Source organism: Methylobacterium oryzihabitans (genome assembly GCF_004004555.2).
Taxonomy (GTDB): Bacteria; Pseudomonadota; Alphaproteobacteria; order Rhizobiales; family Beijerinckiaceae; genus Methylobacterium; species Methylobacterium oryzihabitans.
Map to the genome: position 1 here is coordinate 1 of NZ_SACP01000008.1, position 55,617 is coordinate 55,617.

At 72.5% G+C, this 55,617-nt stretch carries 53 protein-coding genes, 1 tRNA gene and 1 pseudogene (1 of these 55 only partly in view); 31 read left to right on the top strand and 24 right to left on the bottom strand.

Annotated elements, in window-relative coordinates; genetic code table 11:
• Both EOE48_RS09705 and EOE48_RS09710 read left to right on the top strand, forming a co-directional pair.
• Positions 1-338, top strand: a pseudogene (locus tag EOE48_RS09705) (phosphoglycerate dehydrogenase); the annotation flags it as partial.
• Positions 339-502: 164 nt separating this feature from the next.
• The gene (locus EOE48_RS09710; RefSeq protein WP_127728603.1) at positions 503-841 is read left to right on the top strand and encodes a response regulator; all 339 of its coding nucleotides are present in this window, start codon (positions 503-505) and stop codon (positions 839-841) included.
• A 3-nt stretch (positions 842-844) separates the two neighbouring features.
• Here the strand turns inward: EOE48_RS09710 and recG are convergent, their stop codons facing one another.
• On the bottom strand, positions 845-3,010 hold the full coding sequence (recG, locus tag EOE48_RS09715; protein WP_127728604.1) for an ATP-dependent DNA helicase RecG: 2,166 nt from the start codon (positions 3,008-3,010) through the stop codon (positions 845-847).
• Positions 3,011-3,148: 138 nt separating this feature from the next.
• On the opposite strand from recG, the gene EOE48_RS09720 reads away from it, so the two are divergent.
• The 7 genes from EOE48_RS09720 to EOE48_RS09745 all read left to right on the top strand — a co-directional run bounded on the left by EOE48_RS09720 (position 3,149) and on the right by EOE48_RS09745 (position 8,944).
• Positions 3,149-3,514, top strand: a complete 366-nt coding sequence (locus EOE48_RS09720; protein WP_187371369.1) for a hypothetical protein — start codon at positions 3,149-3,151, stop codon at positions 3,512-3,514.
• An 83-nt stretch (positions 3,515-3,597) separates the two neighbouring features.
• Positions 3,598-3,894 carry a succinate dehydrogenase assembly factor 2 gene (locus EOE48_RS09725; protein ID WP_127728605.1) on the top strand — a complete coding sequence of 99 codons (297 nt, stop codon included), beginning with the start codon at positions 3,598-3,600 and terminating at the stop codon, positions 3,892-3,894.
• Between the two features lie 105 nt (positions 3,895-3,999).
• Entirely contained in the window at positions 4,000-4,254 is a 255-nt protein-coding gene (locus EOE48_RS09730) for a hypothetical protein (RefSeq protein ID WP_127728606.1), read from the top strand.
• On the top strand, positions 4,255-4,875 hold the full coding sequence (locus tag EOE48_RS09735; RefSeq protein ID WP_127728607.1) for a Shedu anti-phage system protein SduA domain-containing protein: 621 nt from the start codon (positions 4,255-4,257) through the stop codon (positions 4,873-4,875). It abuts the gene before it with no gap.
• Positions 4,876-5,006: 131 nt separating this feature from the next.
• Positions 5,007-5,132: a hypothetical protein gene (locus tag EOE48_RS30200; RefSeq protein ID WP_281292742.1), complete on the top strand. Its 126-nt coding sequence runs from the start codon at positions 5,007-5,009 to the stop codon at positions 5,130-5,132.
• 48 nt (positions 5,133-5,180) lie between these two features.
• A complete protein-coding gene (mfd, locus tag EOE48_RS09740) occupies positions 5,181-8,774 on the top strand; it encodes a transcription-repair coupling factor (RefSeq protein ID WP_127728769.1) in 3,594 nt (1,197 codons plus the stop codon).
• Positions 8,775-8,866: 92 nt separating this feature from the next.
• Positions 8,867-8,944, top strand: a tRNA-Pro gene (locus EOE48_RS09745).
• A 211-nt stretch (positions 8,945-9,155) separates the two neighbouring features.
• On the opposite strand, the gene EOE48_RS09750 is transcribed toward EOE48_RS09745, so the two are convergent.
• The 5 genes from EOE48_RS09750 to EOE48_RS09770 form a co-directional block, all read right to left on the bottom strand.
• Positions 9,156-9,806 carry a LysE family translocator gene (locus EOE48_RS09750; protein ID WP_127728770.1) on the bottom strand — a complete coding sequence of 217 codons (651 nt, stop codon included), beginning with the start codon at positions 9,804-9,806 and terminating at the stop codon, positions 9,156-9,158.
• Between the two features lie 113 nt (positions 9,807-9,919).
• A complete protein-coding gene (locus EOE48_RS09755) occupies positions 9,920-10,810 on the bottom strand; it encodes a dihydrodipicolinate synthase family protein (protein WP_127728608.1) in 891 nt (296 codons plus the stop codon).
• Between the two features lie 423 nt (positions 10,811-11,233).
• On the bottom strand, positions 11,234-12,535 hold the full coding sequence (locus EOE48_RS09760) for an MFS transporter (protein WP_127728609.1): 1,302 nt from the start codon (positions 12,533-12,535) through the stop codon (positions 11,234-11,236).
• Between the two features lie 139 nt (positions 12,536-12,674).
• On the bottom strand, positions 12,675-13,532 hold the full coding sequence (locus EOE48_RS09765; protein ID WP_127728610.1) for a GNAT family N-acetyltransferase: 858 nt from the start codon (positions 13,530-13,532) through the stop codon (positions 12,675-12,677).
• Between the two features lie 414 nt (positions 13,533-13,946).
• Positions 13,947-14,450, bottom strand: coding sequence for a hypothetical protein (locus EOE48_RS09770; RefSeq protein ID WP_127728611.1), 504 nt, complete (start codon positions 14,448-14,450; stop codon positions 13,947-13,949).
• Between the two features lie 748 nt (positions 14,451-15,198).
• Between EOE48_RS09770 and EOE48_RS09775 the strand changes: the two genes are divergently transcribed.
• On the top strand, positions 15,199-16,953 hold the full coding sequence (locus tag EOE48_RS09775) for an MFS transporter (RefSeq protein WP_127728612.1): 1,755 nt from the start codon (positions 15,199-15,201) through the stop codon (positions 16,951-16,953).
• A gap of 127 nt (positions 16,954-17,080) precedes the next feature.
• Here the strand turns inward: EOE48_RS09775 and EOE48_RS09780 are convergent, their stop codons facing one another.
• Positions 17,081-17,377 (bottom strand): hypothetical protein, encoded by a 297-nt coding sequence (locus EOE48_RS09780; protein WP_127728613.1) that lies wholly within the window; start codon positions 17,375-17,377, stop codon positions 17,081-17,083.
• Positions 17,378-17,548: 171 nt separating this feature from the next.
• A complete protein-coding gene (locus EOE48_RS09785; RefSeq protein WP_127728614.1) occupies positions 17,549-17,770 on the bottom strand; it encodes a hypothetical protein in 222 nt (73 codons plus the stop codon).
• 371 nt (positions 17,771-18,141) lie between these two features.
• Here EOE48_RS09785 and EOE48_RS09790 point away from each other — a divergent pair, with 371 nt between their 5' ends.
• Entirely contained in the window at positions 18,142-18,720 is a 579-nt protein-coding gene (locus tag EOE48_RS09790; RefSeq protein WP_246154092.1) for a response regulator, read from the top strand.
• A 458-nt stretch (positions 18,721-19,178) separates the two neighbouring features.
• Here EOE48_RS09790 and EOE48_RS30205 read toward each other — a convergent pair whose 3' ends face one another.
• The gene (locus tag EOE48_RS30205) at positions 19,179-19,301 is read right to left on the bottom strand and encodes a hypothetical protein (protein WP_281292743.1); all 123 of its coding nucleotides are present in this window, start codon (positions 19,299-19,301) and stop codon (positions 19,179-19,181) included.
• 164 nt (positions 19,302-19,465) lie between these two features.
• Between EOE48_RS30205 and EOE48_RS09795 the strand changes: the two genes are divergently transcribed.
• Complete coding sequence (locus EOE48_RS09795) at positions 19,466-20,467, top strand: asparaginase (protein WP_127728615.1); 1,002 nt, start codon at positions 19,466-19,468, stop codon at positions 20,465-20,467.
• 10 nt (positions 20,468-20,477) lie between these two features.
• On the opposite strand, the gene EOE48_RS09800 is transcribed toward EOE48_RS09795, so the two are convergent.
• Positions 20,478-21,725, bottom strand: a complete 1,248-nt coding sequence (locus EOE48_RS09800; protein ID WP_127728616.1) for an Hsp70 family protein — start codon at positions 21,723-21,725, stop codon at positions 20,478-20,480.
• A 179-nt stretch (positions 21,726-21,904) separates the two neighbouring features.
• On the opposite strand from EOE48_RS09800, the gene EOE48_RS09805 reads away from it, so the two are divergent.
• From EOE48_RS09805 to EOE48_RS09815, 3 genes are all read left to right on the top strand, one after another.
• Positions 21,905-22,108 (top strand): CsbD family protein, encoded by a 204-nt coding sequence (locus tag EOE48_RS09805; protein ID WP_127728617.1) that lies wholly within the window; start codon positions 21,905-21,907, stop codon positions 22,106-22,108.
• 116 nt (positions 22,109-22,224) lie between these two features.
• A complete protein-coding gene (locus EOE48_RS09810) occupies positions 22,225-22,620 on the top strand; it encodes a CsbD family protein (protein WP_127728618.1) in 396 nt (131 codons plus the stop codon).
• Between the two features lie 284 nt (positions 22,621-22,904).
• Positions 22,905-23,651, top strand: coding sequence for a sigma-70 family RNA polymerase sigma factor (locus EOE48_RS09815; protein ID WP_127728619.1), 747 nt, complete (start codon positions 22,905-22,907; stop codon positions 23,649-23,651).
• A 164-nt stretch (positions 23,652-23,815) separates the two neighbouring features.
• Here the strand turns inward: EOE48_RS09815 and EOE48_RS09820 are convergent, their stop codons facing one another.
• From EOE48_RS09820 to mutM, 3 genes are all read right to left on the bottom strand, one after another.
• Positions 23,816-24,490, bottom strand: coding sequence for a winged helix-turn-helix domain-containing protein (locus EOE48_RS09820; protein WP_425463647.1), 675 nt, complete (start codon positions 24,488-24,490; stop codon positions 23,816-23,818).
• Positions 24,491-24,773: 283 nt separating this feature from the next.
• Entirely contained in the window at positions 24,774-25,001 is a 228-nt protein-coding gene (locus EOE48_RS09825) for a hypothetical protein (RefSeq protein WP_127728621.1), read from the bottom strand.
• Positions 25,002-25,321: 320 nt separating this feature from the next.
• A complete protein-coding gene (mutM, locus tag EOE48_RS09830) occupies positions 25,322-26,212 on the bottom strand; it encodes a bifunctional DNA-formamidopyrimidine glycosylase/DNA-(apurinic or apyrimidinic site) lyase (protein WP_127728622.1) in 891 nt (296 codons plus the stop codon).
• Positions 26,213-26,327: 115 nt separating this feature from the next.
• Here mutM and ubiE point away from each other — a divergent pair, with 115 nt between their 5' ends.
• The 5 genes from ubiE to EOE48_RS09855 all read left to right on the top strand — a co-directional run bounded on the left by ubiE (position 26,328) and on the right by EOE48_RS09855 (position 31,555).
• Positions 26,328-27,086: a bifunctional demethylmenaquinone methyltransferase/2-methoxy-6-polyprenyl-1,4-benzoquinol methylase UbiE gene (ubiE, locus tag EOE48_RS09835; protein WP_127728623.1), complete on the top strand. Its 759-nt coding sequence runs from the start codon at positions 26,328-26,330 to the stop codon at positions 27,084-27,086.
• Between the two features lie 40 nt (positions 27,087-27,126).
• On the top strand, positions 27,127-28,677 hold the full coding sequence (ubiB, locus tag EOE48_RS09840) for a 2-polyprenylphenol 6-hydroxylase (protein WP_127728624.1): 1,551 nt from the start codon (positions 27,127-27,129) through the stop codon (positions 28,675-28,677).
• A 28-nt stretch (positions 28,678-28,705) separates the two neighbouring features.
• On the top strand, positions 28,706-29,965 hold the full coding sequence (locus EOE48_RS09845; protein WP_127728625.1) for an ABC transporter substrate-binding protein: 1,260 nt from the start codon (positions 28,706-28,708) through the stop codon (positions 29,963-29,965).
• A gap of 74 nt (positions 29,966-30,039) precedes the next feature.
• Entirely contained in the window at positions 30,040-31,269 is a 1,230-nt protein-coding gene (gene coaBC / locus EOE48_RS09850; RefSeq protein ID WP_127728626.1) for a bifunctional phosphopantothenoylcysteine decarboxylase/phosphopantothenate--cysteine ligase CoaBC, read from the top strand.
• A gap of 79 nt (positions 31,270-31,348) precedes the next feature.
• Positions 31,349-31,555 (top strand): hypothetical protein, encoded by a 207-nt coding sequence (locus EOE48_RS09855; RefSeq protein ID WP_127728627.1) that lies wholly within the window; start codon positions 31,349-31,351, stop codon positions 31,553-31,555.
• Between the two features lie 67 nt (positions 31,556-31,622).
• On the opposite strand, the gene EOE48_RS09860 is transcribed toward EOE48_RS09855, so the two are convergent.
• Positions 31,623-32,162 carry a c-type cytochrome gene (locus EOE48_RS09860; RefSeq protein WP_127728628.1) on the bottom strand — a complete coding sequence of 180 codons (540 nt, stop codon included), beginning with the start codon at positions 32,160-32,162 and terminating at the stop codon, positions 31,623-31,625.
• A gap of 263 nt (positions 32,163-32,425) precedes the next feature.
• On the opposite strand from EOE48_RS09860, the gene EOE48_RS09865 reads away from it, so the two are divergent.
• From EOE48_RS09865 to EOE48_RS09875, 3 genes are all read left to right on the top strand, one after another.
• Positions 32,426-33,169 carry a 3-deoxy-manno-octulosonate cytidylyltransferase gene (locus EOE48_RS09865; protein WP_127728629.1) on the top strand — a complete coding sequence of 248 codons (744 nt, stop codon included), beginning with the start codon at positions 32,426-32,428 and terminating at the stop codon, positions 33,167-33,169.
• 16 nt (positions 33,170-33,185) lie between these two features.
• Entirely contained in the window at positions 33,186-34,040 is an 855-nt protein-coding gene (locus tag EOE48_RS09870) for a prephenate dehydratase (RefSeq protein ID WP_127728630.1), read from the top strand.
• Between the two features lie 73 nt (positions 34,041-34,113).
• Entirely contained in the window at positions 34,114-35,151 is a 1,038-nt protein-coding gene (locus EOE48_RS09875) for an aldose epimerase family protein (protein ID WP_127728631.1), read from the top strand.
• Between the two features lie 9 nt (positions 35,152-35,160).
• On the opposite strand, the gene EOE48_RS09880 is transcribed toward EOE48_RS09875, so the two are convergent.
• The 4 genes from EOE48_RS09880 to EOE48_RS09895 are packed head-to-tail and all read right to left on the bottom strand — an operon-like array spanning position 35,161 to position 38,232.
• Positions 35,161-35,955, bottom strand: coding sequence for an ABC transporter ATP-binding protein (locus EOE48_RS09880; RefSeq protein ID WP_127728632.1), 795 nt, complete (start codon positions 35,953-35,955; stop codon positions 35,161-35,163).
• A gap of 11 nt (positions 35,956-35,966) precedes the next feature.
• On the bottom strand, positions 35,967-36,668 hold the full coding sequence (locus EOE48_RS09885) for an ABC transporter permease (protein ID WP_127728633.1): 702 nt from the start codon (positions 36,666-36,668) through the stop codon (positions 35,967-35,969).
• Positions 36,665-37,369: an ABC transporter permease gene (locus EOE48_RS09890; RefSeq protein WP_127728634.1), complete on the bottom strand. Its 705-nt coding sequence runs from the start codon at positions 37,367-37,369 to the stop codon at positions 36,665-36,667. Before EOE48_RS09890 ends, EOE48_RS09885 begins: the two co-directional genes overlap by 4 nt.
• An 11-nt stretch (positions 37,370-37,380) precedes the next feature.
• The gene (locus EOE48_RS09895; RefSeq protein WP_127728635.1) at positions 37,381-38,232 is read right to left on the bottom strand and encodes a transporter substrate-binding domain-containing protein; all 852 of its coding nucleotides are present in this window, start codon (positions 38,230-38,232) and stop codon (positions 37,381-37,383) included.
• 282 nt (positions 38,233-38,514) lie between these two features.
• On the opposite strand from EOE48_RS09895, the gene EOE48_RS09900 reads away from it, so the two are divergent.
• Positions 38,515-39,015: a GNAT family N-acetyltransferase gene (locus EOE48_RS09900; protein ID WP_127728636.1), complete on the top strand. Its 501-nt coding sequence runs from the start codon at positions 38,515-38,517 to the stop codon at positions 39,013-39,015.
• A gap of 154 nt (positions 39,016-39,169) precedes the next feature.
• Here EOE48_RS09900 and EOE48_RS09905 read toward each other — a convergent pair whose 3' ends face one another.
• The 5 genes from EOE48_RS09905 to EOE48_RS09925 form a co-directional block, all read right to left on the bottom strand.
• Positions 39,170-39,952, bottom strand: coding sequence for a DUF4198 domain-containing protein (locus EOE48_RS09905; protein WP_127728637.1), 783 nt, complete (start codon positions 39,950-39,952; stop codon positions 39,170-39,172).
• A 218-nt stretch (positions 39,953-40,170) separates the two neighbouring features.
• The gene (locus EOE48_RS09910) at positions 40,171-41,436 is read right to left on the bottom strand and encodes a CCA tRNA nucleotidyltransferase (RefSeq protein ID WP_127728638.1); all 1,266 of its coding nucleotides are present in this window, start codon (positions 41,434-41,436) and stop codon (positions 40,171-40,173) included.
• Positions 41,433-41,690 carry a DUF6111 family protein gene (locus EOE48_RS09915; RefSeq protein ID WP_127728639.1) on the bottom strand — a complete coding sequence of 86 codons (258 nt, stop codon included), beginning with the start codon at positions 41,688-41,690 and terminating at the stop codon, positions 41,433-41,435. The genes EOE48_RS09910 and EOE48_RS09915 overlap by 4 nt, the downstream gene beginning before the upstream one ends.
• Positions 41,687-42,358, bottom strand: coding sequence for a CoA pyrophosphatase (locus EOE48_RS09920; protein WP_425463643.1), 672 nt, complete (start codon positions 42,356-42,358; stop codon positions 41,687-41,689). Before EOE48_RS09920 ends, EOE48_RS09915 begins: the two co-directional genes overlap by 4 nt.
• Positions 42,355-42,954, bottom strand: a complete 600-nt coding sequence (locus tag EOE48_RS09925; protein ID WP_127728640.1) for a DUF1285 domain-containing protein — start codon at positions 42,952-42,954, stop codon at positions 42,355-42,357. Before EOE48_RS09925 ends, EOE48_RS09920 begins: the two co-directional genes overlap by 4 nt.
• A gap of 198 nt (positions 42,955-43,152) precedes the next feature.
• On the opposite strand from EOE48_RS09925, the gene EOE48_RS09930 reads away from it, so the two are divergent.
• Positions 43,153-43,545, top strand: a complete 393-nt coding sequence (locus EOE48_RS09930; RefSeq protein WP_127728641.1) for a response regulator — start codon at positions 43,153-43,155, stop codon at positions 43,543-43,545.
• A 6-nt stretch (positions 43,546-43,551) separates the two neighbouring features.
• On the opposite strand, the gene EOE48_RS09935 is transcribed toward EOE48_RS09930, so the two are convergent.
• Entirely contained in the window at positions 43,552-43,977 is a 426-nt protein-coding gene (locus EOE48_RS09935) for a PaaI family thioesterase (RefSeq protein WP_127728642.1), read from the bottom strand.
• A gap of 177 nt (positions 43,978-44,154) precedes the next feature.
• Here EOE48_RS09935 and EOE48_RS09940 point away from each other — a divergent pair, with 177 nt between their 5' ends.
• From EOE48_RS09940 to EOE48_RS09965, 6 genes are all read left to right on the top strand, one after another.
• The gene (locus EOE48_RS09940; protein ID WP_127728643.1) at positions 44,155-45,216 is read left to right on the top strand and encodes an SDR family oxidoreductase; all 1,062 of its coding nucleotides are present in this window, start codon (positions 44,155-44,157) and stop codon (positions 45,214-45,216) included.
• 648 nt (positions 45,217-45,864) lie between these two features.
• The gene (locus tag EOE48_RS09945) at positions 45,865-48,816 is read left to right on the top strand and encodes a 5'-nucleotidase C-terminal domain-containing protein (RefSeq protein WP_127728644.1); all 2,952 of its coding nucleotides are present in this window, start codon (positions 45,865-45,867) and stop codon (positions 48,814-48,816) included.
• A gap of 463 nt (positions 48,817-49,279) precedes the next feature.
• Positions 49,280-50,290: an AAA family ATPase gene (locus EOE48_RS09950; protein WP_127728645.1), complete on the top strand. Its 1,011-nt coding sequence runs from the start codon at positions 49,280-49,282 to the stop codon at positions 50,288-50,290.
• Positions 50,291-50,296: 6 nt separating this feature from the next.
• Entirely contained in the window at positions 50,297-51,211 is a 915-nt protein-coding gene (locus tag EOE48_RS09955) for a DUF58 domain-containing protein (RefSeq protein ID WP_127728646.1), read from the top strand.
• A gap of 10 nt (positions 51,212-51,221) precedes the next feature.
• Entirely contained in the window at positions 51,222-54,038 is a 2,817-nt protein-coding gene (locus EOE48_RS09960; RefSeq protein ID WP_127728647.1) for a DUF4159 domain-containing protein, read from the top strand.
• A gap of 26 nt (positions 54,039-54,064) precedes the next feature.
• A protein-coding gene (locus EOE48_RS09965) for a hypothetical protein (protein ID WP_127728648.1) crosses the window boundary here: on the top strand, positions 54,065-55,617 show its 5' portion. 526 nt of this gene lie beyond the right edge of the window; the window shows 1,553 of its 2,079 coding nt (coding positions 1-1,553); it begins with the start codon at positions 54,065-54,067; the stop codon falls past the right edge of the window.

Sequence of the window (55,617 nt, forward strand, 5' to 3'; positions counted from 1 at the left end):
GGATCGGGTCGGAGGTGGCGCGCAAGCTGGTGGATTACTCCGACATCGGCTCGACGGAGGGCGCGGTGAACTTCCCGCAGGTGCAGCTCGCCACGCGGCCGGCCGGCACCCGCTACATCCACGTCCAGCAGAACCTGCCCGGCATGCTGCGGCGCCTCAACGAGGTCTTCTCGCGGCGCGACATCAACATCGCGGCGCAGTTCTACCAGACCGACGGCGAGATCGGTTACGTCGTCCTGGAGACCGACGCCGTCGACGGCAACGCCGAGCAGGTGCTCGACGAGATCCGGGCGATCGAGGGCACGATCCGCGCCCGCCTGCTCTACGAGCGCCGCTGAGGGCGGATTCGCCCCCGCCGCATGGTGTGCGGCGGGGTGCCGCGGGCACAACCTTGCCGTGTCCTCCGGGTTCCTCGCCATCGCGCGTGGTGAACTTTTGGCGGCTACCAACGTTCTTGCTGCGGTGCCTTCACGAGAGGCGCGGGATCGGCTAACGCTTCGCCATGGTTGCGCTGCAAAAAGTTCTCGTCGTCGATGACGGCCATCGCGCCGTCGACCGGGCCCTGTCGGCCGAGCTCGCCGGGCTGGGCTATGCCAGCGTGACCGCGTCCCTCGACGCGGCCGAGGACGTGCTGGCGATGATGCCCCGCCCCGCCGCGGTCCTGCTGCACATGCCGCCGCGGGAGAACGGCACCTTCCGCACCAAGACCGAGCGCCTGCGCGAGCAGATGCACGGCGCCGGCATCCCGGTGATCGTGGTCGACGACCGCGTCGGCCCCGGCGCCCCGATCGACCTCCAGAGCCGCATCGGCACCCGGGTGCTGAACGAGCCGGATTTCTGAGCCTCAGCCCGCCTGCAGCAGCTTCACCGCCGCGTCGCGCTCGAACAGGTAGAGCAGCACCCGCAGCGCCTCCCCGCGCTCGCCCTTGAGGGACGGGTCGCGCTCGACGATGAGGCGGGCGTCGTCGCGGGCCGCGACGAGCAGGTCGCCGTCCGCCTCCGGCCGCGCCAGCCGGAACGCCGCGAGGCCTGACTGGCGGGTGCCGAGCACCTCCCCCTCCCCGCGCAGGCGCAGATCCTCCTCGGCGATGCGGAAGCCGTCCTCGGTCTCGCGCATCATCTCCAGCCGCGCCCGCGCCACCTGCCCGAGCGGGCCCTTGTAGACGAGCAGACAGGTCGAGGCGCCCGACCCGCGCCCGACCCGGCCGCGGAGCTGGTGGAGCTGCGCCAGCCCGAACCGCTCGGCGTGCTCGATCACCATGATGGTCGCCTCCGGCACGTCGACCCCGACCTCGACCACCGTGGTCGAGACCAGGATCCGGGTGGTGCCGGCGGCGAAGCGCTCCATCGCCTCGTCCTTGTCCGGTCCCTTCATCTTGCCGTGGACGAGCCCGACCGCGTCGCCGAATTGCAGCCGCAGCGCCTCGAACCGCTCCTCGGCGGCGGCGAGGTCGACGAACTCCGACTCCGCCACCAGCGGGCAGATCCAGTACGCCCGGTCGCCGCGGGCGAGCGCCCGCTCCAGCCCGGCCACCACCTCGTCGATCCGCTCCGACGAGACGAGGCGCGTCGCGATCGGCTGGCGCCCGGCCGGCTTCTCGTCGAGGACCGAGACCTCCATGTCGCCGAAATAGGTCAGCGCCAGGGTGCGGGGGATCGGGGTCGCGGTCATCACCAGGATGTCGACCGCCGCGCCCTTGGCGCCGAGGGCGAGGCGCTGGTGGACGCCGAAGCGGTGCTGCTCGTCGACCACCGCGAGGCCGAGATCCCGAAAGACCACGTCGTCCTGGAACAGCGCGTGGGTGCCGACCACGATGTCGATCGATCCGTCGGCGAGCCCCGCGAGGGTCGTGCGCCGCTCGCCCGCGCGGTCGCGCCCGGTGAGCAGCGCGAGGCGCAGGCCGGCCGCCTCGGCCATCGGGCGCAGGCGCTCGGCGTGCTGGCGGGCGAGGATCTCGGTCGGCGCCATCAGGGCCGCCTGCCGCCCGGCCTCGATCGCCGAGGCCATGGCCAGCAGCGCCACCGCGGTCTTGCCCGAGCCGACGTCGCCCTGGAGCAGCCGCAGCATCCGCCGGTCGGAGCCCATGTCGCCGCGGATCTCGGCCAGCGCCCGGGTCTGCGCCCCGGTGAGCCGGAACGGCATCCCGGCCTCGATCCGGCGGGACAGCGCGCCGTCGCCGGTATTGGTCCGCCCCGGCGCCCGCCGCATCCGGCTGCGCACCAGCGCCAGGGCGAGCTGGCTCGCCAGCAGCTCGTCGTAGGCCAGCCGCCGCCGCGTCGCGGTGGCCGCCGGCTCGCGCGCCTCGGCCCCGGGCCGCGCCCCGGATTCGGGCTCGGCGGGTGTCGCCGTCTCGGACGTCGCGGTCTCGGGGTTGTGCTCGGCCCGCAGCGCCTCGGCGAAGGGCGGCCAGGTCTGGCGGGCGAGCCAGGCCGGATCCTGCCATTCCGGCATCGCCGGCAGGCGGGCGAGCGCGCCCTGGGCCAGCTTGCCGATCGCCCGCGAGGTCAGCCCGTCGGTGGCGCCGTAGACCGGCTCCACCGCCGGCAGGTCGGCGAAGCCCTTCTCGTCGAGGATGCGGGCGGGATGCACCATCTGGCGAAAGCCGTCCCACAGCTCGATCCGCCCCGAGACGTAGCGCCGGGCGCCGAGGGGCAGCATCTTCTCGATCCGCCCGCGCGGCATGTTGAAGAACACGAGGCTCACGTCGCCCGACGCATCCTCCACCAGCACCCGGAACGGCCGCCGCCCGGCCCCCGCCTGCGGCGGCCGGTGCGCCACCACCGTCACCGCCAGGGTGACCGGCTCGCCCGGCGGCGCCTCGGCGATCGAGCCGCGCAGCGCCCGCGCCACGCCGCCGTAGGGCAGGTGGAACAGCAGGTCGATCACCCGCGCCGGCCGCTCCGGCCCGCCGAGCAGGCGGTCGATCAGCGCCGCCATCTTGGGGCCGGCCCCGGGCAGCACCGTGGCGGGAGCGAAGAGCGGATCGAGGAGGGACGGACGCAGGGACATCGAGGGCAGGCGGGACGGCGGCGACCGGGGCGGTATACACGAGCCCGGCCCCGCTGCGGCGCGGCACGGCGCTGCGGTGCGATTTGACAGCCAAGACCGGCAGCGCGATCCTCGACCCCTGAAGCCCGGAGCCGCTCGGTGGACGATACCCTCGAACTTCGCGAGCAGCTCTCGCTGGCCTGGCGCGCCGTTCTGGACGGGGTGATCGACAAGGGCAGCCCGCCCCAGGCGGTGATCGAGACCATGGTCACGGTCGCGCACGAGGAATTCGCCGCCCGGTTCGGCCCGTCCGCGGCGGCGACCTATCTCCAGCTCCTCTCCGAGGCGTTGCGCAACGTCGAATCCGCCGAGGCCGCCGACCTCGTCAGCGGCGAGGAGGCCGACCCGGCCGACGCCGAGGCGGAGGCGGCCGACCTGCTGATCGGCGAGACCTGGATCGAGCAGGGGGACCTCCTCGGCAGCGAGGACGGGCTGCTGGCGGACGAGGAGGACCTCGTCGGCTGACGCCCGGCCGATGGCGGCCGGACGCGGCGCACCCATATGGGCCGCAACACCCGAGAGACACGAGACCCGAGAGACACAGACTCATGACCGGCACCACCCGCACCAGCGCCGACCTCGACCCGCGCCAGCGCCGCACCCTCTACCGCTCCTGGCACCGCGGCACCCGCGAGATGGACCTGCTGATGGGCCGCTTCGCCGACGCCGAGATCGGCACCCTGACCGGAAGCGACCTCGACGATTTCGAGTTGCTGATCGAGGTGCCCGACCGCGACCTGTTCCGCTGGCTCAGCACCGACGAGCCGGCGCCCGAGAACTACGACACCCCGGTCTTCCGCCGTCTCAAGGCGTTCCACCAGCACGGCGCGCCGATCCACGTGTGAGGCGTCGCGAGCCGGCCCGCGTGCGGCCTGCGCATCTCCAGCCGCCCGTGTCGGCGCCGGGCACGAATCCGAAGGGGGACCGAGGGTGACAGCGAAGAGGGCGGCATGACGGGCACGAGCAGGTTCACGGTGAGCTATCCGGCCGCCGCACAGTTCGCCTCGCTTCCGTCCGCCGAGAAGTCGGCGCTGGAGCGATTGTTCGCGAGCGATGAGATCGATCGTCCGACCACGACGAAGCCGACCGGCGATGGCCGGTTCGTCTCCCGGCTCGGCGGCAAGCGTGTGCTGTGGCGCCGGGAATCGCGCGATGGCAGGCCGGAAATCCTCTCGATCGTCGACCATTCGTTCGTTCAAGCTTGAATGAGCAGCTTCGAGCGGATCCGGTTCGACCTCAGGCTCGCCGATTCCGAACTGGCCTCTTTCAAGCAGTGGCTCGCCGGAGTGACCTTCGTCGGCGAGAGGGCGATCGTGGCCGAGATCAGACGGCGGCGGCACATGGCGTGCCTTCTGGCGTCGACGCTCGGTCTGCCGGCTCCCGACATGATCCGGTTCGAACTCGCGCTGAAGGGGATGTTCCGCACCGATCTGGTGCTGGGCAACGATGGTCAGCGCCGGTTCGGGCTGGTCGAATTCGAGGACGCGGAAGCGACGAGCATCTTCAGGAAGGGTACCGCCCAGTACCGGTCATGGTCGCCGCGGATCGAGCACGGGTTCAGCCAGATCCTCGACTGGGCCTGGGTCCGCGCCGACCACCCTCACGACTCGGTCCTGCTGGCCGGCTTCGGTGGACCGATCACGACCAGTGCCTACGCCGTCATCTGCGGTCGCGATGCGAGCCTCGCCGACGACGTGGAGCGCAAGCGGTTCAAGCATCGACGCGACCACCTCAAGGTGGAGGGGCAACCGGCCCTGGTCCTGACCTACGACGAGATGGTGCGGAGCATGGATGACAATCTCGCCGCCGCGAAGACATGGTCCTGACGACGGCGGCCATGCGGATGAACGGAGACCGGCGACGGCCCCGCCGCCTGCGCGACGATCGGGTTCATGCCAAATCCTCCTTCCTGGGATGCGCGGCCTTCCAAGCCCCGGGCCGGGACGCTACATCCCCCGTGTCACACTCCCATCGCGACGCGCCGGCTCCGGCCGCGGAGCCCGACCCGGCGACCGGCACGGCCGCCGTCGCGATGGTCGTCCTCGTCACCCTGCGGCGATGCCTCGTGCGGTTCGTCGGATGACGCGCCTTGCCGGGGTCCGAGGCCCCGCCCCTCCTGACCTGACGCATGATGGCCAAATCGAAGCCCGCCCCGCCGACCCCCGCAGCTCCCGCCAGGAATCCGGTCGCCCGCTTCGCCCTGCCGAAGCACGCCCCCCTCACCCGCACCATCGAGGCGGTGAAGCGCGGCGACGGCGCCACCCTCGCCCGGGTGCCGGACGGGTTCGACGCCCTGGTGGTGGCCGACCTCGCCCGGGCGCTCAGCGGCCTGTCCGAGGGGCCGGCGGTCCTCGTCCACGTCGCCCGCGACGCCACCCGCTCGGCCGCCTTCGCGGGCGCGCTCGCCTTCGTGGCGCCCGAGATCGAGGTGATGAGCTTCCCGGCCTGGGACTGCCAGCCCTACGACCGGATCTCGCCCAACCCCGCCATTGCGGCCCAGCGCATGACGGCGCTGTCGCGGCTGAGCGGCTCGCGCTCGTCCGAGGAGCGCCCGCGCATCCTCGCCACCACCGTCAACGCCCTGCTCCAGCGGGTGCCGCCCCGCGCGCGCGTCACCACCGAGACCTTCTCCGCCGCCGCCGGCAACGCGCTGGACACCGACCGCATCGTCGCGTGGCTGGAGACCAACGGCTTCCTGCGCACCGGCACCGTGCGCGACACCGGCGAATACGCCGTGCGCGGCGGCATCATCGATCTGTCGCCGCCGGGCCTGCCCAACCCCGTCCGCCTCGACTTCTTCGGCGACACCCTCGAATCGATCCGCAGCTTCGACCCCGAGACCCAGCGCACCATCGGGCAGATGCGCTCCCTCGACCTCGTGCCGATGAGCGAGGTCCAGCTCACCACCGAGACGATCCGGCGCTTCCGCCAAGGCTACGTCAGCAGCTTCGGCGCCGCCACCCGCGACGACCGGCTCTACGAGACGGTGAGCGAGGGACGGCGCTATGCCGGCCTCGAACACTGGATGCCGCTGTTCTACGACCATCTCGACACCCTGCTCGACTATGTCGGCGGGGTGCCGCTGGTGTTCGACCACAACGTCGACGACGCGGCGGCCGAGCGCCTCGGCCAGATCAAGGACTATCACGACGCCCGCCGCGAGGCGATGGCCGCCCCGCAGGCCGGCGTCGCGCCCTACAAGCCGCTGGCGCCCGACGCGCTCTACCTGTCGCCGACCGAGTGGGCCAAGCGCAGCGCCACCGCGACGGTGGTGCGCCTCAACCCGTTCGCGGTGCCGGAGGGCCCCGGGGTGATCGACTGCGAGGCCCAGCCCGCCCGCAGCTTCGCCCCCGAGCGGGCGATGGACGGCGTCAACGTCTTCGACGCCGCCGTCGGGCACGTCCGCGACCTCCAGGCCGGCGGCCACCACGTCATCCTCGGCGCGTGGTCGGAGGGCTCGCGCGACCGCCTGTGCGGCGTGCTCGCCGATCACGGCCTGCCCAAGCCCAAGTCGATCACCCGCCTGTCCGACATCCTGGCGATGCGCCGCGGCCAGGACGTCGGCGTCGCGGTCTGGGGGCTGGAGGCCGGCTTCACGACGGGCCAGCTCGCGGTAATCGCCGAGGGCGACATCCTCGGCGACCGGCTGGTGCGGCCCAAGCGCAAGGCCAAGCGGCCCCAGGACGTGATCCTGGAGGTGCAGGCGCTCGCCCCCGGCGACCTCGTGGTCCATGCCGACCACGGCATCGGCCGCTTCGTCGGCCTCAAGACCATCACGGCCGCCGGCGCGCCGCACGACTGCCTGGAGATCCAGTACAGCGGCGGCCTGCTGCTCCTGCCGGTCGAGAACATCGAGCTCCTGACCCGCTACGGCTCCGAGGATGCCGAGGTGACGCTCGACAAGCTCGGCGGCGGCGCCTGGCAGGCGCGCAAGGCCCGGCTGAAGCGGCGCATCCTCGAAATGGCCGGCGCTCTCATCAAGGTCGCGGCCGAGCGCTTCCTCAAGCACGCGCCCAGGATGGAGCCGCCGGACGGCACCTACGGCGAGTTCGCCGCTCGCTTCCCCTATGAGGAGACCGAGGACCAGGAGGCGGCGATCGCCGCGACGCTCGGCGACCTCACCTCCGGCCGGCCGATGGACCGCCTCGTCTGCGGCGACGTCGGCTTCGGCAAGACCGAGGTGGCGTTGCGCGCCGCCTTCGTCACCGCGATCTCGGGCAAGCAGGTCGCGGTGGTGGTGCCGACCACCCTGCTGGCGCGCCAGCACTACCGCACCTTCGCCGACCGCTTCAAAGGACTGCCGGTCAACATCGCGCAGGCGTCGCGCTTCGTCAGCAACGCCGAGCTGAAGAAGGTCCGCGACGGGCTCGCCGACGGCACCGTCGACATCGTGGTCGGCACCCACGCGCTGCTGGCCAAGGCGATCCAGTTCAAGGATCTCGGCCTCATCATCATCGACGAGGAGCAGCATTTCGGCGTCGCCCACAAGGAGCGGCTGAAGGCGCTGAAGGCCGAGGTCCACGTCCTCACCCTGTCGGCGACGCCGATCCCGCGCACGCTCCAGCTCGCCATGACCGGGGTGCGCGAGCTCTCGATCATCGCGACCCCGCCGGTCGACCGGCTGGCGGTGCGCACCTTCGTGACGCCGTTCGATCCGCTCACCATCCGCGAGGCGCTCTTGCGCGAGCGCTACCGCGGCGGCCAGTCGTTCTACGTCGTGCCGCGCATCGAGCATCTCGACGAGGTCAAGCGCTTCCTCGACCGCGAGATGCCGGAGGCCAAGGTCGCGGTCGCCCACGGCCAGATGGCGGCGGGCCAGCTCGAGGACGTGATGACCGCGTTCTACGAGGGCAAGTTCGACATCCTGCTCGCCACCACCATCGTCGAATCGGGCCTCGACATCCCGACCGCCAACACGCTGGTCGTCCACCGCGCCGACATGTTCGGGCTGGCTCAGCTCTACCAGCTCCGCGGCCGGGTCGGGCGCTCCAAGGCGCGGGCCTACGCCCTGTTCACCACGCCGGAGGGCAAGACCCTGACGGTGCAGGCGGAGCGGCGGCTGAGCGTGCTCCAGAGCCTCGACACCCTCGGCGCCGGCTTCCAGCTCGCCAGCCACGACCTCGACATCCGCGGCGCCGGCAACCTGCTCGGCGACGAGCAGTCGGGCCACGTCAAGGAGGTCGGCTACGAGCTCTACCAGCAGATGCTGGAGGACGCGGTGGCGGCGCTCAAGTCCGGCAACGCGGTGCCGACCGACGAGCAATGGTCGCCGACCATCGCGCTGGGCAGCCCCGTCACGATGCCGGAGGACTACGTCGCCGACCTGTCGGTGCGGCTCGGCCTCTACCGCCGTCTCGCGACGCTGGAGAACGACGCCGAACTCGAGAGCTTCGGCGCCGAGCTGATCGACCGTTTCGGCCCGATGCCGCCGGAGGTCGAGCAGCTGCTCAAGATCGTGACGATCAAGATCCTGTGCCGCGCCACCAACGTCGAGAAGGTCGAGGCCGGCCCGAAGGGCGTGGTGATGCATTTCCGCGATCGCGCCTTCGCGGCGCCGCAGAAGCTCGTGACCTACGTCACCGCGCAGGGCTCCTTCGCCAAGGTGCGGCCGGACATGAGCATCGTGTTCGTGCGCGACCTCGCCACGGTGGCCGACCGCCTCAAGGAGACCACCGCGATCCTGCGCGACCTCGCCGGTCTGGTGACCCGCAGGAAGGCGGCGTGAGGCGGGCCCATCCCGTCTCCCTACGCCTCGCGAAAGGGGGTTGCGCCCGAACCCGGGCGGCGATATCACCCACCGGCCCGCGAGGGACGTGTCGGAGCGTAGCGCAGCCCGGTTAGCGCACTAGTCTGGGGGACTAGGGGTCGGAGGTTCGAATCCTCTCGCTCCGACCATTTATCTCAACGACTTGGCCGGGGTCGTGGGGCTGCTTCCAGCGGTGGTTTGCAAGATGAGGCGCTTCTCTCGTGAGGCGCCTTTCGCCTGCGAGGTGCTGAGCGAGCGCCGCGCGAGTCGGCACTCCGTCAGCTTGACCCTGCGTGCATCGACTTCCGACCCGTGGCGGAAGCTCGGCGCGTCCGCCGTCGACCCGTCGCGGATCAACACTCAGTTGGCGGGACGCTTCGCCAGCGCGAGACCAAGTCCCAGGGCAACCATCGCTGCACCCGATCCCTCGCGAAGGCGGCGAACCAGATCTGGGTGCGCTGCCGCGCCCGCCCGGATGCCGCTTGCCGCGTAGGCGACCCCGATGTCGGCCAGCGTGTTGAGCGCGACGGAGATGGAGCCGAGCACCACGAACTGCGCGGCGACGCCGCCCGCGTGCGGGTCCACGAATTGCGGGATGAACGCCAGGAAGAAGGCGGCGGTCTTCGGGTTCAACGCCTCGACCAACACACCCTCGCGGAAGGCGCGCCTCGTGCCCATCGGCGGCGTCGCCGGCCCACCGGCCAGCGTCTTCGCGGCCTCCCGGCGCGCCGACCCCATGGTGCGGATGCCGATCCAGACGAGGTAGGCGGCGCCGAGCAGCTTGAGCGTTGTGAACAGTTCGGCGCTCGCTAGCACCAGGGCCGACACGCCGAGGCTGCCCGCCAGGACGTGGGCCATGCCGCCCAGCCCGGTCCCGAATCCGGAGGCGACGCCCTCGGCTCGGCCGCCTGCGAGCGTGCGCGCCGCAACGTAGAAGATGCCGGGGCCGGGCGTGACAGCAAGGACCAGGGCCGCAGCACAGTAGAGGGCGATGTGAGATAAGTCTGGCATGACGAGGCCGTCCCATGGCAGCAGTGGACAGGTGCCTGGATTGAGCGTCGAGGTTTCGCCATCCATGCAGGGTGGTTCAAACGCAAGCGGGGTCGATCGCTCCTGCGGCGTCGTCAGGCCTCCAGGGCGCTCAGCGCCCGTGCGAGGCGTCCCCGTTCTGCCGCGCCGAGGGGTAGGATCGGTCGGGGAGGCTGCGCATCGGTCAGCCCCAACAGGTTCGCCGCAGCGTAGACCACCCGCAGGCTTCCGTGTTGCTTGAACAGGTCCCAGAGCGGTTCGAAGGTCGTGTTGAGCCGCCGTACCTCTGCCGCGTCGCCTGCCTGGGCCGCGCGCATCAGGGCGAGGGAGGGGCGTGGAAGGAGGCCCCCGATCACGCTGTACCACGCCACGCCGCCCGCAAGCACGGCCTGCGCCGCGTGCCAGTCGCCGCTGTAGCCCACGGCGCAACCGGCCGGCAGGAGCATGCGGAGGGCTTCGACCGCTGCCGGCGCCTCGCTCGGCGCAGGAGCGGGGTTCTTCACCGCGGCAATGCCGTACACCCCGGCGAGGCGTGCCAGGAGATCGTCGCTGAAGCTGAAGTGTGTCGTGCCCGGGTTGTTGTAGATGCAGAGCGGCAGGTCGACCGCCGCCGCCACGGCTGCGAAGTGCTGGAACACCTCCTCGTCGGTGAGCGGCGTGTAGGAGACGGGTGCGAGCAGCAATCCATCGGCCCCGGCAGCCTGCGCATCCCGCGCGAGATCCTGGGCATCGTCCGTCCGGAGGGCCCCGACCCCGACCACGAGCGGTACGCGGCCGCCGACGCACCCGGCCGCGGCCTCTATGGCCCGTCGCCGCTCCACCCGCGTCAGGTAGGCGTAGGTGCCGGTGCTGCCGAGGAGCCCGATCGAGTCCACTCCCGCCTCCTCCAGCCGCCGAAGCAGCGTGGCAAGGGCGTGCGTGTCCACACGCCCCCCTTCGTCGGTGGGCGTGATGAGGAACGCTGAAAGCCCGTAGAAGATCGACATCGCAGACCCGCCGAGGATGAACGCCGGTTCCGGCTCCGCATGCCGAGCGAGCGGGCGTCCGGCTTCCGGTGCCGGGACCCATACCGGCAGGCTGGCCCGCCGGGAACAGCCGGTTCCGCGCGATCGCGGTGGGCCAGTTGGCAGGAACCCGGGGCGCACGCGGATCTCACCGCCGGGGTCCGGACCCGCCTGCTCGGGGATCCACAGGCCCGGGTGTCATACGAAATCCGGATGATCGCTTCAGGCGATCCTGGCGGATCGCATTCGCGATGCGGATTTCGACTCCGCTCAGGCGAAGCGCGGGCTGGTGATACGGATTTCGGAACGAATCCTCTGAAATCCGTATCCTATGGACCAATGGCCTGCCGATCTCGGGCTTGCCCGAGATCGACGTCGATGCGCCAGCATCTTGGGCCATTGGGATCAGTCCAGCGGCTGCCCGGTACGGTCGCGCAGCGTCGCCACCGCCACGAGGGACAGGGCCGCCAGGGCGGCGATGTAGAGCCCCGGCGAGGTCGGCAGGCCGGCGCGCTGGACCAGGGCGGCGGCGACCATCGGGGCGGTGCCGCCGAACAGCGCCATGGCGGCGTTGAAGCTCACCGCCATCGCGGTGCAGCGGGTGCGCGCCCGCGTCATCTCGACCAGCGTCGCCGGCAGCAGCGCCAGGATGCCGCCGACCAGCACCGCGAAGCCGGCCTGCCCGGCCAGGATCAGCGGCCAGGACCGGGTGTCGATGAGCGAGAACAGCGGCCACCCGGCCACGGCGAGGCCCGCCGTCAGCACGGTCAGCAGGCGCTTGCGGCCGACGCGGTCGGACAGGGCCGCCATCAGCGGCGTCGCGCCGATCACCATCAGCATGGCGACGGTGTTGAGCAGGAAGGCGGCGTGCTCGGTCACCCCGTCCTGGCTCTGCAGGAAGGTCACGAGGTAGACGAACGCGATGTAGAACGAGGCGGCCGGCGCCATGGTCATCAGGCCGGCCCGCAGCATCGTGCCGCCCTCGGTGGCCAGCGCCTCGCGCAGCGGCGAGCGCGCGGCGTCGCGAGCGTCCTGCGCCGCCTCCTCGCCGAGGCGGCGGCGCAGGACGAGGATGAACAGGCCGAGCCCAAGGCCGAGCAGGAACGGGATGCGCCACCCCCAGGCCGCGACCTCGGCCGGCTCCAGCAGGGACGTCACCCCCACCCCGGCGAGGGAGCCGAGCAGCATGCCGCCGCCCGCGCTCGAACAGGCGAAGCTGCCGAACAGGCCGCGGCGCCGGGCCGGACTGCGCTCGACCAGGAAGATCACCGACGACGTGTACTCACCGCCGACCGACAGCCCCTGGGCGAGCCGCAGCACGACGAGGAGGACCGGCGCGGCGAGCCCGGCGGTCTCGTAGGTCGGTAGGCAGCCGATGGTGACGGTCGAGACGGTCATCAGCGCCGCCGAGAGCACCAGCGCCCGGCCGCGGCCGTGGCGGTCGCCGATATGCCCGAACAGGATGCCGCCGAGGGGCCGCATGAAGAACGCCGCGGCGAAGACCGCGAGGGCGGAGAGCAGCGAGGTGGTGGGGTTCTCGGCCGGGAAGAACGCCCGGCCGAGGATCGCGCCGAAATAGCCGTAGATCGCGAAGTCGTACCATTCGAGCAGGTTGCCGACCGCCCCGGCGAGCAGCCCGTCGCGCTCGCGCCGCCGCGTCGCGACCGCCAAGGGGCCGAGGCCCGCCATCTCCATCGTGCCCGCCATGCGACCCCCCGTCGGTTCCCGGGGCGAAGGTCGCAGACGCGCTTTGCGGACCGGTTTGGACGATGCGCGCAAGTCGAGCGACCCCGGCAACGGGGCGTACAGCCTGACCGGCCCGCGACGGCCGCCCGTTGCCCCGACCTCAGCCGAGTTCGAGCGTGGTGACGCCGTAGATCCGCGCCAGCGGCCGGTCGGGCGCCGGCCCGCGCACCATCCGGGCGGTCTCGAAGACCGGCGCGAGGCCGTGGTCCCGCGCGAGGGCGAGGCCGTCGCGGTTCGGCTCCGGCACGTCGAGGACGAGCGTCGCCCCCTCCCCGGCCGCGGCGGCGAGCGCCGCGAACAGGGTCTCGGCGGTCGCCCGCGAGGCGCAGAAGAGCGGCCCGATCTTGAACCCCTCCCGGCACGGCCGGACGACGCCGTAGCCGTCGATGCGTCCGTCGCGCCGGCTCACCGCGACGCGATGGCCGGGCGCCGCGAGCCAGCCGCGCAGGAAGGCGTGGCGCGGGGCGCCGAAATGCTCCGCGTCGAAGGCGGCGATCTCCGCGACGTCGCTTCCGTCCCACGGCCCCGCCGGCGGGCCGGCCGGGACCGCGGGCGTGCCGGAGAAGCGCAGGGTGCGGTGCAGGGCGGCGAAGCCGGAGCGGGCGTAGTTCGCCTGCTGCGCCACCACGCCGTCGAGGCCGACGCTGCGCGCCCCGAGCCGGGCGAGGCCGGCCGACCACAGGACGGTGCCGATCCCCTGCCCACGGAATTCCGGCCGCACGAGGTAGAGGCCGAGGAAGCCGAAGGCGTCGCCATAGGCCACGACCGAGATCGCCCCGACCGGATTCCCGCCGTCGAGGGCCAGGAGAAAGCCGCCGGGATCGGCGGCGTGGAAGGCGGCGGCGTCCGAGAGCCCGGGATTCCAGCCCTCTGCGGCGGCCCAGTCGAGGACGAGGGCGAGGTCGTCCGGGCGCATCGTCCGGAGGCTCGGGCGCGGACCGGGCGTGACGGGAGACATGGCGGGCTTCCTCGCGAACCGGCCCCTTGTGCCGCAGCCGCGCAGACCGGGCCAGGGGCCCGGCCCGGACACGGTGAGGGTCACGGCGCCCCGGGGCAGCGGGCACGGCCGACGCGCCGTCTGGCCTGACGCCGTCGGGGCCCTGCGCCAGCGCCGAACGGGTCGGAGCACGGCCCGGTCACGCTGCCATGGGGCCGTGCTTCAGGTCTTCGATCGTGATGCGCCTCATGCGCCGATCCGGTCTCCGCTTGGTGGGAGGATGCTCCCGCGTCCTCTCTGCCGCTGCATCATACGAAATCCGATGGATCGCTCGGCGATCCCTCCGGGATCGCTCCGCGATGCGGGCATCGATTTCGCTCACGCGCCGCGCGGGCCGATGATACGAAGTCCGGAAGCGATCTTCCGGACTTCGTATCAGACTACCGCCTGGCTCGGATCTCCCAGGCCGAACGCCGTTCGATACACCGTGGGCACGCGGTTGGGTGCCGCCAGGATCTTGACGAGACGCCACACGACGCGCCCGCCGTCCGGCACCTGGACATCGACGAAAGAAGAGATCCGGGGAGTGGGTATCATCGGGACGCCATTGGCATCGAACACGTAAAATTGCCAGACTTCATAGCTTGGATTCTCCACCAGCGACTCGGAAAGGAAATATTCACCTCGCAAATATGTCAGACGGCTGGTCGGACTGGTGAAATTACTGGCGTAATTCGAGAAAAAGGCACTGACGCTCGGTTTCATGAGCGCGCCTGGATCGGTAATGCTGGTTATATATTTGAAATTGTCGGATGGAAGATCTTTAGATCCGGGATTCTTCACGGCATAATCAAGAACATCCTTCACTGTTTGAGTGCCGCTGTCAGGAATGTCAGAGCGATCGTAAAATATTCCGACGACACGAAGGGAGATTGTCATCGTGGACTCCTGGGTATTATTGATTTTGAGCGCGGCTCATCCTCGGGAATTGGCAGGATAAACAGATCATGGAAAGGGTCAATCCAATCGATTCTGGAAAAGTACCACCGCATTTTGGAATATTCAGTGATGTCGACCACGTGAAGCGAGCAAGTGCCAGCATGTGGCTGTTCTTGCGTGGGAATCATCTGCTCGAATTGCTTTAGAGAGATTTATATTTCGTTATATTGCGCATAATATAAATAATATTTCTGTGATTCCGCAATATGGAGCGGATGTGCAGCGCTGTTCGGCTCGCCTGACTGGATTCTGGCCGGCGATCGACTGCGAAACATCAATTTTCGACGGGCCGGCCGCGCGACGGGAGCCTCTGCTCCACGTCGCCCCCGGACGGTCGCCGTGCAGGGCACACGCGTTCGCTCCCCACCCCGGCCAGCGCTCCCAGGGGTCGAGCCGGCCGGGGTGGGACCCTGGGACCGGCCCTCGTCGGGTCCCTCGCCGGCACCGCAAGGGGGCCCGTCCACCGCCCGGCCCACCCGACGGAAGTCTCACGACGGAAGTCTCACGACGAATGGAGCATTGGGCCACTGTCGAGCCTGGATTACGCCATGTCGTGACTGCGTGCGCGCACCGAGAAGAGCGGGTCGATCGGATCCCGCCCCGGCAGCGTGTCGCGGCCAACCGGCATCATGGCGGCGCGCGGGCCGCCGCCGGGCCTGTCCGAGCCCGCATCAGGAGGAACGCCCCCATGGCAACAGCATCCGCTGTCGGGCAGTCGGCCGCCGCCGCCCGCCCGATGAGCCGGGAGGAGAAGCGAGTGATCCTCGCCTCGTCCCTCGGCACCGTGTTCGAGTGGTACGACTTCTACCTCTACGGCTCGCTCGCCGCCGTCATCGGCGCGCAGTTCTTCTCGGCCTACCCGGAGGCGACGCGCAACATCTTCGCGCTGCTCGCCTTCGCGGCCGGCTTCCTCGTGCGGCCGTTCGGCGCGCTGGTGTTCGGCCGGCTCGGCGACATGGTCGGGCGCAAGCACACCTTCCTGATCACGATCCTGATCATGGGCATCTCGACCTTCGCGGTCGGCCTGCTGCCCTCCTACACCACGCTGAGCGCCTACGGCATCGGCTGGCTCGCCCCGGCGACGCTTCTCGTCCTGCGCATGCTCCAGGGCCTCGCGCTCGGCGGCGAGTACGGCGGTGCGGCGGTCTACGTCGCCGAGCATGCCCCGCCGGGCCGCCGCGGCTTCTACACCGCCTTCATCCAGACCACCGCCACCCTCGGCCTGCTGCTGTCGCTCATCATCATCCTGTCGACCCAGGGCTACGTGAACAGCGCCTACCCGGCCACCGTCATCACCAACGCCGACGGCACCACCACGACGCTGACCGCGTTCCAGGTGTGGGGCTGGCGCATTCCGTTCCTGGTCTCGGTCGCCCTGCTGCTGATCTCGGTCTGGATCCGCCTGCAGATGCACGAGAGCCCGGCCTTCAAGAAGATGAAGGAGGAGGGCACCCACTCCAAGGCGCCGCTCTCGGAGGCGTTCGGCCAGTGGCGCAACGCCAAGTGGGCGCTCCTCGCCCTGCTCGGCCTCACCGCCGGCCAGGCCGTGGTCTGGTACACCGGCCAGTTCTATGCCCTGTTCTTCCTCCAGAGCATCCTCAAGATCGACCAGTTCACCGCCAACGTCCTCATCGCGTGGTCGCTGATCCTCGGCACCGGCGGGTTCCTGTTCTTCGGTGCCCTGTCGGACAGGATCGGGCGCAAGCCGGTGATCCTCGGCGGCTGCCTGATCGCGGCGGTCACCTACTTCCCGCTGTTCAAGCTGCTCACCGCCAACGCCAACCCGGCCCTGCACGCCGCCCAGACCAGCGTCCAGGTGGTGGTGAAGACCAACCCCGAGGACTGCTCGTTCCAGTTCAACCCGGTCGGCACCGCCAAGTTCACCAAGGAGTGCGACATCGCCAAGGCGCTGCTGGCCCGCGGCGCGGTCGCCTACCGCACCGAGCCGGTCCCGGCCGGCACGCCGACCACGGTCAGCGTCGGCACGAAGGAGTTCGCGGTCAGCGACCCGACCTTCGCCAAGGCGGTGCCGGCGGCGCTGACCGAGGCGGGCTATCCGGCGGCGAGCAACCCGAGCGCGGTCAAGGCCGCCAACCCGGTCGACATCTTCTCGGGCCAGAAGCTCGCGGTGATCGCGATCCTGACGATCCTCGTCCTCTACGTGACGATGGTCTACGGCCCGATCGCCGCCGCCCTGGTCGAGCTGTTCCCGACCCGGATCCGCTACACCTCGATGTCGCTGCCCTACCACATCGGCAACGGCTGGTTCGGCGGCCTGCTGCCGGCGACCTCCTTCGCGATGGTGGCCCAGACCGGCGACATCTACTACGGCCTCTGGTACCCGATCGTGATCGCGCTGTTCACCTTCGTCATCGGCCTGCTGTTCGTGCCGGAGACCAAGGATCGCGACATCTTCACCTACGAGGGCGAGCCGTCGCGCTGACCGTCCCCCACGCCGGGCGCCACGGCGCCCGGCCCCGGCCGGCGACGAGAACCGGCGACGAGACACGAAAAACCCCGCCTCTCCGCGAGGCGGGGTTTTTCGTGTCTCGCGAGCGCCGCGGCCGGGCTCAGCGGCAGGTGGTGACCCGGCGGACGATCCAGCCCTCGCTGTCGACCCACAGGCGCTTGCGCGAGGTGGTGCAGTTGCCGTCGTCCTGCCCGTCGTCGTGGGTGGTGGCGGTGGTCGCCGGATCGCCGGCGGCGACCTTCGCGGTCGACTTGGACGCGACCGACTTCGCGCTGGCCGCGACGGGGGCCTTGTCGACCGCGGGGGCGGCACCCGCGGGCAGCGCCAGCCCGACGGCGCCGGACGCGGCCGTCAGGAGGGCGAGCAGGCAGAGCCGGGCGCCGAAACGCGCACGCATGATGTCATCCCCGTCACTGAATCGTCGGCGGGCGCGAGACGTCGCGGTCGCCGCCACCCTTCTGCCATGGATAAGTCGCGACGGGTCGAACGGTTGCAGCGAAACGGCACAGCTTTATCGGATCACGGTAAAGGGGCGGTGCCCTATCCGCGCCGGCGCGGCTCGGGTGCCTTATCCGCGCCGGCGCGGCTTGGCGGCGACCGGCTTGGGTGCCGCGGCCTCGGCCGCGTCGCGCGCCAGTCGCAGCGCCCGCAGGCGCACGGTCTTGGCGTCTTCCGCCACCGCGAGGGCCCGATACTCCGCCATCGCCTCGGCGCCCTGGGCCGCCCGCATCTGGGCCTGCGCCTGACGGGTCTCGGCGCGATCGCGGGCGCTGCTGTCGTCGTGGGTCACGGTCCGTTTCCTCCACCCCTCCGGCCTCGCGTGGACGAGCCGCGGGGGAATATAGGGCGCGGCCTCGAATCGGCGAATCGTCCGGGGTTACCGGCATCCGGCCCCGGGCGGTCGCCGGGGCGACGTCGCACCATCGGGGCGCCGTGCAGACCTGCCGGATCCACGGAGCGGACTTGCCGCGCGGACGTCTCGGCTTCGGGTTTTACTCCGGCCGGCGGCGCGGCCGCGGTCGCCGCGCCCGGGTATTCGGTGCAGCCAAGGCTGAAACCATCTCCGCGGCCGCTCATTCTTCTTCCAGACGATGCGTTAACCTGGATCAAGCGTGGACTCGGAGGCCGCAGGACGGCGCGTGCTCCGGAGGAGGAGGGTGTATGCGTCCAGCCGATCGGTTCTATCAGGCGGCCTATGACGGAACGTCGAAGCCCATCCTGCACGGGGTCGGACGCGGGCTCGTGGAGGCTTACGGGTCGGCCGACCACGAGCCGTTGCCCGACCGCCTGCGCGAACTGGCCCAGATGCTGATCGACCGCGAGGCGGCCCAGGGCGGCGCCGGGACCCGGGACGCCGCGCCGATGAAGCTCGTCCTCGTGGTCGAGGACGATCCCTCGGTGCGCGACCTCGCCGTCTCGCTGTTGCAGGACACGGTGCTCGATGCGGTGGCCTGCGAGACCGGCGAGGACGCGGTCGAGTTGCTGCGCCAGCGCGGCGGCGACGTGGCGATGCTGTTCACCGACGTGCGCCTGCCCGGGGGGATGGACGGGCTGCGCCTCGCCGAGACGGTGAGCAAGCTGTGGCCCTGCGTCCGGCTCGTCGTCACCTCCGGCTTCCCCGACGTGCGCACCGATGCCCTGCCCGACAACGTCGTCTACCTGCCCAAGCCCTGGCAGGCGGTCGACGTCCTGGCCCAGGTCGACCACGCGGTGCGCAACCCGCCTCCGCCGGTCGACTAAATAGAAACCGGCTGCAAACGATTGATTTTAAATCAGAAATTTTGAGCGCGGGATCCCCTCTCCCGGGTGGGAGAGGGGTAGGGGTGAGGGTGGAGACGATGCAGAATGGAGACCTGAAGGTCGAGCTGCACAGCTCAGCCGTTGGGCCTGATTCTGCACCCGAGCCACCCTCACCCCTGTCCCCTCTCCCACTCGGGAGAGGGGGACCCGCGCTAAGACGAAAACTGTCTTCGATGGCTGCAACGGGTGCAGAAAATCCGCGATCCCGTTTCATCCGCAAGGGACGGCCATGCCGGTGAGCAACTGATATGATTTCCGGAAGATTCCTTCCCGAAATCGTATCACCAGCCCGCGCGGTGGAGCCGTAGGCTTCACACACCTGAGCGAAGCCGGTTTCTGCTTCGCGAAGCGATCCCGCAGGGATCGCCGAGCGATCAATCGGAAACCGTACGAGTTCCTCAGCCCGGCTTGGCCTGTCCGCCCTGGCGGATCTGGCGGGCACCCTCGGCGAGGGTGCGGCGGGCGACGACGAGCGCCAGGACGGCGGCGGCGAGGCCGAGGGTGAGCGGCAGTTTCGCCATGGAATCCTCGCGTACAGGTTGTGGCTCGTCAACCTCACGGGCGGCGCCCTGTTCCGGTTTTGCCGCCATGTCGGGGGCGAGGGGGTGGGTCTCGCGGGCGGTGGAGCGCGCGGCCCGGTTCTCGCAGGCGCTGCGAGGCCGCAACCACGAGGAAACGTCCGTTCATGTCCCCTCTCCCGAAGGTCGCGTTCATCGGAACCGGCGGAACGATCTCGTCGATCGGCCGCGACAGCCTCGACCTCCTCGACTACACCGCCACCGACCGCCGCCTGGAGGCCGACGCGATCCTCGACGCCGTACCGGAGGTGCGGCGGGCCGCCGAGGTGATCCCGGTGCGGTTCCGGGCGGTGACCAGCCCGGCGATCGGCTTCCCGGAATGGCGCGACCTGGTGTTCCTGTGCGAGCGGGTGGCGGCCGAGCACCCGGACCTCGCCGGCATCGTCATCGGGCACGGCACCGCCACCCTGGAGGAGACCGCCTACGCGCTGAGCCTGACGCTCACCGTTCCCCTGCCGGTCGTGGTGGTCGGGTCGCAGCGCCCGATCAGCGCGCTGTCGAGCGATGCCGGCCTCAACCTCGTCGCGGCGGTCCGCACCGCCGCCGCGCCGGCCTCCCGCGGGCGCGGGGTGCTGGTGGTGCTCAACGACGAGATCCAGGCCGCCCGCGAGGTGACCAAGACCTCGGTCGCCCGGCTCCAGACCTTCCGCAGCCCCGATTTCGGCGTGCTCGGGCAGGTCGACGGCGACGGCGTGCTCTACTACCGCGCCTCCGAACGCCGGCACGCCCCCGGCACGCCGTTCGACCTCCGGCCCCTCGACGCGCTGCCGCGGGTCGACGTGTCCTACGCCTATGCCGGGGCCGACGGCACCGCGGTCCGGGCCTTCGTGGCGGCGGGCGCCCGCGGCCTCGTCTCGGCCGGTCTCGCCCCCGGCATGACCCCGCCGGCCGAGGCCGACGCCCTCGAAGCGGCCGCCGCCGCCGGAATCATCGTGGTGCAGTCGACCCGGGCCGGCAGCGGCGTGGTCCCGTCGACCACCCGGCTGCGCCAGCGCGGCATTCTCGGCGCCGACAACCTGACGCCGCAGAAGGCCCGCATCCTGCTCGCCCTCGCCCTCACGGTGACCCGCGACCCGGCCCAGGTGGCGGAGATGTTCGCGACCTATTGAGCCCGCGCCCTCACCCGTAGCGCCGGGCCGCCTCGATGGTGAGCCCGGTGCCGACCGACCCGAAGGTGTCGCCCTCGACCACCCGGGCGTCGGGCACGGCGGCGAGGATCGCGGCGCGGACATGCGGCAGCCGGGTCGAGCCGCCGGTGAGGAACAGCGCGTCGATGTCGCCCTGCCCCAGGCCGGCCTCGCGCAGGCAGGCGGCGGTGCGGGCGCCGATGCGCCGGGCCTGCTCGGCGGTGTGGTGCTCCAGGTCGGCGCGGGTCAGCGGCGCGGCGAGGCCCGCCTCGATCCAGTCGAGGTCGAGGCGGGCGGTCCCCTCCCCCGCGAGTGCGATCTTGGCGTCCTCGACCGCCATCGCGAGGGTGTGGCCGCGTTCCAGCTCGATCACGGTGGCGAGGCGGTCGAGCAGGTCGGGCCGCGCCACCTCCCGGCGCAGGCCCTGGACCTCGCGCAAAGTCCGGCCGTCGTAGAGGCGGTTGATGCTCGACCACGTCGCAAGGTCGTGGAAGTACGACGACGGCACGTCGAGGCCGGGGCGCCTCATCGGGCTGCCGAGGCCGAGCAGCGGCATCACCCCGCCGAGGCTGAGGAAGCGGTCGAAGTCGGTGCCGCCGATCCGCACGCCGTCGTTCGACAGGATGTCGCCGCCGCGCTCGGTCCGGGCGTGCCGCGCGGGGCTGAGCCGCACCACCGAGAAGTCCGAGGTGCCGCCGCCGATATCGGCGATCAGCGCGACCTCCTCGCGGTCGAGGCCGCTCTCGTAGTCGAGGGCGGCGGCGATCGGCTCGTACTGGAACGATACCTCGCGGAAGCCGACCGACCGGGCGATCGCCTCCAGGGCGGCCTCGGCCCGGCGGTCGCCCTCCGGGTCGCCGTCGACGAAGTGGACCGGCCGGCCGTGCACGACCCGGGTGAGGTCGGCCCGTCCGCGGACCTCGGCCCGCTCCTTCACGGTGGCGAGGTAGCGGGCGATGACGGTCCGGAACGAGATCCGGGCCCGGCCGACCGGCGTCGTCTCCTCCAGCAGCGACGAGCCGAGCACTGACTTGAGGCCGCGCATCAGCCGGCCCGGCACGCCCTCGACATAGGCCGCGATGGCGGCGCGCCCGATCGCCGCCTCGCCGGCGCGGGGGAAGAAGATCGCGCTCGGCACCGTGACCGCCTCGCCTTCGAGCGCCTCCAGGGCCGGGCGGCCGCCGCGGAGCGTCCCGAGGGTCGTGTTCGAGGTGCCGAAGTCGAGGCCGCAGGCCGCCATGGTGCAGGGATCCGGGGGGTCGGGCGGGACGGGCCGCGCCGGGAGGGGCGAGCCCCTACAGGCTTCGCCGCTCGCGGTCCAGCCGGCGGCGAACGCCTTTCGTCGAGGAACAATCGCCTGACCCAGCGGTTCTTGGGGGCGAAGCAGTTCAGCAACTGCACAACTCGGAGATCGATCCCATGAGCAGCACGACCGACAAGATCAAGGGTCTCGCCAACGAGGCGGTCGGCAACGTCAAGCAGGGCATCGGCAACCTGACCGGCGACGAGAAGCTGAAGGCCGAGGGCAAGGCCCAGGAGCTCAAGGGCGAGGGCCAGAAGACCGTCGGCGATGCCAAGGACGGCATCAAGCACGCCGCCGACACGGTGAAGAGCAAGCTCTGAGCCGCCGCGCGAGGCAAGAAGGGGTTTCGGGCGCGCGGCGCCCGGGCCCTGATCGGGTTCATCGGCCGGCCGTGGCGCAGTCGCCGGGCCGGCCGTTTCATTTTCGGGAGACCGGCATGAACAGGGATCAGATCGAAGGCGGCCTGCGTCACCTCAAGGGCCGCGGGCAGACCGCCATCGGCGCCGTCGCCGGACGGGTCCGGCCGCAGGCCGAGGGCGCGTTCAACCAGGTCGTCGGCGGGGCCCAGTACGTCTACGGGCGCGGGCGCCGGACGGCGGAGGACCTGTCGCGCGACGGCGCGGCCCTCGCGGAGGACATCAGCGAGCGCGGCCGTCATCTCTACGACGAGACCCGCTCGCGGGGCCGCGACCTCTACGACGAGACGCGCTCGCGCGGCCGCCACGCCGCCGGCCGGATCCGCCACCGCACCGAGGCCAAGCCGGCCGAGACGCTGCTGCTGGTCGCCGGCCTCGCCTTCGTGACCGGCTGGCTGGTCCGCGGCCGCCGCTGAAGCCAGTCAGGCCGCGCCGCTCCCCGGGGACGGCGCGGCCCGCGATGCGGCAGGGCAATCGCTTTACAGCGATTGCCCTGGTGTTTTGCTCCGCCTCAGGCGCCGGCGTTCGCGTCCGCTCACTTGGCTTTCGCTCCGCTCTGCGCGCCCGGCATGGAGCGTCGCCCTGCGGGCGACCGCAGGACAATCGCTGAATCGATGGCCCCGCGCGATGAGGACAGCCCCCTCGCGCGGGGGCTCGATATGGTCTAGCTTGGTGCGAACTTGCGCCAGCCGAAAGACCGATGACCCAGCCTCCCCCCTCCGGCCGGTCCAAACCCCTCCCGGCGACAGCCCCCGCGATGTCCGCCGCGATCCAGGAGCATCTCGGCGAGCAGTTGCGGGCGGTCTACGCCTCTCTCGGCGAGGTCGAGGCGCCGGCCAGCTTCGGCAGCCTGATCGCGCGGCTCGAGAAGGCGCTGGCGGCCCAGGGCGCGTCGGCGACGGACTCCTTCCGCGACGATCTCATCGCGGCGGCCCCGGCCCTGCGGCGCTTCGCCCTCACCCTGACCGCCAACGCCGCCCGCGCCGACGACCTCGTGCAGGACACGATGCTGAAGGCGTGGCAGAACCAGAACCGGTTCGAGGACGGCACCAACCTCAACGCGTGGTTGTTCACGATCATGCGCAACGCGTTCTATTCCGAGCACCGCAAGCGCGCCCGCGAGGTCGAGGACGGCGACGGCATCTATTCCGCCCGGCTGGTCTCGGCCCCCAACCAGGGCGACCGGCTCGACGTGCAGGACCTGCAGACCGCCCTGAGCAAGCTCGTGGCCGAGCAGCGCGAGGCCCTGCTCCTCGTGGCGGTCGGCGACATGTCGTACGAGGAAGCCGCCGCCCTGATGGATTGCAAGGTCGGCACGGTGAAGAGCCGCGTCTGCCGCGCCCGTGACAAGCTCGCCGAGATCCTCGGCTACAGCGGCGGCGAACTCGGTGCCGACCGCCTCACCCGCTCGGCGATGGGCGCCGGCTTCGTCGCCGCCGAGGGCTGATGCGGATTCCGGACGCTTCGTTCCGAAATCCGTATCACCAGCCCGCGCGGTGGAGCCGGAGGCTCCACACGCTTGAGCGAAGCCGATTTCCGCATCGCGCATGCGATCCCGGAGGGATCGCCGAGCGATCAATCGGAAATCGTATGACGGTTCCGGAAGGGACGTCAGTCGCCCTCCGGCCGGAAGACGTAGCCGAGCCCCCGGACCGTGCGGATGAAGCGCGGATTGCCCGGATCGGGCTCGACCTTCTTGCGGATCCGGTTGATCCGCACGTCGATCGCCCGGTCGAACGCCTCGGGGTCGCGGGCGTCGGCGAGGTCGAGGAGGCGCTCGCGGCTCAGCACCCGCTTCGGGTTGTCGAGGAACGCCTTGAGCAGGGCGAATTCCGAGCGGGTCAGGACCTGCTCGGTGCCGGCCTCGTCGCGCAGGCGCAGGGTCTCGGTATCGACCTCGACCCGGCCGAACCGGCTCCAGCCCCGGCCCTCGCGCACGGGCGGCGCCGTTTCCACGGGGCGCGCCTGCGCCGCCGACCGGCGCAGCACCGAGCGGACCCGGGCGACCAGCTCGCGCAGCTCGCACGGTTTCGGCAGGTAGTCGTCGGCGCCGAGTTCGAGGCCGACCACCCGGTCGATCGGGCTCGCGGTCGCCGTCAGCATGATGATCGGGATCGCGCTGCGGGCCTTGAGGTCGCGCACGATCGACAGCCCGTCCTCCTCCGGCATGTTGAGGTCGAGCACGATGAGGTCGGGCGTCGCGCCGGCGAGATGCCGGCGCAGGGCGCCGCCGCCGTCGCACAGCGTCACCTCGAACCCGTGCATGCGCAGGTAGTCGCCCACCATCGCGCGGGCATCGGCCTCGTCGTCGACGACGACGATCCGCTGGAGGCCGGCGCCGGTCACGGCGTGCCCTCCGTCGCGCCGCGGACCGGGCCGCCGGCGCCTCTGAATCCGACGATGATCACAGCGTGACGCCCCCGAAGTGACGGTGACCGGCCCGAACCGGGCCGAATGAAGCGGGAACCATGCCGGCGAAGCCCCGGGCCGTCCACGTTCCGGACCGGCCGCCGGGCGGCCGATCTGTGCGTAACTGCCGCCGTTGCCTGGCAGGGTTAGGACAACCCACTCACGGCGCCGTCTCGCCGCCGAGGTAGGCGGCCAGACGTGCCGCGAGACGGTCGCGCGTGGCGGCGGGCAGGGCGCCGGGCGCCTCCGCCTCGATCAGGGCCGCGAGCCTCTCGCGGCTCGGAGCCGGCGCGCGGGAGGCGCGCAGCAGCCGCTCCAGCGCGGCGAGGTCGCGATGCCAGGAGGCCCGTCCGGTCTCGGGCTCGGCGGTGACGATGGGACGGGGCATGATGGGCCTCCTCGACCGGGGCGGGATCCTGCGGGCCGCTGTGACGCGCGACTGTTACCCGCCGATTGCGTCCGGGGCCCCATCAGCCAGGTGCGAGACGATCATCCGCGCCGGGCCGGGGCCCGCACGGCAGTGCGGAAGCGCGTCGGACGATCGCACGACCGGATCTGGTCTGCGGTCGATTGTCCGCCGTTCGCCGCCCGCTCGATCGCGGTCGTGCCTCGACTGATCGGATCCCCTTCGTCGTCTCGCCGTTGCTGGGCGTGGTGCGAGGATGTGCGCCGCTTGGCCGGGCGTCGCGGTGCGCCGCCGCACGGGCATCACCGCGGCTGGCAGGTCTCGCAGTAGAAGGTCGAGCGGCCGGACTGGACCAGCCGCCGCACCACGCCGCGGCAGCCCCGGGCCGTGCAGGCCAGTCCCTCGCGGTCGTAGACCCGGAAGGCGTGCTGGAACGCGCCGGCGCTGCCGTCGGTGTGGACGTAGTCGCGCAAGGTTGAGCCGCCGGCCGCCACCGCCTCGGTCAGGACGTCGCGGATCACCGTCGCGAGGGTCCGGGCCTTGGCGGTCGGGCGCCCGGCGGCGTCGGCGAGCGAGCCGGCCGGCGCCTCGGGATGGAGCCGGGCCCGGTGCAGCGCCTCGCAGACGTAGATGTTGCCGAGCCCGGCGATGAGGCGCTGGTCGAGCAGGGCGGCCTTCAGCGGCGTGCGCTTGCCGGAAAACAGCGCCGCGATGCTCTCCCCCGAGAGGGCGTTGCCGAGCGGCTCGATGCCCATGCCGGCGAAGTGGCGGCAGGATGCGAGGTCGGCGGTCGGGACGAGGTCCATGAAGCCGAACCGGCGCGCGTCGTTGTAGGTCACCGCGGCGCCGTTGGAGAGCGCGAAGGCGACGTGGTCGTGCTTGGCCTGGCCCTGGGCGCCCTCCAGGTAGAAGTCGCCCGGCGAGACGGTGCGGCCGTCGGGCAGCCGCACGTCGAAGCGCCCGCTCATCCCGAGATGCATGACGAGCGACTCGCCCGAGGTCAGGTCGGCGACGAGGTACTTGGCGCGCCGCGACAGGCTGGTCACGGTCTCGCCGGTCAGCCGCTCGGCGAAGCGGGCCGGAAACGGGAAGCGCAGGTTCGGGCGGTTGAGGCGCACGCTCGCGAAGCGGGCGCCGACCATCGCGGGTTCGAGGCCGCGGCGCACGGTCTCGACTTCGGGCAGTTCGGGCATCGTTCATCCGGATCTGGGCGGGGACGGCGGAAGAACCGCACCCCCGGCCGGCCCGCTCCAGATGGTGCTTCGCCACCGCCTTCGCTATGGAACCCCGGCGAAAGGGACCGTGAGCATGGCGAGCGACGAGAGCAGCACCGATTTCGGCTACGAGCGCGTGCGCCTCGACGAGAAGCAGGGCCGCGTCAACGAGGTCTTCCGCTCGGTGGCCAAGCGCTACGACGTGATGAACGACCTGATGTCGGCGGGTCTGCACCGGGTCTGGAAGAGCGCCCTGATCTCGACCCTGCGGCCGTCGCGCACCCGCCGCTTCCGCCACCTCGACGTGGCCGGCGGCACCGGCGACATCGCGTTCCGCTCGCTCCAGGCCGGCGGCCCGGAGACCGAGGTCACGGTGCTCGACATCAACGACGCGATGCTCGGCGTCGGGCGCGAGCGCGCCGGCCGCCGCTACGGCGAGCGCATCGCCTTCGTGGCCGGCAACGCCGAGAGCCTGCCGCTGCCCTCCGGCGTCTACGACGCCTACACCATCGCCTTCGGCATCCGGAACGTGCCGCGGATCGAGCTGGCCCTGGCCGAGGCCCACCGGGTGCTCGCCCCGGGCGGGCGCTTCCTGTGCCTCGAATTCTCCCACGTCGACGTGCCGGGCCTCGACCGGATCTACGACGCCTACTCGTTCAACGTGATCCCGCGGATCGGCGAGATGGTGGCGGGCGACCGCGATTCCTACCAGTACCTCGTCGAGTCGATCCGCCGCTTCCCGCGCCCCGGCGCCTTCGCCCGGATGATCGAGGAGGCGGGGTTCTCCCGCGTCACCCATCGCCCGCTGAGCGGCGGCATCTGCGCGATCCATTCGGGCTGGAAGGTCGCCTGAGCGTGAATCCTCCCTCCTCGTCCACCGCGAGGCGCCGGCCGTGCTGAGCGCCGTGATCCACCTCGCCCGCGGCATCCATGTCGGCTGGGTCATGGCCCGGGAGGGCGGGCTCAGCTTCGTCGACGCCGCCGACCTGCCGCCGCACCTGCGGCTGGTGCTGCGCTTCGGCCGCAAGCTGGAGCGGCCCGGCCTCGGCCCGGGGCGGCTGCCCGCCGCCCTGACCCGGCTCGGGCCGTCCTACGTCAAGTTCGGGCAGTTCCTGGCGACGCGGCCCGACATCGTCGGCATGGCCGCCGCCCGCGACCTGGAGCGGCTGCAGGACCGGGTGCCGCCCTTCCCCCAGGAGGTCGCGGTCGCCACCGTCGAGGCGGCGATCGGCCGCCGGGTCTCCGAGGCGTTCCTGTCCTTCGGCCCGCCGGTCGCCGCCGCCTCGATCGCCCAGGTCCACCAGGCCCGCATCCGGGACGCCGACGGGGTCGAGACGCTCATCGCCGTCAAGGTGATGCGGCCGGGGGTGCGCGAGCGCTTCACCCGCGACATCCAGGCGATGCGGTTCATGGCCCGGGTGGTGGAATGGATGCGCCCGGAGGCCGAGCGGCTGCGCCCGCGCGAGGTGGTCGAGACCCTCGCCCGCTCGGTCCTGATGGAGATGGACCTGCGGCTGGAGGCCGCCGCGGTCTCGGAACTCGCCGAGAACACCCGCGGCGACGAGGATTTCCGGGTCCCTCGGCCGATCTGGGAGTTCACCGCCCGCGACGTGCTGGCGAGCGAGTGGATCGACGGCATCCGCCTCAACGACCGCGCGGCGATCGTCGCGGCCGGCCACGATCCCGAGGCGCTCGGGCGCACGGTGATCCAGTCGTTCCTGCGCCACGCGATCCGGGACGGCTTCTTCCACGCCGACATGCATCCCGGCAACCTGTTCGTCGATCCGGCGGGCCGGCTGGTCGCGGTCGATTTCGGCATCATGGGCCGGCTCGGCAACAAGGAGCGGCGCTTCCTCGCCGAGATCCTGCTCGGCTTCATCATGCGCGACTACCGCCGCGTGGCGGAGGTGCATTTCGAGGCCGGCTACGTGCCGGGCCACCACTCGGTGGACGACTTCGCCCAGGCGATCCGCGCCATCGGCGAGCCGATCCACCAGCGCCGGGCCGACGAGATCTCGATGGCCAAGGTGCTCACCCTGCTGTTCGACATCACCGCGCTGTTCGACATGAGCACCCGGACCGAACTGGTGATGCTCCAGAAGACCATGGTGGTGGTCGAGGGCGTCGCCCGCTCTCTCGACCCGCGCCTCGACATGTGGACCACCGCCGAGCCGGTGGTGCGCGCGTGGCTCACCCGCAACCTCGGGCCGGTCGGGCGGATCGAGGAGGCCGGCCGGGCGGTGCGGACCCTCGCCGACGTGGTCGCCGACGTGCCCGACCTGTCGCAGCGGCTGAAGCGCATCCTCGTGCGCCTCGACGAGGAGGGCCTGCGAGAGGTCGCCAAGGTCGAGCGCCGCATCCGGCAGGAGACGCGGCGCGTGGTCTGGTCTACCCTGGCGCTCTGGATCATCGCCATCGCCCTCCTGATGCAGGCGCTGCGCTGATCCCACGAAAAGCCTGGGAGACACGCCGATGCGCTACGCCCGCCCCCGTCCCGTCCTCTCCACCGGCGGGACGGTCCGCCGCGCCCTGCTCGGTGCCGCCGCGATCCTCGTCCTCTCCGGCGCCGCCGGCGCCCAGGAGCCGACGCTCACCGACGGCAAGGTGAAGCTCGCGGTCCTCACCGACATGTCGAGCGTCTACGCCGACTCGACCGGCCGCGGCTCGGCCATCGCCGCCGAGATGGCGGTCAAGGATTTCGGCGGCTCGCTCGGCGGCAAGCCGATCGAGGTCGTCTCGGCCGACCACCAGAACAAGCCCGACATCGGCTCCAACGTCGCCCGCCAGTGGTTCGACCGCGACGGCGTCGACGTGATCCTCGACGTGCCGACCTCCTCGGTGGCGCTCGCCGTGCAGCAGATCGCCAAGGAGAAGGGCAGGATCCTGATCGTGTCGGGCGGCGGCACCTCGGACCTCACCGGGCCGGCCTGCTCGCCGACCGGGGTTCACTGGACCTACGACACCTATGCCCTCTCGCACGTCTCCGGCAGCGCGGTGGTGAAGCAGGGCCTCGACACCTGGTCCTTCGTCACCGCCGACTACGCCTTCGGCCACGCGCTTGAACGCGACGCCATCGCCGAGGTGAAGCGCTCGGGCGGCAAGGTGCTCTCCACCGTGCGGGCGCCGTTCGCCACCGCCGACTTCTCGTCGTTCCTGCTCCAGGCCCAGGGCTCGGGCTCCAAGGTGATCGCCTTCGCCAATGCCGGCGGCGACACCGTCAACGCGATCAAGCAGGCGCACGAGTTCGGCATCGTCCAGGGCGGGCAGAAGCTGCTGGCGCTCCTCGTCAACATCGACGATGTCCACAGCCTCGGGCTCTCCGTCGCGCAGGGGCTGTTCCTCACCACGGCGTTCTACTGGGACCGCAACGACGAGACCCGGGCCTTCGCGACCCGGTTCAAGGCGCAGTACGGCCTGATGCCGACGATGCATCAGGCCGGCGTCTACTCGGCGGTCGGGCACTACCTCAAGGCCGTCAAGGCCGCCGGCACCGACGACGCGAAGACCGTGATGGCGAAGATGCGCGAGCTGCCGGTCGACGACATGTTCGCCAGGGGCGGGCGCATCCGCGAGGACGGCCGCATGGTCCACGACATGTACCTGATGCAGGTCAAGACCCCGGCCGAATCGAAGGGCGAGTGGGACCTCTACCGGCAGGTCGCGGTGGTGAAGGGCGACGACGCCTTCCGGCCGATGAGCGAGGGCAACTGCCCCCTGGTGAAGGCGAACTGAGCGCGGACGCTTGACTCCGCACGCCGCTCCGCGCCTGTGGCGCGGGTGCGGCGGAGACGGACGAGGAGCCCCGGATGACCCTTCCCCTCGGCGGCCGGCGGGTGCTCCTCGTCATCGGCGGCGGCATCGCGGCCTACAAGTCCCTCGACCTGATCCGGCGGCTGCGCGAGCGCGGCGCGACGGTGCGCTGCGTGCTCACCGAGGGCGCCCAGGCCTTCGTGACGCCGCTCGCCGCTGGTGCCCTGTCGGGGCAGCGCGTCCATACCGACCTGTTCGACCGCCAGGACGAGGCCGATATCGGCCATATCCGCCTCGCCCGCGACGCCGACGCGGTGGTGGTGGCGCCGGCCACCGCCAACCTGATGGCCCGGATGGCCTCCGGTCAGGCCGACGACCTCGCCACCACGGTCCTGCTCGCCACGACCCTGCCGGTGCTGATCGCCCCGGCGATGAACGTGCGGATGTGGCAGCACCCGGCGACGGTGCGCAACCTCGCGACCCTGCGCGGCGACGGCGTCGCGGTGGTCGGCCCCAACAGCGGCGCGATGGCGGAGGCCGAGACAGGCCCCGGCCGGATGGCCGAGCCGCACGAGATCGCCGACGCCGTCGCGGCCCTGCTGGCCGGCGGGGCGGACGCGAAACCCTTCGCCGGGCGCCACCTGCTCGTCACCTCCGGCCCAACCCACGAGCCGATCGATCCGGTGCGCTACCTCGCCAACCGCTCCTCGGGCAAGCAGGGCCACGCCATCGCGGCCGCCGCCGCCCGGGCCGGCGCCCGCGTCACCCTGGTCTCCGGCCCCGTGATCCTGCCCGATCCGCCGGGCGTGACGGTGGTGCGGGTCGAGACCGCCCGGGCGATGCTGGCGGCGGTGGAGGCGGCCCTGCCCGCGGACGTCGCGGTCTTCGCCGCCGCGGTCGCCGACTGGCGCCCGGCCGCGGAGACCGACGAGAAGATCAAGAAGGGCACCGAGGGCCCGCCGCCCCTGCGCCTCGTCGAGAATCCCGACATCCTCGCCACCGTGGCGCAAAGGCGGGAGGGACGCCCGCCGCTGGTGGTCGGGTTCGCGGCCGAGACCGCCTCGGTGCTCGATCACGCCCGGGCCAAGATCGCCCGCAAGGGCTGCGACCTCATCGTCGCCAACGACGTTTCGGCGGCGGGCGGCGTGATGGGCGGCGACCGCAACACCGTCCACCTGATCGGCCGCGACGGCTCGGTCGAGACCTGGCCGACCCTCGACAAGGACGAGGTCGCCCGCCGGCTGGTGGCCCGCCTCGCCGACCTCGCCGGCACCCCGCCCGAGTGATGCATTATAGCGCAGGATACGCGGGTTTTCGGCACAGCGTCAGGGATTAAATTGCATGGCTCCGCCGTCGGAGGTTTCCATGTCTGGCATCCTGGTCGTCGCCCTCGTCTGCCTGTCGTCGGTGCCGGCGCAGGACTGCACCCGCGACACCGCTCAGGACGTGATGACGGCGCCGGCCCACTCGCCGCAGGAATGCCTGCTGCTCGGCCCCTCGATCGCCGCCGGCAGCGGCCGCGGCACCGAGCCCGGAACCTACGTCAAGACGGTGTGCGAGCGCCGGCGCTGACCCCGGAAACGACGAACCCGGCCGCCGGGGCCGGGTTCGCGGGGTCGTGGACGGATCGCGAGGCCGGTCAGGGCTTCGGGAACTCGACCGGGCTGTCCGACAGGGTCTTGAGATAGGCCAGGATGTCGGCGCGCTCCTGGGGCGAGGACACGCCCGCGAAGGCCATGATCGTGCCCTGGACGAAGCCCTTCGGCGACTTCAGGAAGTGGTCGAGGTCGTCGTAGGTCCAGTCGCCGCCCTTGGCCTTCATGGCGGCGGAATAGCCGAAGCCCTCGTGGCCGCCCTTGTGGCGCCCGACGACGCCCCACAGGTCCGGGCCGACCTTGTTCGGGCCGCCCTTCTCGAAGCTGTGGCAGGCCATGCACTTCTTGGCCGCGCCCTGGCCCTTGGCCGCGTCGGCGCTGGCGAGGCGCACCGGCAGGGGCTCCTCCTTGGGGGCCTCGGCGGCGGCGCCGCCGGCGGTCTCCTCGGCCACCGGCAGGGCGTAGCCGCGGTCGCCGGCGGGCTTCGGCTTGTAGATCAGTTCGGCGAGAAACCCCGTACCCATGGCCAGGAGAAGTGCGCCGAGCACCGCGCCGGCGACCTTGTTCAGCTCGAAGGAATCCATCTTTCGGCAGCTCCGGCGCTCGTTCGAGCGTTCCTCGTTGACGGGCGGACCGTGCCGTCCGCTCCCTGGAAACATCGTAGGGTGCTTAGCCGCTCGGCGCGCGGGTTGACAATGGTCAAGCGCAACGCGGTTGGTCGCACCGGCATCCGAATGTGGACGACCGTGGCCGGAACCCCGCGATGACAACCCGGGTCCGGCTTGCTAAGGAGCCTCCGCCTCACCGAAGCCATCGAACGCCGCCGTCGCCGAAGTCTGCTATCGCCATGTCCGATCCCATCGTGCTGATTCCCGCGCGCCTCGCCGCGACGCGCCTGCCGAACAAGCCCATGGCCGACATCGCCGGGGAGCCGATGATCGTGCAGGTCTGGCGCCGCGCCGTCGAATCGGGCCTCGGCCCGGTGGTGGTGTGCACCGACGCGCCGGTGGTGGTGGACGCCGTCGAGGCGGTCGGCGGCCTCGCGGTGCTGACCCGGCCCGACCATCCGTCCGGCTCCGACCGGCTCGCCGAGGCGCTGTCGGTGGTCGACCCGGAGGGCCGCCACGACGTCGTGGTCAACGTCCAGGGCGACCTGCCGACGATCGACCCGGCGGTCATCGCCGCCGCGGTCCTGCCGCTCGCCGACCGCACCGTCGACATCGCCACCCTGTGCACCGAGATCGCCCGCGAGGAGGAGCGCACCGACCCGAACGTCGTGAAGCTCGTCGGCTCGCCGATCGGGCCGGAGCGGCTGCGGGCGCTGTACTTCACACGGGCGACCGCGCCGTGGGGCAGCGGGCCGCACTACCACCATATCGGCCTCTACGCCTATCGCCGGAAGGCGCTGGAGCGCTTCGTGGCGCTGCCGCCGAGCACCCTCGAGGTGCGCGAGAAGCTCGAGCAGCTCCGCGCGCTCGAGGCCGGCATGCGGATCGACGCCGTGGTGGTGGACGACGTGCCGCTCGGGGTCGATACCCCGCACGACCTCGAACGCGCCCGTGCCGTGATGGCCGCCCGGCGCCTCAACTGATCGACACCGACCCATCATGCCACTGACGATCTCCTACCAGGGCGAGCCCGGCGCGAACTCGCACATCATCTGCGCCCAGGCCTACCCGGACGCGACGCCGCTGCCCTGCGCCACCTTCGAGGACGCGCTCGGCGCGGTGATCGACGGCAGCGCCGACCTCGGCATGATCCCGATCGAGAACTCGATCGCCGGCCGGGTCGCCGACATCCACCACCTGCTGCCGACCTCGGGCCTGCACATCGTCGGCGAGCGGTTCCTGCCGATCCACTTCCAGCTCATGGCGCTGCCCGGTACGCCGCTGGAGGCGATCCGCACCGTCCACAGCCACATCCACGCCCTCGGGCAGTGCCGGCGGATCATCCGCCGCCTCGGCCTCAAGGCGGTGGTCGCCGCCGACACCGCCGGCGCCGCCCGGCAGGTCGCGGAGGCGGGCGACCCGACCCGGGCCTCGCTGTCGCCGCGGCTCGCCGCCGACATCTACGGCCTGTCGATCCTCGCCGAGGACGTCGAGGACGAGGCCCACAACACCACCCGCTTCGTCGTGCTGTCGCGCGAGGCGGCGCCGCCGCCGCCGGGCGAGGGCCCGACGGTGACGAGCTTCGTGTTCCGGGTCCGCAACATCCCGGCGGCGCTCTACAAGGCGCTCGGCGGCTTCGCGACGAACGGCGTCAACATGACCAAGCTCGAGAGCTACATGGTCGAGGGCCAGTTCACCGCGACCCAGTTCTACGCCGAGGTCGACGGCCATCCCGACGATCCGGGCCTGCGCCGGGCGCTCCAGGAACTCGACTACTTCTCGCGCGAGTTGCGGATCATCGGCACCTATCCGGCCGATCCGTTCCGCGCCAACGCCCGCCCGGCGGCCGAGTAGGCCGCGACCGGCGGTCGGGTCGCCTGCAACCCGGCGCGCGCACCGGCGTTCCCGGCCGGAGGCGCGCGACGCGATGCAGGCAGAACCCTTCGGCACCACGCGCGACGGCGCGGCGGTGACCCGCCACACCCTCGCCCGCGGCGACCTGCGGGTGCGGATCCTGAGCTACGGCGCGATCGTCCAGACGGTCGAGGTGCCGGACAGGGCGGGCCGCATCGCCAACGTCGTGCTCGGCCTCGACCGGCTCGACCGCTACGAGACGGTGAGTCCGCATTTCGGCGGCCTGCTCGGCCGCTACGCCAACCGCATCGCCGGCGGCCGCTTCGTCCTCGACGGCACGACCCACGCCCTGACCCGCAACGAGGGCCGCAACACCCTGCACGGCGGCACGCGCGGCTTCGACCGCCACGCCTGGGACGTGCTGTCCGCGGACGACCACCGGATCGTCCTGCACCGGGTCAGCCCGGACGCCGAGGAGGGGTTTCCGGGTGCCCTCGCGACGACCGTGACCTACGGCCTCGACGCGGACGGGGGCCTGCGCATCGACTACGAGGCCGAGACCGACGCCGCCACGGTCGTCAGCCTGTCGAACCACAGCTACTTCAACCTCGCGGGCGAGGGCAGCGGCGACGTGTTCGGCCACGAGGTGACGGTGTTCGCCGACCACTACCTCCCTGTCGACGGCGAGGGGATCCCCACCGGGACGATGGCGCCGGTCGCCGGCACGCCGTTCGACTTCCGCGAGCCGGTGCCACTGGGTGCGCGCATCCGCGAGGCCGACCCGCAACTGGTCCGCGGCCAGGGCTACGACCACACCTTCGTGCTCGGCCCCGGCGACGCCCTGCGCCCGGCGGCGCGGGTGCACGACCCTCGGAGCGGCCGCCGCCTCGACGTGCTGACCACCCGGCCCGGGTTGCAGCTCTACAGCGGCAACCAGCTCGACGGCCGCCTCGCTGGGCCGGGCGGGCGCCTGTACCGGCCCGGCGACGCGCTCTGCCTCGAGGCGCAGGCGTTCCCGGACGCCCCGAACCGGCCGGACTTCCCCTCCACCGTGCTTCGGCCGGGGGAGCGGTTCCGGGCGACGACGATCTACCGGTTCTCGGTGGCGTGACGCCCGTCGTCACGCCACCCCGATCCGGCACCGGGCCAGGAACTGGCGCAGGCGGTCGGAGCGCGGCGCCGCGATCGTCTCGGCCGGCGGGCCGTCCTCCTCGATCCGGCCCTCGTGCAGGAACACCAGCCGGTGGGCGACGTCGCGGGCGAAGGCGACCTCGTGGGTCACGATCAGCATCGTGCGGCCCTCCTCGGCCAGCGCCTGCATCACGGCGAGCACCTCGCCGACCCGCTCCGGGTCGAGGGCCGAGGTCGGCTCGTCGAACAGCATCACCCGCGGATGCATCGCGAGCGCCCGCGCGATCGCGGCGCGCTGCTGCTGGCCGCCGGAGAGCTGCGCCGGGTAGTCGTGGCGCTTGTCGGCGATGCCGACCTTGGCGAGCAGCGCCTCGGCCTCGGCGACGCACTCCGCCCGCTCGCGGCCCTGGACGTGGACCGGGGCCTCGATCACGTTCTCCAGCACCGTGCGGTGGGACCACAGGTTGAAGCCCTGGAACACCATGCCGACCCGGGCGCGCAGGCGGTCGACCTGCCCGCGGTCGGCCGGCACCCGGCCGCCGCGGCGCTGGCGCCAGCGCACCGCCTCGCCCGCCACCGTGATCTCGCCGGCATCCGGCACCTCCAGCAGGTTGAGGCAGCGCAGGAAGGTCGACTTGCCCGAGCCCGAGGCGCCGAGGATCGCCACCACCTCGCCTTCCCGGGCCGTCAGCGACACGCCGCGCAGCACCTCGGCGGCGCCGAAGCGCTTGCGCAGGTCGCGGACCGCGACGGCCTCGGGCGGGACGGGGGACGGTGCGAGCATGACGGGTCCCATCAAACCGGGCGCGGACGGCGCAGGTCGGGAGCGAGGATCGTCTCGGCCAGCCGCACGAGGCCGATGATCGCGAGGTTGATCGCGAGGTAGAACGCGCCGGCGCAGACGAACACCTCGAGGGCCCGGAAGCTCTGGGCGATCAGCTTCTGGGCGATGCCGGTGAGGTCGAGCAGCGTGATGGTCGAGGCGAGCGAGGTCGCCTTGACCACCGAGATCACCTCGTTGCCGTAGGCCGGCAGCGCCTGCCGGGCGGCGAGCGGCAGCACGATCCGGCGCAGCAGCAGCCCGCGCGACATGCCGCAGGCCCGGCCGGCCAGCACCGCCCCGTGCGGCACCGCCAGCACCCCGCCGCGGATGATCTCGGCGGTGTAGGCGCCGGTGTTGAGGGTGAGCGCCAGCAGCGCGCACCAGTACGGCTCGCGGAAGAACCACCACAGGCCGAGCGCCTGGAGGTCGGGCCGGAACTGGCCGAGGCCGTAATAGATCAGGAAGAGCTGCACCAGCAGCGGCGTGCCGCGGAACACGAACACGTAGAGCCGCGCCAGCCCGTCGAGGACCGCGATCCCCGACAGCCGCCCCGCCGCCGCGAGCCCGGCGAGGACGAGGCCGAGCGCCACCGCGCCGCCGGTGAGGCCGAGCGTCAGCGGCAGGCCGGCGGCGAGCGCGCGCAGGCTCTCGGCGAGGAAGGCGATGTCGATCACGGCAGCCCCCGGCGCGCCCGCGCCTCGGCCCGGGCGAAGGCGAGGTTCGAGACCGTGGTGATGGCGAGGTAGAGCGCGCCGGCGGTGAGGTAGAACGGGAACGGCTGGCGGGTCGAGCCGGCGCCGACCTGGGCCTGTCGCAGCAACTCGACGAGTCCCGTGACCGAGACCAGCGCCGAATCCTTGAGCAGGATCTGCCAGACGTTGCCGAGGCCCGGCAGCGCCGTGCGGGCGACGAGCGGCACCGTCACCCGGCGCAGGATCAGCCCGCGATGCATGCCGACCGCCCGCGCCGCCTCGATCTGGCCGCGGTCGACCGCCGCGTAGGCACCGCGGAACACCTCGGCCTGATAGGCGCCCGAGATGAGCCCGAGCGCCACCGCGCCGACCCAGAACGGCGGCACGCCGACATAGCCGGCATGGCCGAACCAGCCCGCGATCCCGCCGAGCGCCGCGCTGCCGCCGAAATACAAGAGGTAGATCACCAGCAGGTCCGGCACCCCGCGAAGCAGCGTCGTGTAGCCGGTGGCCAGCAGCCGCAGCGGCGCCGGCCCGGCGATCCGCCCCGCGGCGGCGAGCCCGCCGAGCACCAGCCCGAGGGCGAAGCCGGCCAGCGCCAGCAGCAGCGTGGTGGCGGCGGCGCCGAGCAGCGCCGCCCCCCAGCCGCCGGGACCGAAGCCGAGGAGCGCGAGGGTGCCCATGCGCCGGGCCGTCAGCCCTGCGGCGGGGTCATGTCGGCCTTGAACCACTTGGTCGAGAGACGCTTCAGGGTGCCGTCCTCGATCACCGAGGCGATGCCCTCGTCGAGCCTGGCCTTGAGCGCGGTGTCGCCCTTGCGCAGGCCGATCGCGGCGCCGCGGCCGAGGATGCCGCCGAGGAAGCGCGGCCCGGCGAGCACGATGCTGCCGGCGAAGTCCGGCTTCTCGGCGGTGGCGCGCAGGGGCGCGTCGTTGGCGAAGATCGCGTCGATGCGCCCCGCGGCGAGGTCGAGGTCGTGCTGCTCAGTGGTCTTGTACTCGCGGATCTCCGCCGTGCCCTTGAGGTAGCGGTCGAGGAAGGCGGCGTTGACGGTCGAGACCTGGACGCCGATCGTCGTGCCCTTGAGCAGCGGCTTGATCGCGTCGAGGGCCTTCTGCGCCTCGGCCTCGTTGGCGAGCGGAATGCTGGCGCCGTTCATCGGCAGCTTGGCGAGCGGCCCCTTGGCGTCCACGGCGAAGCCGGAATGGTCGATGCTGTAGGGCTTCGAGAAGTCGATCACCTTCAGGCGCGCCTCGGTGATGTTCATGCCCGACATGATCGCGTCGAACTTCTTCGCCTGGAGGCCCGGGACGGTGCCGTCCCAGTCCTGGGCGATGAACTCGCACTTGAGCTTGGCGCGGGCGCAGACCTCGCGGCCGAGCTCGATCTCGAACCCGTCGAGGCTGCCGTCCGGCTTGGTGAAGTTGTAGGGCGCGTAGGCGCCCTCGGTGGCGATCCGCACGGTGGCGGGCACGGCGTCCTGGGCCTGCGCCGCGACCGGGGCGGCGAGGCATGCCAGGAGGGCGAGGATCGACCGGGCCTTCATCGTGCGTCTACTCCCATCATCGCGTCTCGCCGCAGCTAACCCGCAACCCGCCCGTCTGCGCAAGCCGCCCCGACCGGCCGTCCCCGTGACGATGCGACTCGCGTGCCAGCCGGGCCGCGGGCCGGATTTGCGCCGGCCTGCCGGCGCTGCTATGCGGCGGGACCGCGGGGACGACGCCCCGCAGGAGACCGCGCCGTGGGGCCGAGGGTGAACGCGACGCGACGACGGAACGGCTGACCGCCGTCCCCATCGCCGTCCGTCCTCCCAGCCGCGAGCCCCGTCGTGACTCTCCTGCCCCTCGTCATCCGTCCCGAAACCTCCCTCGACGCCGCCGCGATCGACCGCCTGCACGAGCGGGCCTTCGGTCCCGGGCGCTTCGCCCGCACGGCGTTCCGGCTGCGCGAGGGCGTGCCGCATCTCGCCGACCTGTCGTTCACCGCCCTCGTCGGCACGCTGCTGGTCGGCTCGGTGCGGGTCTCGCCGGCGCGGGCGGGCGGTGCTCCCGCCCTCGTGCTCGGGCCCCTCACGGTCGATCCGGCCTTCGGCAGCCGCGGCATCGGCGGCGCGCTTATGACCGCCTCCCTCGACGCCGCGCGGGCCGGCGGCCACGGCCTCGTCCTGCTGGTCGGCGACGCGCCCTACTACGCCCGCTTCGGTTTCCGCCCGGTGCCCCCGCGCCATCTCGTCCTGCCGGGCCCGGTCGATCCGGGGCGGTTCCTGGCGCTGGACCTGCGCGAGGGGGCGCTGGCGGAGGCGCGGGGCAACGTCGTCGGCGGGGCGTGATACGGTTTTCGGACGATCCGTTCCGAGCGTCGCCGGAGCGCCCGGCCTCCGGCCGCGATCCGTGCCGCCCGGGGGCCGGGAGCGTTCGGGCGGAAGGCACCGTCGTCGAGGGGGCCGGCCCGCCTTCCGAACGGAACGGCGGTGCCGGGCCGGCTCAGTTCACCGTCGCCTCGTCGAGGCGGAACGCGAAGGTCGCGCTGTAATCGTCGCGGTCGGCCAGGGCCGGGGCGAGCGACGGGTCCTCGGCGTGGCTGACGCTGACGATCTGCAGGCCCGGCTGGCGGATCGGCACCGTCGCGACCCCGGCCTCGTCGGTGACCGAGGCCGGCGGCTGGCGCTGGCCGAGGTCGCCGGAATTGTCGGCGTAGAACACGGCAGCGCCCGCCAGGGGCCGGCCGCGAAACAGCACCCGGAAGCGGATCGCCCCGGCGCTGGCGCTCGGCACCTCCAGCGGCACGATCTCCAGGATGTGGCCGACCACCCGCTGCCAGGGCGCCTCCGGACCGAGGGCGGCCTTGGCGAAGCGCACGGTCCAGCGACCGGCCTCGGCCTCCGGCTCCATCAGCCGGCTGGTGTTGCGCTTGGCGCCGTCCTTCAGGGTCACCCAGTACCCGCTGTCGTAGGTCGCCGCGACCAGGGTGCGGGCGGGTTTCGAGGGCAGCGGCGCGACCAGGGCCGGCGGCACGTCGGGGGCGCTCGGCCTGACCTCCGGCAACAGGTTGGCGCTGGCGTCGGGGGTGATCGCCACGAGGGAGAGCAGCTTCGGCCGGCTCGGGACCCGGCGCTCCCGCGGCGAGCCGAAATTCACCCGCACCTGCGGGCCGGCCTCGCCGCTGCTCGTCGTCAGCCAGAGTTCCTGCGCCGCGGCCCCGCCGCCGGGCACCAGGAACCCGGCCAGGGCGGCGAGAAGGGCGGCGGTTCGGGTGGCTCGCTGCATGACGACGGGTCGTGCTCCTGAGCAGGTTTCGCAGAAGCGGCTGCCGCTTTCGCGACGAGAACCTGCGGCAAAACAGAATCCTGGGCGGACGAAGCGTCGGCCTGCCGACGCAAGTCTGCCCGGGTTGCGCCGGACCCGGCGTGCGGACGACGGACGGCGCGGGCCGGCCGGAATCCAGCCGATGTAACGCGCCGGCCCGCCGATTCGCTCCCGTCCGCTCACGCCCCGGCCGCCCGCAGGCCGAGCGCCGCCAGGGCGACGCCCGTCAGCTCCCGGCGGATGCCGCCTCCGACCGGGCAGCCCCGGTCGAGCCAGGCCGTCCGGGCCGCCGCCAGCGCGCGGCCGAGATCCGGGCCCGGGCGGGCGCCGCGGGCGACAAGGGCCGCGCCGGTGAGCGGAAACACCGGCACCGGCTCGGCGTCCGAGGCGAACGCCGCCAGTTGCGCCCGGGCATCGTCGGCGAGGACCGGGCGCGGCTCGCCGGAGAGGATCGCGGCCGCGTCCGTGACCGCGGCGAGCCCGTGCCGGGCGACGAGGCGGCGCAGGTCCGGCCCGTCGAGCGGGTCCACGGCCCCGTGCAGGCTCGCGGCCGCCCGGGCGCAGGCGGCCATCCGGGCGTGCTCGGCCTTCGACAGCCGCAGGGTCTCGCGCAGGCGGTCGGCATCGGCCTCGCTGTGGACCAGCAGGGCGGCGAGGCGCAGCACCGGGTCGGGCGCCGCCCCGCCGGCGGCGAGGCGGGCGAGCCGGCCGAGGTCGCCGATTCCGCCAGTCAGCCGCTGCAGCAGCCCGGTCCCGGACAGGATCGCGGCCGCTTCCGGCGCGCCCGGCGCCGGCATGAGCTTCAGCAGCTCCCCCCGCACCCGCTCGCGGGAGAGCCCGTCGAGGCCGTCCCGGGCCGCGACCGCGGCGACGAGGCCGTCCGGATCCGGCGCGCCGCGCCCGTAGCGGGCGTGGAAGCGGAAGAAGCGCAGGATGCGCAGGTAGTCCTCGCGGATGCGCTCGGCCGGAGCGCCGATGAAGCGCACCCGCCCGGCGGCGAGGTCGGACAGGCCCCCGACGGTGTCGTGGATCCGCCCGTCGGCGGCGGCCGAGAGGGCGTTGACGGTGAAGTCGCGCCGCTCGGCGTCGCGGGCGAAGTCGCGCCCGAACCGCACCACGGCGTGGCGGCCGTCGGTCTCGACGTCCTCGCGCAGGGTCGTGACCTCGAACGGCTCGCCCTCGGCCACCACCGTCACGGTGCCGTGGGCGATCCCGGTCGGCACCGCCTTCAGCCCCGCCGCCGCGGCCCGCCGCGCCGTCTCGTCCGGCAGCAGGGTGGTGGCGAGGTCGATGTCGGTCACCGGCCGGCCGAGCAGCGCGTCGCGCACGGCGCCGCCGACGAGCCGGGTCTCCTCGCCGGGCGCGTCGAGGGCCTCCAGCACCCGGCGCAGGCGCGGGCGGCCGCACAGGCCGGCGAGGCGGGCCTCGTCGAGGCCGGCGCTCACCGGAACTGCCCCGGGACCACCCGGCCGTTCTCGATGTGGGTCGGGACGAAGCCGCCGGGGTGCCGCTCGGCCGAGAGCCCGGCCTGGAGCAGCCAGGCGACGACCAGCACCGCCCCGACGATGGCGAGCCGCATCGCCTGGTCGCTCCAGTGGACCCAGGCGAACGGGTTGCGCCTGCGCAGCAGCAGGTAGAGGCCGTAGACGCCGAACGGCGCCAGGAACAGCAGAACCTCGTCGAGGAAGGACCGGATCATCGCGGTGGATCCTCGCGCAGGCGCTCGGTGAGGTTGCGCACGATGCCGGCCGTGACGCCCCAGATGTAGCGATCGCCGAACGGGATCGCGTAGTAGCGCCGCTGCCGGCCGCGCCATTCCCGGCTGTGCAGGGCGTGGTTGGCGACGTCGAGCAGGAAGTCGAGCGGCACCTCGAAGGCGTCGGCGACCTCGTCGGGGTTGAGGGAGAGCCCGGTCTCCGGCGCCACCAGCCCGACGACCGGCGTGACGAGGAAGCCGGTCCCCGACAGGTAGGGATCGAGGTAGCCGAGCGGGCGCACGGCGTGGCGCGACAGGCCGATCTCCTCCTCGGCCTCGCGCAGGGCGGCGGCCAGCGGCGAGGGATCGCCGGGATCGATCTTGCCGCCCGGAAACGCGATCTGCCCGGAATGGTCGCGCAGATGGGCCGCGCGCTGGGTGAACAGCACCGTCAGGGCGTCGCCGCGCGGCACCAGCGGCACCAGCACGGCGGCGAGCCGCGGCGGGCGCGCCAGCGCCGCCTCGATCACGTCCGGTTCGAGGTCGTGGTCGCCGCGCGGGTTCGAGGTCGGGTCCTGCGGGCCCGGCGGGTCGGGGCGCAGGCCCGCCCGGACCCGGGCGAGGACCGCCGCCAGGGCGTCGTCGGGCACCGTTCCAGCCTGCACGCTCACGACAGGTCGGCGGCCGGCATGATGCGGTGGAAGCGTCCGCCGGCCGGCAGGCCGAACCAGAGCTCGCCCCCGTCCTCGCGCTCCTCGCCGAGTTCGACGAGGTCGTAGGTCAGCGAGCGCGTCACCAGCGCCCACAGGTCGCCGCGCACCCGCAGGTAGGGCTTCAGGCCGCCCTCGGCGTCGCGCTCGAAGCGCAGCGGGTGGTCGCCGTCGAGGGGCACGAGGTCGTCGACGTTGGTGCGGAACGCGATGCTGCGCCCGTCGCCCTCGCCCTCCACCGCCATCTCGACGGCGAGGAACGGCGCGTCCTCGACCTCGATCCCGACCCGCTCGACCGGGGTCACCAGCACCGTGCGCCCGTCCGGGTCGCGCCGCAGGATCGAGGCGAACAGCCGGACGAGCGCCGGACGGCCGATCGGGCTGCCGTTGTAGTGCCAGGTGCCGTCGGCGGCGATCCGCATCGGGATCTCGCCGCAATAGTCAGGGTTCCACCGCTCCACCGGCGGCGGGCCGCGGCGCCCGGCCTCGCTGCCGAGGGCGGCGCTGAGGCGTTCGAGGACTCCCTGCGGCGGGGCGCCGTGCGGTTCGTTCGTCATGCGCGATAGATAGGGGAGTCGCGTCGGAAAGGCACCGGGTCGTCGGCCGCCGTCGTGCCGCCCCGTCCGGCGATTGTCTATCTTTTGGCGTTGGCCGCGGCGCTCCGGTTTCCTAAACCGGGCCGACGCAAGCGGAGCCGGGTTGCGGTCGTTCGGACCGGTCCGCCGGCCCCGCACCGGACCGGATTCTTCGCTGCGATGGTGCCGAGCGACCCGACGACCGCCGGCCTGAGCGGCGAACGCATCCTGGTGGTGGAGGACGACTACTACCTCGCCACCGACACCGCCCGGGCGGTGCGCCGGGCCGGCGGCATCGTCCTCGGCCCGTGCCGGAACGAGGCGGCCGCCCGGGCGGCGCTCGGAACCGGGACGCCGACCGGCGCCGTGCTCGACATCAATCTCGGGACGGGGCCGTCGTTCGATCTGGCGCGCGAGCTGCGCGGCCGCGGCGTCCCCGTGATGTTCATCACCGGCTACGACGATGCGGTGATCCCGGAGGACTTCGCCGACGCCGCGCGGCTGCAGAAGCCGGTCGACCTCGCCGAGGTCGTCCGCACGCTCGGCCGGATCGCCCGCGGGCGGTCCGCCTGACCGCCCTCAGCCCTGCTCCGGCCGGCGTCGCAGGATCTTCCACACCCCCGTCGCGGTCGCCACGACCTCGCCGCGGCAGCGCAGGTCGCCGCGCATGAAGGCGAGCGTCCCGGTGCGGCGCACCACCTCGGGCACCAGCGTGACGACGTCCCCCATCCGGACCGCGCCGACGAACTGCATCTCGAACTGGATCGTGACGCAGTTCTGGCCGCCCGCCGCCGCCATGGCGACGACGCCGAGCGCCCGGTCGGCGAAGGTCATCAGCATGCCGCCCTGGACCACGCCGATGAGGTTGGCGTGCTTGGTCTCGGCCCGGAACGCGTAGGCCGCCGGCCCGTCGCCCTCGCGCACCAGGACAGGGCCGACGAGATCGACGAAGCCCGGATCGGTGAACGGGCGCCAGGATCCGTCGGCGAGATCGACGTCACTCATGCGGCAGGACTCATCGGCAGGTTTCCTCCCGGGATTCCCGGGCCCGGGAATCGGAGGGCGCAGTCATGACCGGTGCGGTCGTCCCGGTCCAGAGCGTCGTCCTGGCAGGCCCAGGGTCCGGCCCTACCTGAACCCCCACCAAGTATCCCTCCAAGTCTTGAGCCAAGCGAGGACCCGATGACCGGAACGGCACTGATCGTGGGCGCGAGCGGCATCGTCGGCAGCGCCGCCGCAGATCTCCTGACGCGGGAGGGCTGGTCGGTCGCCGGCCTCGCCCGCCGGCCCGAGCCGCACGAGGGCGTGACGCCCGTCGCCGCCGACCTCCAGGATCCCGCCTCCCTCGACCGGGCGCTGGCGGGCCTGAACCCGACCCATGTCGTGCTGTCGACCTGGATGCGCCGGCCGACCGAGGCCGAGATGATCCGGGTCAACGGCGCGATGGTGCGCAACCTCCTCGACGCCCTGCGCCCGGCCGGCTCGGTGCGCCACGTCGCCCTGGTGACCGGGCTCAAGCACTATCTCGGCCCGTTCGAGGCCTACGGGAAGGGCGCCATGCCGCCGACGCCGTTCCGCGAGGAGCAGGGCCGGCTCGACGTCGAGAACTTCTACTACGCCCAGGAGGACGAGGTGTTCTCGGCCGCCGCCCGCGACGGCTTCACCTGGAGCGTGCACCGGCCGCACACGATCATCGGCAAGGCGGTCGGCAACGCGATGAACATGGGCACGACGCTCGCCGTCTACGCCACGCTCTGCCGCGAGACCGGGCGGCCGTTCCGCTTCCCCGGCTCGCCGCAGCAATGGAGCGGGCTCACCGACATGACCGATGCGCGCCTGCTCGCCCGCCACCTGCTCTGGGCCTCGACCACCCCGGCGGCCGCGAACCACGACTTCAACGTCGTCGACGGCGACGTCTTCCGCTGGAGCTGGATGTGGGAGCGCATCGCCGGCTGGTTCGGCCTCGAGGCGGCGCCGTTCGACGGCACGGTGCAGCCGCTCGAGCGCCAGATGGCCGGGGACGGCCCGGCCTGGGCGGAGATCGCCGCCCGCCACGGCCTCGCCGAGCCGGATCTCGGGCGCCTCGCCTCGCCCTGGCACACCGACGCCGATCTCGGCCGCCCGTTCGAGGTCGTGACCGACATGAGCCGGAGCCGGCGCCTCGGCTTCACCGCCTACCAGCCCACCGACGACGCCTTCTTCGACCTGTTCGCGCGCCTGCGCCAGGACCGGCTAATCCCGTGATGCGATTGCCGGACGATCAGTTCCGAAAATCGCATCACGAGCCCGCGTGGCGCAGAGCAAAGCTCTGCGCGCGCCTGAGAGCCGTTTGACTCTCGATCTAGAGAAAAAGCTCCCCCTTTCCCGGACGACTGGAACGCAGTGGAAGGAGATCCGGGATCCAGCACAACAAGTCGCGAAGCGTCCATACTCAGCGACAGTGCTGTCAGGCGGAGCCGCTTCGCGGCACATCTGACGTCTGGATCCCGGATCTCCTTCCGCTATCGCTCCAGTCGTCCGGGAAAGGGGTGCTTCGCGCGATAAATACCATGGACCATCGCTCAAACAGGCTCTGAGCGAGGCCGATTTTCGTATCACGAAAGCGGCCGCTTGCGGTCGCCTGAAGCGATCCGTCGAAAATCGTATGACCACGATACAACCCGGAAACCGATCGGCAACGGTTCACGAGACCGTCACACCGCGCCGCTAAGCCGCTGCTCGGCTGCGGCCGGGCTCCGGTCCGGGTCTCGCGGCCGGGGCCGACGGCCGGCCTGGGCCGGACCGGACCCGCGACCCGCTTCCTCTGCCGCCGTCCCGCCGTGGGATCGGGGTCTCCGGCCGTGCCGGGGCCGCCGCGCCCCTGCGCCTGCCTGCCGCCAAGGGCCCGCCGCGATGACCTACTCGCTCCAGATCCTGCACGCCTCCGACTGGGAGGCCGGCCTCCTGGCGACCCGGCGGGCCGCCAACTTCGCCGCCATCGTCGACAAGCTCGAGGATGCGGTCCCGAACTCGATCACACTCTCGACCGGCGACGGCTGGATCCCGAGCCCGTTCTTCATCGCCGGCGCCGACCCGCAGCTCGCCGCGACCTACAACGGCGTCTACAACCAGCTCTACGGGCTGAGCGGCACGGGCGCCTATTCGCGCCTCGCCGCCTCGGTCGGCCGGGCCGACGTCACGATCCAGAACATCATCGGCGTCCAGGCCGCGGTGTTCGGCAACCACGAGTTCGATTCCGGCCCGACCGAGGTCGCCAACATCATCGGGGCCAATCTCGGCTCGGCGGCCGGCGTGGCCGACGACACCTGGGTCGGGGCGCAGTTCCCCTACCTGTCGGTGAACCTGAACTTCTCCAACGAGCCGGCCCTGTCCGGCCTCGTCAACCCGAACGTGTCGCCCGCGACCTTCGCGCAGACCGGGCCGGCCTCGACCCAGACCGGCACCGGCGCCGACAAGATCGCCAGGTCGACGGTCATCACCGAGAACGGCGAGCAGATCGCCTTCATCGGCGCCACGACCCAGCTCGAGCCGCTGCTCACCTCGCTCGGCCGCGTCACCCTCGACGGCTTCACCGGCCGCGACGAGATCGCGCTGCTGGCCGAGCAGATCAACGCCGAGGTCGACCGGGTGCTGGCCGCCAATCCCGGCCTCAACAAGGTCATCGTCGGCACCCACCTGCAGCAGCTCGCCAACGAGCAGGCGCTCGCCCCGCTCCTGCGCAACGTCGACGTGCTGATCGGCGGCGGCTCGCACACCCTGCTGTCGGATTCCGACGACCGGCTCCTGCCCGGCGACACCAGCGGCGGCGCCTACCCGCATGTCTTCACCAACGCCAGCGGCCAGCCGCTGCTGCTGGTCAACACCGCCTCCGAATACGCCTATGTCGGCCGCCTGAACCTCACCTTCGACGATGCCGGCGTCGTCATCCCGGGCTCGGTCGACCCGGCCACCAGCGGGGCGGTGGCGGTCGACGACACCACCGTCGCGGCCCTCTACGGCTCGACCGCCGCGGCCTTCACCCCGGGCAGCAAGGGATACCTCGTGCGCGAGGTGATCGAGGGCCTGGACGCCGACAACGACGGCGTGCAGGAGACCGCCGGCATCGCCGACGTGATCCGCCAGCAGGACGGCAACATCCTCGGCCGCACCGGTGTCTACCTCGAGGGCCGCCGCGGCGAGGTCCGCACCGAGGAGACCAACCTCGGCGACCTCTCGGCCGACGCCAACCTCTGGTACGCCCGGCAGTACGACGACAGCGTGCTGGTCTCGATCAAGAACGGCGGCGGGATCCGCGACTCGATCGGCTCGTTCTCGACCGCCGGCGGCGGCACCACCGAATTGCCGCCCGCGGCCAACCCCGAGGCCGGCAAGCAGGCCGGCGACATCTCGCAGCTCGACGTCACCAACTCCCTGCGCTTCAACAACGCGCTCGCGGTCGTCACCCTGACGGCCTCCGAGCTGGAGCGGGTGCTGGAGCACGGCGTGGCGGCGGTCGCGCCCGGCGCGACCCCGGGCCAGTTCGCCCAGGTCGGCGGCCTCTCGTTCTCCTACGACGCCACCCGCCAGTCCCAGACCCTCGACGTCAACGGCGTCGTCACCCGCGAGGGCCAGCGCATCGTCTCGGCGGCGATCATCGATGCCGGCGGCGACGTGATCGACACCCTCGTCCGCGACGGGCAGATCGTCGGCGATCCGAACCGCAGGATCCGCGCCGTCACCCTCGACTTCCTGGCGACCCCGACCAGCACCGCCCCCGGCCTCGGCGGCGACAACTACCCGCTGCCGGCCTACGGCGAGGACAAGGTCGCGCTGCGCACCGCGACCCCGTCGTCACTGCCCGACACCGAGACCTTCGCGGCCCAGGGCACCGAGCAGGACGCCCTGGCCGAGTACCTCAAGGCGTTCCACGCCGTCACGCCCTACGGCACCGCCGACACCGCCCCGGCCGGCGACCTGCGCATCCAGAACCTCGCCACGCGGGCCGACACCGTGCTGGCGGTCCGGCCCGGCGAGCGGATCGACGGCGGCGACGCCGTCGACACCCTCGCGGGCACCGCCGGCAACGACTACCTCTCGGGCCTCGGCGGCGACGACATCCTCGACGGGGCGGCCGGCGCCGACCTGCTGTTCGGCGATGCCGGCAACGACCGGGTCAACGGCGGCACCGGCAACGACAGCCTGCGCGGCTTCTTCGGCAACGACACGCTGTTCGGCGAGCTCGGCAACGATTTCATCGACGGCGAGCAGGACGACGACTTCATCGGTGCCGGCGCGGGCGACGACTACGCCTCGGGCAACGTCGGCAACGACGCGGTCTACGGCGAGATCGGCAACGACACGCTGTTCGGCGATGCCGGCGACGATTATGTCGACGGCGGCACCGGCAACGACCAGATGCGCGGCTATTTCGGCCGCGACACCCTCGTGGGCGGGAGCGGCGACGACGCGCTCTACGGCGAGCAGGACGACGACAGCCTCGATGCCGGCGCCGGCAACGACGGGCTGTCCGGCGGCTCGGGCAACGACACGCTGCTGGGCGGCGCGGGCGACGACCTGCTGTTCGGCAACGCGGGCAACGACGACCTCACCGGCGGCGCCGGCCGGGACATCTTCGCCTTCGGCCGCGGCGACGGCCTCGACCTGATCCGCGACTTCGTCGCCTCCGGCGCCGAGGCCGACGTGATCGCCTTCAACGGCGGCGTGTTCGCGGATGTCGCGGCCCTGCAGGCGGCCTCGCGGCAGGAGGGCGCCGACACGGTCATCACCCTCGACGCCGACACCCGCGTCACGATCCAGGGCGTCTCCCTGGCCTCGCTCGGCGCGGCGAGCTTCACCTTCGGGTGAGCGAAGGGGTTCCCAACCGACTGACCAGCCAAGAAAATCTTGAGCGCGGGATCCCCTCTCCCGAGTGGGAGAGGGGGTAGGGGTGAGGGTGGCTCGGGTTCAGGATTAGACTCGCCCGTCGAGCTGCCCAGCTCAACCATCCTGGGTCATTGCGGAGGCCAAGCCACCCTCACCCCCGGCCCCTCTCCCAATCGGGAGAGGGGAGGCGCGCCCCTTCTGCTCCCCAGCCAGCCTTGCCACTCAGGAAACGGAGACCGGCTTCTTTCAGAAAGCCCCGGCCTTCGGCTGAGAACGCCCCCACGACGACCGCCGCCCCTCCGGGCGGCGTTCGCCTTTCGGCCGAAGCCGGTCCGATGCCCGCCTGCGTCGTCTCGCCGACCTTGCCAGGGCGGTGCCAAGGGTTCCACACTCGCCCTTCGTCCCCGGCCCCGGGCCGGCGGCGAGGCAGCCAGAGGAACCCCGCATGACACAAGGCAGCGCGCCGGCCCCTGCGACGTCCCTCGACGACGGCATCGTCGCCGCGGCCGAGGCGACCCTGGCGACGGTCGGGCGTGCCCGCGAGGCGATCCACGGCGTCATCTTCGGCCAGGAGGCGGTGGTCGACCTCGCCCTCGTGACCGTGCTGGCCGGCGGCCACGGCCTGCTCGTCGGCCTGCCGGGGCTCGCCAAGACCAAGCTCGTCGAGACCCTCGGCACGGTGCTCGGGCTCGACGCCCGCCGGGTCCAGTTCACCCCGGACCTGATGCCCTCCGACATCCTCGGCACCGAGATCCTCGACGAGGACCAGGACCGGCACCGCTCGTTCCGCTTCGTGCGCGGCCCGGTCTTCACCCAGCTCCTGATGGCCGACGAGATCAACCGGGCGAGCCCGCGCACCCAGTCGGCGCTGCTCCAGGCGATGCAGGAGCGGGTCGTCTCCGTGGCCGGCGAGCGCCACGAACTGCCGCGGCCGTTCCACGTCCTCGCGACCCAGAACCCGATCGAGCAGGAGGGCACCTATCCGCTGCCCGAGGCCCAGCTCGACCGCTTCCTGCTCGAGATCGACGTCGGCTATCCCGACCGTGCCGCCGAGCGGCGCATCCTGATCGAGACCACCGGCGCCGACGAGCACGCCCCGAGCGCGGTGATGTCGACCGAGGCGCTGCTGAGCGCCCAGCGCCTCGTGCGCCGGCTGCCGGTCGGCGACGCGGTGGTCGACGCGATCCTCGACCTCGTGCGCGCCGCCCGGCCCGAGGGCGGCGACGCCGCCATCGCCTCGAAGCTGCTCTGGGGTCCCGGCCCCCGGGCCAGCCAGGCCCTGATGCTGGCGGTGCGCGCCCGCGCCCTGATCGAGGGCCGCGTCGCGCCCTCCGTCGAGGACGTGGCCGCCCTGGCCGAACCGGTGCTGAAGCACCGCATGGCCCTGACCTTCGCGGCCCGGGCCGACGGCGAGACCATCCCCGGCCTGATCGGCCGGCTGGCCTCGCGGCTCTAGCCCCGGATGGCGACCACGCGCGTTCTCGAGCCGGCGGCCCGCACGCCCGGGCGGCGCGAGACCGAAGGGGCGCTGACGCTCGCCGAGCGGATGCCGCGCCTGATCCTCGAGGCCCGCCGCGTCGCCGCGACCCTCGCGCACGGCCTGCACGGCCGCCGCCGCGCCGGCCCCGGCGAGAGCTTCTGGCAGTTCCGGCCCTTCGTCGCCGGCGAGGCGGCCGGCCGGATCGACTGGCGCCGCTCGGCCCGCGACGACCGGCTCTACGTCCGCGAGCGCGAGTGGGAGGCGGCCCACAACGTCTGGATCTGGATCGACCGCTCGGCCTCGATGGGCTTCGTCTCCCATCTCGCCGGGGCCTCGAAGGTCGAGCGCGCCCTGGTGCTGGGTCTCGCGCTCGCCGACGCCTTCGTGGGCGCCGGCGAGCGGGTCGGCCTGCTCGGCCTGTCGCGTCCGCGCGCCGCCCGCACCATCGTCGAGCGGATGGCCGAGGACCTCACCGGCGACCGCGCCGGCCTCGCCGAGGACCTGCCGCCGAAGGCGCCCGTCGCGCGCTTCGACGAGGTGCTGCTGATCGGCGACTTCCTCAGCCCCCTCGACACCCTGCGCGAGGCGGTGGCCGGCATCGCGGCCTCGGGCTGCCGCGGCCACCTCGCGATGATCGTCGACCCGGTCGAGGAGACGTTTCCCTTCGCGGGCCAGGCCGAGCTGCGCGACCTCGAGGCCGGGCTGGTGCTGCGGGTCGGCGATGCCGGCGCCTGGGGCGACGCCTATCGCCGGCGCATCCTCGCCCACCGCGACGGCCTCGCCGAGATCGTCCGCGCCCATGGCTGGACCCTGACCCTCCACCGCACCGACCGCCCGGCGAGCGAGGCGGCGATGCGCCTCGTGACGCTCGTCGCCGCCGCCCGCGGCGCGGCCTGAGGAGGGCGCGATGCTCGGATTGCCCCTCAGCTTCGCCGCTCCCCTGGCCCTCGTCGCCCTCGTCGCCCTGCCGGCCCTGTGGTGGCTGCTGCGGGTGACGCCGCCGCAGCCGAAGCGCATCGACTTCCCGCCGCTTCGCATCCTCGCCGACCTGCTGCCGGAGCGCGAGACGCCGGCCCGCACGCCGCCCTGGCTGCTGATCCTGCGCCTGCTCGCCGCCGCCTGCCTGATCCTCGCGGTGTCCGGCCCGATCTGGAACCCGGCCGCCTCGGGCGTCGGCGACGGGCGCACGCCGCTCCTCCTGATCCTCGACAACGGCGCCACCGCCGCCCACGACTGGCGCGCCCGCGCCCGGGTCGCCGCCGACGAGGTCGAGGCCGCCGCCCGCAGCGGCCGGCCGGTCGCGGTGCTCGCCACCGCCGCCCTGCCCGCCGGCCTCGAAGCCGGCGGACCCGGCGCCGCCCTCGACCGGCTGCGCGCCGTGCAGCCCCAGCCGCATCTCGCCGACCGCGACGCCCACCTGCCGGCGATCGCCGCCTTCCTGGAGCGCAACCCCGGCAGCGCCGTCGCGTGGATCGGCGACGGCATCGCGGGCGCGGGCGAGGAGAGGTTCCCCGCCGGCCTCGCCGAGGCGGTGTCGCGCACCGGCGCGGCGCTGACGGTCCTGCGCGCCGAGCGCCCTCCGGCCCTGGCGCTGGCCGGACCCGAGGGCGCCGGCGGACGCCTCGGGGTCCGGGTCCTGCGCGCGGTGCCGAACGGCCGCGACACCGGGCTGGTCCGCGCCCTCGACGCCAAGGGTCTGCCGCTGGCCGAGGCCGCCTACGCCTTCGCGCCCGACGCCACCGAGGCGGAGGTCGGCTTCGACCTGCCGGTGGAGATCCGCAACGGCATCGCCCGGATCGAGGTCGCGGCCGAGCATTCCGCCGCCGGGGTGGTGCTCGCCGACGAGCGCGGTCGGCGGCGCCGGGTCGGCCTCGTCTTCGGCGGCACCAGCGATCAGGCCCAGCCCTTGCTTTCGCCGGTCTACTATCTGTCGCGGGCGCTGTCGCCCTTCGCCGACGTGCAGGAGCCGCGCGGCGGCCGCGGCGTCGCCGAGGCGATCAACCAGATGCTCGACGCCCAGGTCTCGGTCCTGATGCTCGCCGATGTCGGCGCCCTCGACCCGGCGGCGCAGGAGCGCGTCGCGGCCTTCGTCCAGAAGGGCGGGATGCTGGTGCGCTTCGCCGGCCCGCGACTCGCCGCCGGCAGCGACGACCTCGTGCCGGTGCGCCTGCGCCGCGGCGGCCGGGTGCTCGGCGGCACGCTGTCCTGGGATTCCCCGCGCACCCTGGCGCCCTTCGCCGCCGAGAGCCCGTTCTCCGGGCTGAAGCCGCCGGCCGATATCGGCGTGCGCCGCCAGATCCTCGCCGAGCCGGACGGCGAACTCGCCCGCCGCACCTGGGCCGCGCTCCAGGACGGCACGCCGATCGTCACCGCGGCCAAGCGCGGGGAGGGCCTCGTGGTGCTGTTCCACGTCACCGCCGACACCAACTGGTCGAACCTGCCGCTCTCCGGCCTGTTCGTGGACATGCTGCGCCGCACGCTCGCCCTCGCCGGCACCGGCCCGGCCGGCGCCGCCCCCGGCGGCGGGCCGCCGCCGGTCCTGGCGCCGCGCCTCGCCCTCGACGGCACCGGCGCCTTCGTGGCGCCGCCCGCCACCGCCCGCGCCGTGCCGGCGACCTACACCGAGCGGGCCACCGCCGAGCATCCGCCGGGCTTCTACGGCCCGGTCGATGGCGGGCTCGCGGTCAACGCCCTGCGCCCCGACGACCGCCTGCGCCCGCTCGACGTCTCGGCCCTAGCCGGCGCGCGCTTCGCCGGCCTCGAACAGGCCGGGATGCGCGACCTGCGCGGCGGGTTCTTCCTCGCGGCGCTGGCGCTCCTCGCCCTCGACACCCTGGCGAGCCTGTGGCTCGGCGGCTTCCTCGGCCTCGCCCTGGCGCGGCTGCGCCGGCCGGCCGCCGCCCTGATCCTCGCCGGCCTCGCCCTCGCGGCGGCGGGGCCGGAGGCGGCCCGCGCCCAGGCCCCGGCGGCGAACCGGCCGAACGGCATCGAGTCGGCGCTCGCCACCCGGCTCGCCTACGTCGTCACCGGCGACGCCGCCGTCGACGACACCAGCCGGGCCGGCCTGACCGGCCTGACCCAGATGCTGGCGAGCCGCACCGCCCTCGAACCCGGCGAGCCCGCCGGGATCGACCCGGCCAAGGACGAGCTCGCCTTCTACCCGCTGATCTACTGGCCGGTCGTCGCCGGCCGCCCGCAGCCGGGCGAGGCGGCGATCCGGCGCATCGACGCCTTCATGCGCAACGGCGGTACGGTGATCTTCGACACCCGCGACGCGATGACCGCCCGGCCCGGCGGCCCGCCGACGCCCGAGGCGCTGGCGCTCCAGCGCATGCTCGCGACCCTGGAGGTGCCGGAACTCGAGCCGGTGCCCCGCGACCACGTGCTCACCAAGGCGTTCTACCTCGTCGACACCTTCCCGGGCCGCTACGCCAACGGCCAGACCTGGGTCGAGGCCCTGCCGCCGGCCGGCGACGGCGCCGAGCGCCGCCCGGCCCGGGCCGGCGACGGCGTCTCGCCGATCATCATCACGGGCAACGACCTCGCCTCGGCCTGGGCCGTCGGCCGCCGCGGCGAGGCGCTGTTTCCCCTCGTCGGCGGCGATCCGCGCCAGCGCGAGATGGCGTTCCGCGGCGGGGTCAACATGATGATGTACGCCCTGACCGGGAACTACAAAGCCGATCAGGTCCACGTCCCGGCCCTGCTGGAGCGGCTGGGGCAGTGACGATGTCGCGTCCCTGAGGAGAGTCCATGGTCAGCCTCAGCCTGACGCCCCTGGTGCCGATGCCCGTGCTGTGGGGTCTCGCCGGCCTCGTCGTGGTGCTGGCGGTCCTCGCCGTCGTGGCGCGCGGGCCGGTGGCGATCCTGCGGGCCGTGGTCCTGGCCCTGGTGCTGGCGGCGCTCGCCAACCCGTCGCTGGTGCGCGAGGAGCGCGAGCCGGTGCGCGACATCGCGGCGGTCGTGGTCGACCGCTCGGGCTCGCAGGCGCTCGGCGACCGCACCGAGGTCACCGAGCGGGTCAAGGCCGAGCTGCAGCGCCGCTTCGGCGGTCTCGCCGAGATCGAGCCGCGCTTCATCGAGGTGCCGGAGGCCGGCGGCGACGAGGGGACGCGGCTGTTCTCGGCCCTGTCGACCGCGCTCGCCGACGTGCCGCCCGACCGCCTCGCCGGCGTGGTGATGCTCACCGACGGCGTCGTCCACGACATCCCGGCCAATGCCGCGGCGCTCGGCTTCAAGGCGCCGCTGCACGTCCTCGTCACCGGCCGGCCGGACGAGCGCGACCGCCAGATCCGGCTGATCGAGGCGCCGCGCTTCGGCATCGTCGGGCGCGAGCAGACCATCCGGGCCGAGGTGATGGAGCGCGGCGGCACCGGCTCGGCCCTCGTCACCGTGCGCCGCGACGGCGAGGAGGTGGCGCGCCAGACCGTGCGCACCGGCCAGCCGTTCGGGCTGAGCCTGCGGATCGAGCATGGCGGCCCCAACGTGGTCGAGATCGAGGCCGAGGCCCTGCCGGGCGAGCTCACCACCGCCAACAACCGGGCGGTGCTGCCGATCGAGGGCATCCGCGAGAAGCTGCGGGTGCTGCTGGTCTCCGGCGAGCCCCATGCCGGCGAGCGGACGTGGCGCAACCTGCTCAAGTCCGACGCCAACGTCGACCTCGTCCACTTCACCATCCTGCGCCCGCCGGAGAAGCAGGACGGCACCCCGATCTCGGAACTGTCGCTGATCGCCTTCCCGACCCGCGAGCTGTTCCAGCAGAAGATCAAGGATTTCGACCTCATCATCTTCGACCGCTACGCCAACCAGAGCGTGCTGCCGTCGAGCTATTTCGACAACATCGTCCGCTACGTGCGCGAGGGCGGGGCGCTCTTGATCGCCGCCGGGCCGGAATTCGCCTCCGCGGCGAGCCTCGCCCGCACCCGCCTCAACGCCATCCTGCCCGGCGAGCCGAACGGCCGGGTGGTCGAGCGGCCCTACAAGGCGGCGCTGACCGGCAGCGGCCAGCGCCATCCGGTCACCCGCGAATTGCCGGGCTCGGAGGCGTCGCCGCCGGCCTGGGGCGACTGGCTGCGGGTCGTCGGCGCCGAGGTGCGCCCGGGCGTCACCCCGATCCTGGCCGGCGCCGACGCGCTGCCGCTGCTGGCGCTGTCGCGCGAGGACAAGGGCCGCGTCGCCCTGCTGCTGTCCGACCACGCCTGGCTGTGGGCCCGCGGCTACCAGGACGGCGGCCCGCATCTCGACCTGCTGCGCCGGCTCGGCCATTGGCTGATGAAGGAGCCGGCGCTGGAAGAGGAAGCCCTGCG

Coding starts and splice junctions, on each gene's coding strand:
- EOE48_RS09710 (WP_127728603.1), top strand. CDS start 503: ATGGTTGCGCTGCAAAAAGTTCTCGTCGTCGATGACGGCCATCGCGCC.
- recG (WP_127728604.1), bottom strand. CDS start 3,010: ATGTCCCTGCGTCCGTCCCTCCTCGATCCGCTCTTCGCTCCCGCCACG.
- EOE48_RS09725 (WP_127728605.1), top strand. CDS start 3,598: ATGACCGGCACCACCCGCACCAGCGCCGACCTCGACCCGCGCCAGCGC.
- EOE48_RS09730 (WP_127728606.1), top strand. CDS start 4,000: ATGACGGGCACGAGCAGGTTCACGGTGAGCTATCCGGCCGCCGCACAG.
- EOE48_RS09735 (WP_127728607.1), top strand. CDS start 4,255: ATGAGCAGCTTCGAGCGGATCCGGTTCGACCTCAGGCTCGCCGATTCC.
- mfd (WP_127728769.1), top strand. CDS start 5,181: ATGGCCAAATCGAAGCCCGCCCCGCCGACCCCCGCAGCTCCCGCCAGG.
- EOE48_RS09750 (WP_127728770.1), bottom strand. CDS start 9,806: ATGCCAGACTTATCTCACATCGCCCTCTACTGTGCTGCGGCCCTGGTC.
- EOE48_RS09755 (WP_127728608.1), bottom strand. CDS start 10,810: ATGTCGATCTTCTACGGGCTTTCAGCGTTCCTCATCACGCCCACCGAC.
- EOE48_RS09760 (WP_127728609.1), bottom strand. CDS start 12,535: ATGGCGGGCACGATGGAGATGGCGGGCCTCGGCCCCTTGGCGGTCGCG.
- EOE48_RS09765 (WP_127728610.1), bottom strand. CDS start 13,532: ATGTCTCCCGTCACGCCCGGTCCGCGCCCGAGCCTCCGGACGATGCGC.
- EOE48_RS09770 (WP_127728611.1), bottom strand. CDS start 14,450: ATGACAATCTCCCTTCGTGTCGTCGGAATATTTTACGATCGCTCTGAC.
- EOE48_RS09775 (WP_127728612.1), top strand. CDS start 15,199: ATGGCAACAGCATCCGCTGTCGGGCAGTCGGCCGCCGCCGCCCGCCCG.
- EOE48_RS09780 (WP_127728613.1), bottom strand. CDS start 17,377: ATGCGTGCGCGTTTCGGCGCCCGGCTCTGCCTGCTCGCCCTCCTGACG.
- EOE48_RS09790 (WP_246154092.1), top strand. CDS start 18,142: ATGCGTCCAGCCGATCGGTTCTATCAGGCGGCCTATGACGGAACGTCG.
- EOE48_RS30205 (WP_281292743.1), bottom strand. CDS start 19,301: ATGGCGAAACTGCCGCTCACCCTCGGCCTCGCCGCCGCCGTCCTGGCG.
- EOE48_RS09795 (WP_127728615.1), top strand. CDS start 19,466: ATGTCCCCTCTCCCGAAGGTCGCGTTCATCGGAACCGGCGGAACGATC.
- EOE48_RS09800 (WP_127728616.1), bottom strand. CDS start 21,725: ATGGCGGCCTGCGGCCTCGACTTCGGCACCTCGAACACGACCCTCGGG.
- EOE48_RS09805 (WP_127728617.1), top strand. CDS start 21,905: ATGAGCAGCACGACCGACAAGATCAAGGGTCTCGCCAACGAGGCGGTC.
- EOE48_RS09810 (WP_127728618.1), top strand. CDS start 22,225: ATGAACAGGGATCAGATCGAAGGCGGCCTGCGTCACCTCAAGGGCCGC.
- EOE48_RS09815 (WP_127728619.1), top strand. CDS start 22,905: ATGACCCAGCCTCCCCCCTCCGGCCGGTCCAAACCCCTCCCGGCGACA.
- EOE48_RS09820 (WP_425463647.1), bottom strand. CDS start 24,490: ATGGTGGGCGACTACCTGCGCATGCACGGGTTCGAGGTGACGCTGTGC.
- EOE48_RS09825 (WP_127728621.1), bottom strand. CDS start 25,001: ATGCCCCGTCCCATCGTCACCGCCGAGCCCGAGACCGGACGGGCCTCC.
- mutM (WP_127728622.1), bottom strand. CDS start 26,212: ATGCCCGAACTGCCCGAAGTCGAGACCGTGCGCCGCGGCCTCGAACCC.
- ubiE (WP_127728623.1), top strand. CDS start 26,328: ATGGCGAGCGACGAGAGCAGCACCGATTTCGGCTACGAGCGCGTGCGC.
- EOE48_RS09845 (WP_127728625.1), top strand. CDS start 28,706: ATGCGCTACGCCCGCCCCCGTCCCGTCCTCTCCACCGGCGGGACGGTC.
- coaBC (WP_127728626.1), top strand. CDS start 30,040: ATGACCCTTCCCCTCGGCGGCCGGCGGGTGCTCCTCGTCATCGGCGGC.
- EOE48_RS09855 (WP_127728627.1), top strand. CDS start 31,349: ATGTCTGGCATCCTGGTCGTCGCCCTCGTCTGCCTGTCGTCGGTGCCG.
- EOE48_RS09860 (WP_127728628.1), bottom strand. CDS start 32,162: ATGGATTCCTTCGAGCTGAACAAGGTCGCCGGCGCGGTGCTCGGCGCA.
- EOE48_RS09865 (WP_127728629.1), top strand. CDS start 32,426: ATGTCCGATCCCATCGTGCTGATTCCCGCGCGCCTCGCCGCGACGCGC.
- EOE48_RS09870 (WP_127728630.1), top strand. CDS start 33,186: ATGCCACTGACGATCTCCTACCAGGGCGAGCCCGGCGCGAACTCGCAC.
- EOE48_RS09875 (WP_127728631.1), top strand. CDS start 34,114: ATGCAGGCAGAACCCTTCGGCACCACGCGCGACGGCGCGGCGGTGACC.
- EOE48_RS09880 (WP_127728632.1), bottom strand. CDS start 35,955: ATGCTCGCACCGTCCCCCGTCCCGCCCGAGGCCGTCGCGGTCCGCGAC.
- EOE48_RS09890 (WP_127728634.1), bottom strand. CDS start 37,369: ATGGGCACCCTCGCGCTCCTCGGCTTCGGTCCCGGCGGCTGGGGGGCG.
- EOE48_RS09895 (WP_127728635.1), bottom strand. CDS start 38,232: ATGAAGGCCCGGTCGATCCTCGCCCTCCTGGCATGCCTCGCCGCCCCG.
- EOE48_RS09905 (WP_127728637.1), bottom strand. CDS start 39,952: ATGCAGCGAGCCACCCGAACCGCCGCCCTTCTCGCCGCCCTGGCCGGG.
- EOE48_RS09915 (WP_127728639.1), bottom strand. CDS start 41,690: ATGATCCGGTCCTTCCTCGACGAGGTTCTGCTGTTCCTGGCGCCGTTC.
- EOE48_RS09925 (WP_127728640.1), bottom strand. CDS start 42,954: ATGACGAACGAACCGCACGGCGCCCCGCCGCAGGGAGTCCTCGAACGC.
- EOE48_RS09930 (WP_127728641.1), top strand. CDS start 43,153: ATGGTGCCGAGCGACCCGACGACCGCCGGCCTGAGCGGCGAACGCATC.
- EOE48_RS09935 (WP_127728642.1), bottom strand. CDS start 43,977: ATGAGTGACGTCGATCTCGCCGACGGATCCTGGCGCCCGTTCACCGAT.
- EOE48_RS09940 (WP_127728643.1), top strand. CDS start 44,155: ATGACCGGAACGGCACTGATCGTGGGCGCGAGCGGCATCGTCGGCAGC.
- EOE48_RS09945 (WP_127728644.1), top strand. CDS start 45,865: ATGACCTACTCGCTCCAGATCCTGCACGCCTCCGACTGGGAGGCCGGC.
- EOE48_RS09950 (WP_127728645.1), top strand. CDS start 49,280: ATGACACAAGGCAGCGCGCCGGCCCCTGCGACGTCCCTCGACGACGGC.
- EOE48_RS09955 (WP_127728646.1), top strand. CDS start 50,297: ATGGCGACCACGCGCGTTCTCGAGCCGGCGGCCCGCACGCCCGGGCGG.
- EOE48_RS09960 (WP_127728647.1), top strand. CDS start 51,222: ATGCTCGGATTGCCCCTCAGCTTCGCCGCTCCCCTGGCCCTCGTCGCC.